Annotated in this window: 38 protein-coding genes and 1 pseudogene (1 of these 39 running past the window's edge); 27 read left to right on the forward strand and 12 right to left on the reverse strand. The window is 40.0% G+C overall.

From position 1 onward, the window contains the following. Positions 1 to 329 precede the first annotated feature (329 nt). From dapA to OLM34_RS09060, 9 genes are all read left to right on the forward strand, one after another. On the forward strand, positions 330 to 1,217 hold the full coding sequence (dapA, locus tag OLM34_RS09020) for a 4-hydroxy-tetrahydrodipicolinate synthase (protein WP_264406768.1): 888 nt from the start codon (positions 330 to 332) through the stop codon (positions 1,215 to 1,217). Positions 1,218 to 1,316: 99 nt separating this feature from the next. Next, the gene (locus OLM34_RS09025; RefSeq protein ID WP_264406769.1) at positions 1,317 to 3,356 is read left to right on the forward strand and encodes a M13 family metallopeptidase; all 2,040 of its coding nucleotides are present in this window, start codon (positions 1,317 to 1,319) and stop codon (positions 3,354 to 3,356) included. Between the two features lie 98 nt (positions 3,357 to 3,454). After that, positions 3,455 to 4,060: a riboflavin synthase gene (locus tag OLM34_RS09030; RefSeq protein WP_264406770.1), complete on the forward strand. Its 606-nt coding sequence runs from the start codon at positions 3,455 to 3,457 to the stop codon at positions 4,058 to 4,060. Beyond that, on the forward strand, positions 4,061 to 4,615 hold the full coding sequence (locus OLM34_RS09035; RefSeq protein WP_264406771.1) for a nitroreductase family protein: 555 nt from the start codon (positions 4,061 to 4,063) through the stop codon (positions 4,613 to 4,615). 265 nt (positions 4,616 to 4,880) lie between these two features. Further along, positions 4,881 to 6,203: a hypothetical protein gene (locus OLM34_RS09040; protein WP_264406772.1), complete on the forward strand. Its 1,323-nt coding sequence runs from the start codon at positions 4,881 to 4,883 to the stop codon at positions 6,201 to 6,203. Positions 6,204 to 6,305: 102 nt separating this feature from the next. After that, positions 6,306 to 7,670, forward strand: a complete 1,365-nt coding sequence (locus OLM34_RS09045) for a tetratricopeptide repeat protein (RefSeq protein ID WP_264406773.1) — start codon at positions 6,306 to 6,308, stop codon at positions 7,668 to 7,670. A gap of 17 nt (positions 7,671 to 7,687) precedes the next feature. Then, entirely contained in the window at positions 7,688 to 8,332 is a 645-nt protein-coding gene (lptC, locus tag OLM34_RS09050; protein ID WP_264406774.1) for an LPS export ABC transporter periplasmic protein LptC, read from the forward strand. Position 8,333: 1 nt separating this feature from the next. Then, the gene (locus OLM34_RS09055) at positions 8,334 to 9,611 is read left to right on the forward strand and encodes a hemolysin family protein (RefSeq protein WP_264406776.1); all 1,278 of its coding nucleotides are present in this window, start codon (positions 8,334 to 8,336) and stop codon (positions 9,609 to 9,611) included. Positions 9,612 to 9,747: 136 nt separating this feature from the next. Beyond that, positions 9,748 to 11,883, forward strand: coding sequence for a peptidylprolyl isomerase (locus tag OLM34_RS09060; RefSeq protein ID WP_264406778.1), 2,136 nt, complete (start codon positions 9,748 to 9,750; stop codon positions 11,881 to 11,883). A gap of 62 nt (positions 11,884 to 11,945) precedes the next feature. Here OLM34_RS09060 and OLM34_RS09065 read toward each other — a convergent pair whose 3' ends face one another. The 11 genes from OLM34_RS09065 to OLM34_RS09115 form a co-directional block, all read right to left on the reverse strand. Beyond that, positions 11,946 to 13,613 carry a diphosphate--fructose-6-phosphate 1-phosphotransferase gene (locus OLM34_RS09065; RefSeq protein WP_264406780.1) on the reverse strand — a complete coding sequence of 556 codons (1,668 nt, stop codon included), beginning with the start codon at positions 13,611 to 13,613 and terminating at the stop codon, positions 11,946 to 11,948. Positions 13,614 to 13,783: 170 nt separating this feature from the next. After that, positions 13,784 to 14,719 carry a homoserine O-acetyltransferase MetA gene (gene metA / locus OLM34_RS09070; protein ID WP_264406782.1) on the reverse strand — a complete coding sequence of 312 codons (936 nt, stop codon included), beginning with the start codon at positions 14,717 to 14,719 and terminating at the stop codon, positions 13,784 to 13,786. A 56-nt stretch (positions 14,720 to 14,775) separates the two neighbouring features. Beyond that, on the reverse strand, positions 14,776 to 15,354 hold the full coding sequence (locus OLM34_RS09075; protein ID WP_264406784.1) for a flavin reductase family protein: 579 nt from the start codon (positions 15,352 to 15,354) through the stop codon (positions 14,776 to 14,778). Further along, positions 15,351 to 15,803: an aspartate carbamoyltransferase regulatory subunit gene (gene pyrI, locus OLM34_RS09080; protein ID WP_264406785.1), complete on the reverse strand. Its 453-nt coding sequence runs from the start codon at positions 15,801 to 15,803 to the stop codon at positions 15,351 to 15,353. Before pyrI ends, OLM34_RS09075 begins: the two co-directional genes overlap by 4 nt. Positions 15,804 to 15,833: 30 nt before the next feature. Further along, a complete protein-coding gene (pyrB, locus tag OLM34_RS09085; RefSeq protein WP_264406824.1) occupies positions 15,834 to 16,751 on the reverse strand; it encodes an aspartate carbamoyltransferase in 918 nt (305 codons plus the stop codon). Between the two features lie 99 nt (positions 16,752 to 16,850). Further along, complete coding sequence (locus OLM34_RS09090) at positions 16,851 to 17,627, reverse strand: LytR/AlgR family response regulator transcription factor (protein ID WP_264406787.1); 777 nt, start codon at positions 17,625 to 17,627, stop codon at positions 16,851 to 16,853. Continuing rightward, positions 17,617 to 18,720: a sensor histidine kinase gene (locus tag OLM34_RS09095; RefSeq protein WP_264406788.1), complete on the reverse strand. Its 1,104-nt coding sequence runs from the start codon at positions 18,718 to 18,720 to the stop codon at positions 17,617 to 17,619. Before OLM34_RS09095 ends, OLM34_RS09090 begins: the two co-directional genes overlap by 11 nt. 37 nt (positions 18,721 to 18,757) lie before the next feature. Beyond that, entirely contained in the window at positions 18,758 to 19,981 is a 1,224-nt protein-coding gene (locus tag OLM34_RS09100; RefSeq protein ID WP_264406789.1) for an ABC transporter permease, read from the reverse strand. Then, positions 19,978 to 20,742 carry an ABC transporter ATP-binding protein gene (locus tag OLM34_RS09105; RefSeq protein WP_264406791.1) on the reverse strand — a complete coding sequence of 255 codons (765 nt, stop codon included), beginning with the start codon at positions 20,740 to 20,742 and terminating at the stop codon, positions 19,978 to 19,980. Before OLM34_RS09105 ends, OLM34_RS09100 begins: the two co-directional genes overlap by 4 nt. A gap of 10 nt (positions 20,743 to 20,752) precedes the next feature. Then, entirely contained in the window at positions 20,753 to 21,952 is a 1,200-nt protein-coding gene (locus OLM34_RS09110; protein ID WP_264406792.1) for an efflux RND transporter periplasmic adaptor subunit, read from the reverse strand. A gap of 29 nt (positions 21,953 to 21,981) precedes the next feature. Beyond that, positions 21,982 to 23,319 (reverse strand): TolC family protein, encoded by a 1,338-nt coding sequence (locus OLM34_RS09115; RefSeq protein ID WP_264406794.1) that lies wholly within the window; start codon positions 23,317 to 23,319, stop codon positions 21,982 to 21,984. 318 nt (positions 23,320 to 23,637) lie between these two features. On the opposite strand from OLM34_RS09115, the gene OLM34_RS09120 reads away from it, so the two are divergent. The 4 genes from OLM34_RS09120 (at position 23,638) to OLM34_RS09135 (ending at position 28,671) form a co-directional block, all read left to right on the forward strand. Then, the gene (locus OLM34_RS09120; protein ID WP_264406795.1) at positions 23,638 to 26,370 is read left to right on the forward strand and encodes a TonB-dependent receptor; all 2,733 of its coding nucleotides are present in this window, start codon (positions 23,638 to 23,640) and stop codon (positions 26,368 to 26,370) included. A 61-nt stretch (positions 26,371 to 26,431) separates the two neighbouring features. Further along, positions 26,432 to 27,601, forward strand: a complete 1,170-nt coding sequence (locus OLM34_RS09125; RefSeq protein WP_264406796.1) for a hypothetical protein — start codon at positions 26,432 to 26,434, stop codon at positions 27,599 to 27,601. A gap of 93 nt (positions 27,602 to 27,694) precedes the next feature. Continuing rightward, a complete protein-coding gene (locus OLM34_RS09130; RefSeq protein WP_264406797.1) occupies positions 27,695 to 28,189 on the forward strand; it encodes a toxin-antitoxin system YwqK family antitoxin in 495 nt (164 codons plus the stop codon). Between the two features lie 128 nt (positions 28,190 to 28,317). Then, positions 28,318 to 28,671, forward strand: a complete 354-nt coding sequence (locus OLM34_RS09135; RefSeq protein WP_264406798.1) for a carboxypeptidase-like regulatory domain-containing protein — start codon at positions 28,318 to 28,320, stop codon at positions 28,669 to 28,671. Positions 28,672 to 28,913: 242 nt separating this feature from the next. On the opposite strand, the gene OLM34_RS09140 is transcribed toward OLM34_RS09135, so the two are convergent. Beyond that, positions 28,914 to 30,116: a saccharopine dehydrogenase family protein gene (locus tag OLM34_RS09140; RefSeq protein ID WP_264406799.1), complete on the reverse strand. Its 1,203-nt coding sequence runs from the start codon at positions 30,114 to 30,116 to the stop codon at positions 28,914 to 28,916. A 316-nt stretch (positions 30,117 to 30,432) separates the two neighbouring features. On the opposite strand from OLM34_RS09140, the gene OLM34_RS09145 reads away from it, so the two are divergent. The 14 genes and pseudogenes from OLM34_RS09145 to OLM34_RS09210 all read left to right on the forward strand — a co-directional run. Then, positions 30,433 to 33,168 carry an alpha-d-galacturonidase gene (locus tag OLM34_RS09145; protein ID WP_413777215.1) on the forward strand — a complete coding sequence of 912 codons (2,736 nt, stop codon included), beginning with the start codon at positions 30,433 to 30,435 and terminating at the stop codon, positions 33,166 to 33,168. A gap of 29 nt (positions 33,169 to 33,197) precedes the next feature. Beyond that, on the forward strand, positions 33,198 to 33,887 hold the full coding sequence (locus tag OLM34_RS09150) for an L-rhamnose mutarotase (protein WP_264406801.1): 690 nt from the start codon (positions 33,198 to 33,200) through the stop codon (positions 33,885 to 33,887). Positions 33,888 to 33,902: 15 nt separating this feature from the next. Further along, positions 33,903 to 36,116: a glycoside hydrolase family 31 protein gene (locus OLM34_RS09155; RefSeq protein ID WP_264406802.1), complete on the forward strand. Its 2,214-nt coding sequence runs from the start codon at positions 33,903 to 33,905 to the stop codon at positions 36,114 to 36,116. 10 nt (positions 36,117 to 36,126) lie between these two features. Next, a pseudogene (locus tag OLM34_RS09160) lies at positions 36,127 to 37,185 on the forward strand (corrinoid protein); the annotation flags it as partial. Between the two features lie 26 nt (positions 37,186 to 37,211). After that, a complete protein-coding gene (locus tag OLM34_RS09165) occupies positions 37,212 to 38,771 on the forward strand; it encodes a sodium:solute symporter family transporter (protein ID WP_264406803.1) in 1,560 nt (519 codons plus the stop codon). 13 nt (positions 38,772 to 38,784) lie between these two features. Then, entirely contained in the window at positions 38,785 to 39,459 is a 675-nt protein-coding gene (locus OLM34_RS09170) for a cobalamin B12-binding domain-containing protein (RefSeq protein WP_264406805.1), read from the forward strand. Next, entirely contained in the window at positions 39,432 to 40,463 is a 1,032-nt protein-coding gene (locus OLM34_RS09175) for a uroporphyrinogen decarboxylase family protein (RefSeq protein ID WP_264406807.1), read from the forward strand. Before OLM34_RS09170 ends, OLM34_RS09175 begins: the two co-directional genes overlap by 28 nt. Then, complete coding sequence (locus OLM34_RS09180; protein ID WP_264406826.1) at positions 40,463 to 41,164, forward strand: vitamin B12 dependent-methionine synthase activation domain-containing protein; 702 nt, start codon at positions 40,463 to 40,465, stop codon at positions 41,162 to 41,164. The genes OLM34_RS09175 and OLM34_RS09180 overlap by 1 nt, the downstream gene beginning before the upstream one ends. Beyond that, positions 41,157 to 45,368: a beta-d-glucuronidase/beta-L-arabinofuranosidase gene (locus tag OLM34_RS09185; protein WP_462477276.1), complete on the forward strand. Its 4,212-nt coding sequence runs from the start codon at positions 41,157 to 41,159 to the stop codon at positions 45,366 to 45,368. The genes OLM34_RS09180 and OLM34_RS09185 overlap by 8 nt, the downstream gene beginning before the upstream one ends. A 25-nt stretch (positions 45,369 to 45,393) precedes the next feature. Further along, the gene (locus OLM34_RS09190) at positions 45,394 to 48,660 is read left to right on the forward strand and encodes a glycoside hydrolase family 2 TIM barrel-domain containing protein (RefSeq protein ID WP_264406809.1); all 3,267 of its coding nucleotides are present in this window, start codon (positions 45,394 to 45,396) and stop codon (positions 48,658 to 48,660) included. 78 nt (positions 48,661 to 48,738) lie between these two features. Continuing rightward, positions 48,739 to 51,627, forward strand: coding sequence for a glycoside hydrolase family 2 TIM barrel-domain containing protein (locus OLM34_RS09195; RefSeq protein WP_264406811.1), 2,889 nt, complete (start codon positions 48,739 to 48,741; stop codon positions 51,625 to 51,627). A 13-nt stretch (positions 51,628 to 51,640) separates the two neighbouring features. Next, on the forward strand, positions 51,641 to 55,000 hold the full coding sequence (locus OLM34_RS09200) for a glycosyl hydrolase (RefSeq protein WP_264406812.1): 3,360 nt from the start codon (positions 51,641 to 51,643) through the stop codon (positions 54,998 to 55,000). Positions 55,001 to 55,087: 87 nt separating this feature from the next. Beyond that, on the forward strand, positions 55,088 to 56,458 hold the full coding sequence (locus OLM34_RS09205) for a sialate O-acetylesterase (RefSeq protein WP_413777216.1): 1,371 nt from the start codon (positions 55,088 to 55,090) through the stop codon (positions 56,456 to 56,458). Next, positions 56,458 to 57,671, forward strand: partial view of a DUF5703 domain-containing protein gene (locus tag OLM34_RS09210; RefSeq protein ID WP_264406814.1) — the 5' portion only. Its footprint extends 1,084 nt past the window's final position; the window shows 1,214 of its 2,298 coding nt (coding positions 1–1,214); its start codon is at positions 56,458 to 56,460; its stop codon lies off the right edge, out of view. Before OLM34_RS09205 ends, OLM34_RS09210 begins: the two co-directional genes overlap by 1 nt.

Consider the following 57,671-nt stretch of genomic DNA (forward strand, 5'->3'; position numbering starts at 1 on the left):
GAAATATAGATTAATATGCAAGCAAATAGGATACTGATTTTAGTGCATTTTTGAAAAATTTAAACCGTCCCTTCCGGGTGTCACTGAATTGAAAATAAAAAGTCAGAGACTTTTCGGAGTGGACTCAGCTTATTAAAATTTTTTTGTTAGTTGAGACTCGACAAATATAAAGATAAATTGCCTCATGTCAATATTTATGTTTATATTTTTGCGGTAAAAGCTTAAAATTTCATACCTTTGCTGCATATAAATAGAAATAAAAACAAGATAACGATATTTAGTTTAAATTCCCGGTAACTGCTGAGAAAAATGTAAGAATACATCATTTTATGTTGCGAAATAAATTTTCGGGGATGGGTGTAGCTTTGGTTACCCCGTTCAAAAAAAATAAAGAAGTCGATTTTGAAGCTCTTCAACGGTTAATAGATTACCAGCTTTCAAACGGTACGGATTATATCGTGGCATTGGGAACAACCGCTGAAACACCAACATTGAAAGAAAAAGAACGTGAAGAAATCGTTCGTCGTGTTGTAAAACAAGTTGATGGTGAAATACCGATAATCATGGGAGTTGGAGGTAACAATACGGCTCAACTGGTTCATACGCTCAACACATTTGATTTTACCGGTGTAAGTGCCATACTTTCGGTTACTCCATATTATAATAAACCTACACAGGAGGGGCTTTTTCAACATTATCGGGCGTTGAGCGAGGCTTCTCCTTTACCGATTATTCTTTATAATGTACCGGGGCGTACGGGGGTAAATCTTTTGGCTGAAACTACATTGCGTATTGCACGTGAGTGTAAAAACGTGATAGCGATCAAGGAGGCATCCGGCAATATGGAGCAAATAAATCGGATTATAGCGGATAAACCCGAGGGATTTTCGGTTATTTCGGGTGATGATTCCATGACTCTACCTATTATTAAAGCCGGTGGTATAGGTGTAATATCGGTGTTGGGTAATGCATTTCCTAAACAATTTGTTAAGGTTGTTCATTCGGCCTTAAATGGCAACATGAAGGAAGCAGAGCAAGATGCTGCAGTTTTTTCCGAAATGATCCGATTACTGTTTGTGGATGGGAATCCGGCAGGCGTAAAATGCATGCTTTATGAAATGGGCTTTATCGAAAACGAGCTGCGTTTGCCATTGGTACCCGTAAGTGATGAAACTGCCGTTTGTATCAGAAAAGAAATAAGTACCGTTGAAGAATAATATTAATGGGGTACTTTCTGTGATACTTAGGTTATCATCATTATTGTAGAATAAATTTGTACATTTGCATATCTGATTTTGAAAACATTTTTTATTATAATGAACCGCATTCCTTTTTTGTTTATTATATTGTTTATGGTCTTTTTAACCGGTTGTTCGCAACAAAAGTCGTCAAATAATAAGGTGCATTCTACTCTTGATATAGCCAATTTGGATACTACCGTTGCTCCAGGGACCGATTTTTATCGGTACGCCACAGGTGGTTGGCAAGTTGCAAATCCGCTTCCTCCCGAATATTCGCGTTATGGCTCATTTGAAAAATTGGCTGAAGAAAACCGTAAACAAATTCAAAGTCTGATTGAAGAGCTTGGTAATCAACAGAATCCAAAAGGTTCGAATGCTCAGAAGGTTGGTGATCTTTATAAGATAGGTATGGATAGTTTAAAGCTGAATGCAGACGGAGCAACTCCCATAAAGCCTTTTCTTGAAGAGATTGTTGCAGCAAAAGATAAAAAAGAGATTATTCGCTTGATGACAAAAATTAGCAAGTATGCTTCCGGTCCCTTTTTCGGTTTTTATGTTGGGCCTGATGACAAAAATAGTTCGATGAACATTGTGCATCTTTCCCAAGGGGGGTTGGGCATGGGCGATCGCGATTTTTATCTCGACCGGGATGATCGTTCCAATAGGCTTCGTCAAGAATATGTAAAACTCATGGAAACCCAGTTTCAAAATGCCGGTTATATGGAAGAAAATGCCCGAAAAGCAGCAGAGACAGTGATGAGGATCGAGACGGAATTGGCAAAATCTCATGTAACAAAAGAGATGCGACGTATACCTGAGTTGAATTACCATAAATTTATGGTGAGTGAACTTGATTCGAAAGTCGCCCCATTTGATTGGGAATACTATTTTGATCAAATGGGTGCAAAGGAGATTGACAGTTTGAATGTATCTCAGATTGAACCTATTCGTACCTCGATTTCGATTATTGACAGTGAACCCATTGAAAATCTTCAGCAATATTTGTGTTGGAAAGTAATCAATTCGGCTGCCGGTTATTTGAGCGATGATTTTGTGAATGCCAATTTTGAATTTTACGGAAAAGTAATGAGCGGAAGCAAAAAGCTCAAACCCCGTTGGAAAAGAAGCATCGATGTTGTAAATAGTGCTTTGGGTGAAGCAGTTGGCCAGTTATATGTTGAGAAATACTTTCCTTCTGCAGCCAAAGAGCGCATGGTGGAATTGGTAGATAATTTGATGGAATCGCTTGGCGAACGCATCGATAAGTTGGAATGGATGAGTGAAACTACTAAAGCAAAGGCTCAGGAAAAATTATCCGCCTTTACCGTTAAAATCGGTTATCCCGATAAATGGAAAGATTACTCGACATTAGAAATTGAAAACGATTCGTACTGGGCGAATATAATGCGTTGTTCTGATTTCGAATATAACGATATGATTAAGGATCTTGGTAAACCGGTTGACAAAAGCAAATGGTACATGTCTCCCCAAACTGTGAATGCCTATTATAATCCTTCGTCCAATGAAATATGTTTTCCTGCCGGAATTTTGCAACCCCCTTTCTTTTATATGGATGGTGATGACGCAATTAACTATGGAGGTATTGGAGTTGTTATCGGCCATGAAATGACGCATGGTTTTGATGATCAAGGGAGGAAATACGATAAGGTTGGAAATTTAAATGAGTGGTGGACAGAAGATGATGCCAAGCGATTCGAAGAAAGAGCCCGTGTTTTGGTGGATTATTTTAACCAAATTATCGTGTTGGATACGGTACATGCCAATGGAACATTTACGTTAGGAGAAAACATTGCCGATCACGGTGGACTTCAAATTGCTTATCATGCCTTTTTGAAAACGCCACAAGCAAAGTCGAAAGGGAAAATTGACGGCTATACTCCGGCTCAGCGTTTTTTCCTTTCCTATGCAACGCTTTGGGCGGCTAACATCCGTGATGAGGAGATTCTGCGTTTAACCAAGCTTGATCCTCATTCGCTTGGCAAGTGGCGCGTGAATGGTGCTCTTCCACATATCGATGCATGGTATGAGGCTTTTGATATTCGACCTACAGATCCCATGTATCTTCCAAAAGAAAAGCGAGCTTCTATTTGGTAGAATGCAGAACTTGTTTCAGCGAATTCGTGCAAATCGTTTTTTGAAGGAGTATAGGTGTATATTTGAAAAGTTTTTGAATGAATAAAGATTAAATAATTATGTTTTCGGGAATTATTGAAGAAGCGGCTACTGTTGTCGCTTTAAACAAAGAAAAAGGGAATCTGCATATCACATTGAAATGTTCCTTTGTTGATGAATTAAAAATTGATCAAAGTATCTCGCATAACGGTGTTTGTTTAACGGTTGTCTCTATCGATAGAGACACGTACACGGTTACAGCCATTAAAGAAACGTTGGATCGTTCAAATCTCGGTTTACTGAAAGTGGGAGATAAGGTGAATTTGGAACGCAGCATGCTGATGAATGGCCGGTTGGATGGACATATCGTGCAAGGGCATGTGGATCAAACGGCTGTCTGTACCGAAGTAACAGAGGCTGATGGAAGTTGGTATTATTCTTTCGAATATAAATTTGACAAAGAAATGGCCAAAAAAGGTTATCTGACAGTCGATAAAGGATCGGTGACAGTTAACGGTGTGAGCCTGACGGTAGTTGAACCAACCGATAATACGTTTAAGGTAGCTATTATTCCGTATACGCATGATGTGACCAATTTTTGCCAGATTGAGAAAGGGTCAGTCGTAAATATCGAGTTTGATATTATCGGCAAATATATCAGCCGATTAATGGCATTATCTGAGTAGATGGATTTTGTTGAATTTGTGAAAACACGACAGAGCGATCGGGCGTTTGATCCCGCACGGCCTGTTGAAAAAGAAAAGATCGACCGAATTATCCGGACAGTGCAATTGGCTCCTTCGGCGTGCAATGCTCAACCATGGCATTTGATTGTGGTTGACGATCCGGAGTTAAAAAATAAAGTGGCAGATGCTACTTCTTCTCGAATCTTAGGAATAAATCATTTTACCAAGCAGGCTCCGGTTCATATTTTGCTCGTTGAGGAAAAGGTGAATCTGATGTCGGGAATTGGGGGATGGGTTAAAAATAAGGATTATGCCCAGATCGATTTGGGTATTGCGGCTGCTCATCTCGTATTGGCTGCTCATGCTGAAGGATTGGGTTCGTGTATATTGGGTTGGTTCGATGAGGACAAAATGAAAGAATTGTTAGCTATTCCTCAATCAAAACGAGTTTGGCTCGATATTGTTATTGGTTACAGTACTCAACCTCTTCGAGATAAAAAGCGAAAGCCTATAGATGAAATCGTGTCTTTTAATGGATATGTCAAGACAAAATGAAGTTTTCTCTTTATTTTACCGATTTTTTTTGTTTCCTTTGACACTTCAAAGGTTATTTATTTTGTATGCCTGTGGCGTATTTAAATAGAAATAAGAGTTGAATTTTGTAAAAGGATTGGACTTTAAAAAATCGAACTTTAGTCTTTTTAACATGAAGAAGATAAGCTATTTGTTGGTTACAATGCAAAAATATGTCATCTTTGCAATTTCAAATCAATCTCGTGAAAGTTAATGAACTAAAGTTTGTTGATTAGATAGAAACAGAATGGAAAAAAGGAGAAAGCGTTTCTTTTCATCGGTAGTTTTATTTACCGTTACCCTTGTCGCTCTTGCCCAGCAAGTAGGTTCTAATTCGCCTTACGGCCGATATGGTTACGGATTATTATCCAATCCATCTATTGGAGCCTCTGAAACTATGGGCGGCATCAGTTACGGTTTAAGAAGGAGTCAACAGGTTAATCCGGGTAATCCTGCTTCATATTCTAAGCTTGATACACTTACCTTTATTTTCGATATGGGTGTTTCGGGTCATTATGCAACGTATGATGATGGAATAGGCAAACAAAATTTTTATAATGGCAACTTGGATTATGTAGCAATGCAGTTTCCTCTTATGCGGAAAATAGGTGCCAGCATCGGATTGCTTCCTTATTCTAAAGTCGGTTATACCTTCGGTCGGGCACGATCCTCATCCGATATTGCTTATAGTGAAATATATAGTGGATCAGGTGGCTTAAGCGAGATATATGGCGGAATAGCTTATGAGCCCTTTAAATATTTATCTTTGGGAGTAAATGTGGCTTATTTTTTTGGGAATATCGAACACGACAAGCAACTGCCTTCCATCGACAATACTGCTTTAGCGAGAATATCGACCACTAAATTTTCAATTCGGGATATTAAATATGATGTAGGAATTCAGCTGACGTATCCTATTGACCGAATGCAGTCGGTGACGCTGGGATTGGTATATACTCCAAAAATAAATGCAGAGGCAACCATTTATCCTTACGATCGGTTATTGGATAGTAATGGAAATATTGCACAAATTCTTAAAAGTGATACGCTGGTATCACAGGCTTTTTGTTTTCCCAATTCTTTCGGGATAGGAGTGACTTATTCTAACCAGAATTTGTTAGTAGGAATGGATGGTACCTTTCAGAAATGGAAAGGAATAGAATATCCTGCGGCCTTGGACGAGATGGATTCGGATATGCGATTTAATAACCGGTATCGGATTGGAGCCGGAGCAGAATATGTGATCGATCCGCTAAGTCGCGATTTTTTCAGCCGAGTTCGTTTTCGTGGTGGCTTTTCTTTTGCCAATTCATATCATAATGTCAATGTATATGATCCTACTACCAATTCCTATTTAGGAACCGGAGGCTATAAGGAATATGGAATTAATGTTGGTTTCGGTTTGCCGTTTAGGGATTCGTATAGTGGTCGTGTTTCTTTTTTAAATATCGGGTTTGGCTATTCGCTGCTTCATCCTGACAAAGATTATATGATTAAGGAAGAGATGTTTAAAATTACATTAAATATGAATATCAATGAATTTTGGTTTTTTAAACGTCAATTTGAGTGAATAGCGTGTTTTTGTAAGCAACGATAAAAAAGAAAATTAAACTTTTATTTTAATAAATCGTCCAATCAATATATCAAACATTATAATTTAAACATCGATAAAATGAAAAAAATAGTATTATCCGGTTTTCTTGCTTTGGCAACAATTATGGGGGTTGAAGCGCAAAAAGCAGGTTATGATCCTGTTAAAGCGCCATTTGGACATGGTGAGGATAGTGTGAATTGTCGGGTGAACTTAAGTCTTATGTCAACAGCAGCAAAGGCTGAGTCATACAAAGATGCCGTAAAGCCGTGGGAATATGTTTATGAAAACTGCCCGGCTTCCAGTAAGAACATTTATATTTACGGTCCCCGTATCTTTAAATTTTTGCATGCTCAGGAGACAGATCCTGCCAAGAAAAAAGCCTATGTGGAGAAGGTTTTGGAAATTTATGACAATCGATTGAAATATTTTGGTAATGGTGATTCCAAAGGTACAATTTTGGCATATAAAACATATGATTACATGGAAATGATGGGTGATGAGGCCGATACCAAATTAATCTATGAATGGTTGAAAGAAGCCATTACTGAAATGAAAGATAAAATGGATCCACCCGATGCATATGGTCATTTCATGGTAGCTTCTTTAACGGAATACCTAAAAGATAATTCCAAAAAAGAGCAATATCTACGTGATTATTTTACAGTTACAGGATATATCGATCAGGCAATAGCCAATGCTAAGGCACGAAATGATGAAGAAAGTGTTAATTATCTTGCTGCAGTTAAAGAGGGTATTGTTCAAGGTTTTATAAGCAGTGGTGCAGGCGATTGCGATACACTGGTTGAATATTATGCTGATAAGATTGAGCCAAATAAAACAGACAAAGATTTCTTAAATAATGTAGTTAGTGCTTTAAAGACCGTAGGTTGTACAGAGTCTGATGTTTATTTTACTGCTTCTGAATATCTATATAAACTTGAACCATCGGCCAATGCAGCTATCGGATTAGCTAACCGTAGTTTGAAGAATAAAGATTATGATACGGCGATCAAGTATTATGAAGAAGCTGCTAAATTAGAAGAAGACAAGAAAAAAGCTTCCGAATATTTGTATGCTTTAGCTACTATTTTGTCTTCTCAGGGAAATTACACCAAGGCAAGACAAGTGGCTTACAAGTCCTTGGAATATGACCCGAATAACGGTAAAAACTATATTCTTATTGCACAAATGTATGCTGCTACTGCTGCAAACATTTTTCAGGAACCCGAAAAACGTGGTTTGGTATATTGTGCAGCAGTAGATAAATTGCTAAAAGCCAAATCTGTTGATCCAAGCGTAGCTGCAGAGGCTAACGAGTTGATCAACAAATATTCTGCCTACTTTATGGATACCGAATCAGCCTTTATGATGGGTATTAAAGAAGGAGATTCTGTTTATATCCCGGGTTGGATTGGTGAAAATACAATAGTCAGACTTAAATAATTTTTTTACTCAATTAAGTGACAGAATTGTTTGATAAGCAAAATAATAACAAAAAAATTCGGCACATAGCAACTGCTTTTATAGCAGTTGTTATGTTGCTTTTTGTCGGATCGTGCCAAAACAAAACAGAAGATTTGGTCGATATCATATTCAATCCTGACATAGTTCCTACGATGACAACCGACAGTGTTGTTACTCTGATTTCCGATTCAGGGGTTACTCGTTATAAGTTGATAGCAAAAAAGTGGCAGGTTTTCGATCGAGCAAAAGAGCCTTATTGGTTTTTCCCTGAAGGTATTTATCTTGAGCGTTTTGATTCTCTATTTCATATTGAAGCCGTTATTTATGCCGATACTGCATGGAATTATGTCAATAAACGGTTGTGGAGACTAAAAGGTAATGTAAATGCACAAAACATGAAAGGGGAAAAGTTTTTGAGCGATGAGCTTTTCTGGGATCAACGTAAACAACGCATTTATTCCGATAAATTTATCGAAATACAAAAAGGAGAAACCGAATTAAAAGGATATGGATTTGAATCGAATCAGGAAATGACGGAATACCGTATATTTAATCCGCATGAGGGGCGCATTCCGTTCAATGAAAATCCTGTAAATCCCGATACGCTTCAGAACAATAATTCCAATATTGTCACAGAATAATATGGTTTCATCAACAGCAATAGTTTGGTGGCTCGTTTTCCTTGTTTTGTCTGCATTTTTTTCGGGCATGGAAGTGGCATTTGTTTCATCCGATAAACTTCGTTATGCGCTCGATAAAAAAATTAAAGGTCCTTTTAATTATATTCGTAATACTATTTATGGGCATTCGCGTCAATTCTTGCTTGTTTTATCGGTAGGAAATCTTTTAGCCCTGGTTCTGTTCGTTTTTTTTACTCTTTTAAATTTTTATCCGTTGGTTGAAAAGTACATAACGGGATTTCCTGTTCTTAATTATCTGATTTTAATTCTGACATCTACTCTTATTATTTTATTTACGGGAGAGTTTTTCCCACGGGCTTTTTTGGGGAGAAATCCTGACCTTTGGGTAAAAATTTTAGCTATTCCGGCTTTCTTCTTTTATGTATTGCTTTACCCAATAATGAAATTATTAGTTGCTATTTCTCGCTTTTTTTTGGGCATATTCGGATGCAAAACCATTATGTCTGAGGAAAAAATGCTAGATAGGAACGATTTGGATTTGTATGTAAAACAGAGTATTGATGAGATGCCGGATGAAGCAGAGGTGGATTCAGAGGTGAAAATATTTAGGAATGCACTTGATTTCTCTACTCTTAAAGTAAAGGATTGCATGGTCCCTCGCGCGGAAATTGTTGCGGTTAGTAGGGATACTGATATAGATGCGTTGAAAGAAAAATTTATTGAAACAGGATTATCACGTATTTTGGTATATGAAGATAATATCGATAACATCATTGGTTATATTCATATTTGGGAAATGTTTGATAATCCGACTGATTGGACAAAGAAGATAGCTCCGGTTTCCTTTGTCCCCGATAGTATGCCTGCATCTAAGCTCATGAATGAGCTTATGCAGGAACATAAAAATATAGCTGTGGTAGTTGATGAATTTGGAGGAACCTCCGGTATAGTAACGTTGGAAGATCTCGTAGAAGAGATATTTGGAGATATCGAAGACGAATACGATGTAGAGTCACGATTTGCCAAACAAGAAAATGAAAATGAATATGTGATTTCCGGAAGAATGGAGATCGATCAGCTCAACGAAATGTTTGGATTGGATTTACCTGAATCGGAAGATTATTCCACAGTTGCCGGACTGATATTGCATTATACTCAGCGTTTCCCTAAAACATATGAAACGGTTGATATTGGAAAATTTACTTTTAAAATATTAAAAGTTTCTGCACGAAAAATTGAGGTGGTGAAGCTTATTGAAAACAATACATCGGATAATTGAAAATTGTTGTCCTATTAAAAAACGTATTCTTTTCTTTTAAAAAGAAGGAATATCTCTTTTATTTTTGCTAACTTCGTGCCCTTGTTGGAAAGAAAATTTTTTAATAATCAAATCTATTAAATATTGATTAGCATAAATGGCTACTTTACAAAAAATTAGGAATAAAGCTGGATTTCTTATCGCGGTCATTGGTATCGCTTTGTTGGCGTTTATATTGGGAGATTTATTGACATCGGGGAGTACTCTTTTCCGTAAATCTCAGGATAAGGTTTTTGAAGTCAACGGGAAAGTCATTTCGACTGAAGAATATTTTACCCGTGTAACGGAATGGGAAAATTTTCAAAAAATGATGAGCGGCGAGAGTTCATTGGATGAAAATGCTTCTCTTCAAATTAAGGAGCTGGTTTATCAGCAGATGGTTAGAGAATGCATACTGGATGATCAGGCCAAAAAGCTTGGGCTAACGGTTTCGAAAGAAGAAATAAATGACCTTGTGCACGGTGAAAACATATCTCCTCTTCTTCAGCAATTGCCTCTTTTTGTTGATCCGAAAACAGGAATTTATGACAGGGAAGCCTTGACAAATTTCTTTACGGCCATTAATACTCCTACAGCGTCGCTTCAACCTGAAGAGAAAGCTCTTGTTCAACAATATAAGTCAATGTGGCTGTTTATCGAGAATTTGATCAAATATCAACGTCTGGAAGAAAAATATCGAACACTTTTGGCAAGTGCAGTCATGGTAAATGATATGGAGGCTAAAACTTCATTTGATTTATCGCAGCAAAATGCCGATTTAACGTATGTTGTGCAGAACTATTATACCATTCCCGATACATTAGTAACAGTTGAGGATAGCGAAATACGGGCATTTTACGAGAAACACAAGAAGAATTTCAAGCTGAATACTCCTATTGCAAAGATCACTTATTTTATTCGTGAAATAGCACCGAGTGATGAGGATTTTGCCGAAGTCGAGGCTCAGGCAATGGAAGCAGCAAAAAAGCTCGCTGAGTCAACCAATCCATCAGCCGTTGTTGCCGATTATTCCGAAACACCTTACCATGATGTATATTTGGCCGCCAATGTGTTGACTGAAAGTCAACGTTCTTTTGTTTCTTCTGCTAATATTGGCGATATGTACGGTCCGGTTCGAGAAGGTAATTCCTTTCAGATTTATAAACTGATCGATAAAATTGTAGCTCCCGATTCGGTTCGTTTGCGGATGATTGTTGTGCCTACTGCAGGTGCAGGTGAACAAGATTCGTTGGTAAGACATTTTGTCGATAGTGTCTTCACTGTGATTAAAGGTGGAAAACCTTTCGCTCAAGTAGCAAACGAATTAAATCCCCAATCCAATGGAGGAGATGCCGGATGGGTAAGGGAAATCGATATTGCTTCGGTGGGGAATGATTTTGTTCAAACGGTTTTTTCTATGCAGGTTGGAGAAGTGAGGAAGATATCGGTCCCGGGTCAGTCTATTATTGTGCAAGTGGAAGAAAAAACGAAACCCGTAACAAAATATAAATTGGCTGTGATTAATATGCCTGTAGTGGTAAGTGAACGAACATCTAACAATGTGGATAATGAATTGAATCAATTTTTATCCCTTCCGGATGTCGGCAAAAAATTTACTGAATTGGCGAAACAGAAAGGATATGCTGTTGTTCCCAATTACACAATTTCTTCAACCGATTTTTCTATTGCTCAAATACCCGGTTCTCGTCAGGTAATTCAGTGGGCATTTAACGAAAAGGAGAAAGGTGCCGTTAAAAAGTTTGATTTGACTAATTTGCGAATTGTAGCACGATTGGATAATGTTATTCCGGCGGGAACAGCTCCTTTATCAGAGGTGGCAACGGTGATTCGGAGTCAACTTGTACGTGAGAAAAAAGCTGAAAAAATCATTACCGAATTGAAATCAAAAAATTTGTCTTCTTTAGCTGATTATGCCGAGGAAATGAATACCCAGCCCGATACGGTAAGGTTCGTTAACTTTAATACCCGTAATATTGCAGGATTGGGTTTCGAACCTGTGTTAAATGCTTATTCGGCTTTCGCTCCACTTCATAAACTAATGGGGCCGGCGAAAGGAAATATGGGCGTATTTGTTGTCAATGTGGATAATCGTACGCAGGGCACAGAAACATACGATCCCAAAATACAGAAGAACAGCATGCAGAGTGAAATTACTTATCGCTTGCAGATGCAGTCGATGGAAGTGTTGAAAGATAAACTGGAAGTTAAAGATAATCGTTATCGTTTTTATTAGTATTATTCGCGGTAATGTTAGATATAAAAAAAAGCGGGAAATTCAATCCCGCTTTTTTATTGCTATAGAAATGTCATTTGAATTCCTTTTTGTTCTAGTTGGAGGGTCTTTGTAGGTTGATCACAAACTTCAACAGGTCCGAAATATTGAATGGGACCGGGATAAACATAATCTGTTTCAATTGCCCATTTTCCCCGTTGGCTTTTAAAATATCGGAATGGAGCACCTTCCAACTCAACCAATGCTTTCCTGATAACCGGTTTCATTTTTCCGCTGCGGCGTTCCATGTTCATCATCATAGTGATAGGGATTCCGCCGGCTATCCATTTGTCGGCAGGAGCTGTAGTATTGCGCACGGATGCCATATAGCCTGTTTTTCCACCTGCAATAAGCATGGAAGCTGTGTACCCCAATGAATAGCAATAATCGGCATCGTAGTTTGAGGGAGCAGCTGAACGACCTTCGTATCCAAAGAAATGATGGATCGCCGAAAATTTTCCTTTGTATTTTCCCTCGTTTGTCCATTCATCTAGTTTTTTTCCTACCATTTGCGACAGCAATTCCTCCGTCTGAATCATGGAAACTTGCACATTGCCGTGAGGATCACGATCAAGTGCCAATTGTTTTGCTACTTTTTCGGGGAGGCTTGCGTATATTTTTGCATTTTCAGGAGAAAGTTTACTGATGATATAGTCACGCTGTTGTGAACGACGAACCAAATTAAACTCATCTGATGAATGTGCAAAGAAATCGTTCAGTTCTTCGATAAGTTTTTTTATTGCCGGAATAAATTCGATTAATCCTTCAGGTATGATGATTGTTCCAAAGTTAAGTCCTTGTTCTGCCCGGTTTGCTATAATTCCTGCGATGTATTCAACTATGTCGTCGAGTGACCATTTCTTTGCTTCAATTTCTTCGGAAATAATGCAGATGTTGGGATGGGTTTGTAAAGCACATTCCAGAGCGATATGCGATGCTGAGCGTCCCATCACCTTTATGAAGTGCCAGTATTTGCGCGACGAATTGCAATCGCGTTCAATATTACCGATAAGTTCGGAATAAACCTTGCATGCTGTATCGAATCCGAAAGATGTTTCGATTTGTTTGTTCTTTAAATCCCCATCAATCGTCTTAGGGCATCCGATTACCTGAACGCCTGCATTAATTGATTGATAGTATTCTGCCAAAACACATGCATTGGTATTTGAATCGTCGCCACCGATAATAACCAGAGCCCTGATATCAAGTTTTTTCAGGATTTCCAAACCTTTGTCAAATTGTTCTTTGGTTTCCAATTTAGTGCGGCCGGAACCAATAATATCGAAACCGCCGGTATTGCGGTATTCATCAATGATATCGCCCGTCAGTTCTTTGTATTCATGATTGATTAATCCCGAGGGTCCCAAAATAAAACCGTAGAGACGACTTTCGGAATGTAGGCGTTTAATCCCATCATAAATTCCGGCTATTACATTATGTCCGCCGGGTGCTTGTCCGCCCGAAAGTATCACTCCAACATTTATCGGGTCTTTCATCCCCGGCTGACCTTCATCTGCTACAAAATCGAGGATAGGCAACCCGTAAATGTTAGGAAAAAGTTTTTTTATTTCTTCCTGATCGCCAGCTGATTCGGTTGCTGTCCCTTCTTTAATACGAATGTTGCCTTTTAATACTTCAGGCATTTTGGGCTTATAACTTGCCCTTGCAATTTGTAAAGCACTTTTAGTCATTTACTTTCGATTTTTATGTTATTTATTACAATTCTTTACAGAAAGTTTTTAGGAACTTCAAATTTCGCAAATTTTTTTGAGATACAGAAATGAAAATATTTTTTCACTGTTTTTTCTTTTCAGAAGAAAGAAACGGTTCCTTTGTTTATGCAGATAGGGTAGGAGCAATATTACAACTCGCCCAATTCTTGAATTTTCTTTATATCGAAAGGCGTAGCCTGATAAACAAAATAGTTGAGCCAGTTGATAAACAGCAAATTGGCGTGGCTTCTCCATAATACAATGGGGGGTTGGGCAGGATCGTTGTTTCGGTAATAATTTATGGGAAGTTCCACCGACTTCAGTCCTTTTTTCACATCGCGCATGTATTCATTATGGAGAGTTAATGGCGAGTATTCTGAATGCCCGGTTACGTAAAATTCTCGTCCGCCACGTGAAGAAACAATATAGACACCGGCTTCATCGGATTGCGATAAAACGGTTAATTCAGGATGTTCGTTTATTTCCTCAATAGAAACTGTGGTATGTCTGCTGTGAGGAGCATAGAATTCATCGTCGAACCCCCTGAAAAGAGGGAAAGAAGGGTCGTTTATTTTATGTTTGAATACACCGAACAATTTCTTTTCCAATGGATATTTATTTATTCCGTAAAAATGGTACATAGCTGCTTGGGCAGCCCAGCATATGTAGAAAGTAGATGTTACATGGGTTCTAGCCCAATTGAAAATATCGGTCAGTTCTTGCCAGTAGTTTACTTTTTCGAATGGCAATAATTCAACAGGTGCTCCGGTAACGATAAACCCGTCATAAAAATTATTTCGGATTGAGGAAAAAGGCTTATAGAATTCCAAGAGATGTTCGATAGGTGTATTTTTCGGAAAATGGGTTTCCAGCTGAACAAAGTCGATCTCTATCTGTAAGGGAGAATTGGAAAGAAGCCTTATCAAATCGGTTTCTGTTGTTATTTTTAGCGGCATCAAGTTGAGAACCGCGATTTTAAGCGGGCGAATATCCTGGGTAGAAGCACGCAAATCATTCATCACAAAGATATGTTCTTTGCTTAAAATTTCTATTGCAGGTAAGTTATGAGGTAAATTGAGAGGCATAGTTTCAGACAGATTGATGTAACGAAATTTATTTTAATCGGATAACTTGTTCGTGTTTACTTTTTTGTTTTCTTCTTTTTTTGGACACTCCATCCGAATTTGCCGATAAGTCGTCCTAAGCCGTAATAATTGCCATGTACGTAAATAAGTGGTTTAGTACGTTCCAGATCAAATTTTTCGGTTTTAGGGTCAAAATATTTCTCATCGGCTTTAATGTTGACCACCTCAGATATAAACATGTCGTGCGACCCCAATGGGATAATTTCTTTCACCCGACATTCAATCGATAGCGGGGCTTCTTCAATAATTGGAGCATTCACTATAGTGGCTTTACCCGGTGTGAGTTGCATTTCTTTGAATTTATTGTAATTCTTCCCCGAACGAACACCGCACCAGTCAGTAGCTTTTGCCAACTCCTCCGTTGTTAGATTAATCACGTATTCTTTGTTTCGTTTGATGATATCGTGTGAGAACCTTTCGGGGCGTATAGATATATAGCACATGGGTGGATTGCTGCAAATGGTTCCCACCCAGCTTACGGTGATTATGTTGTATTCTTCGGGAGTACTTCCGCAACTGATCATCACTGCCGGAAGCGGATAAATCATTGTACCCGGTTTCCAATCCTGTTTCATTTCAGAATGATGTCCTCTTTTTTGATTTTTATTTCACAATAGTGGCATTGCAGTTCAACTTTCTCTTTATCGACAATATGAAAACGGGTTTTCATCGGTTCGTTGTTACTAATGCACTTCGGATTATTGCATTTTACGATTCCGATGATTTCGTCCGGTAAGGTCACTTTTTTCTTTTCGATTACTTCAAAATCTTTTATGATATTAAGTGTTACGTTGGGAGCAATTAAGGCGATTCGGTTGATTTCGTCTTCTTTAAAAAATTTGTCGGCAACCTTAATAATGCCTTTTTTCCCTATTTTACTGCTCCTAAGATTATTTCCGATAGTAATCCGATTATTGAGTTGTTGCAACTGTAATAACGATACCACTTTAAATAAAGCTTGTGGCGGAATGTGATCAATGGCCGTACCATTTTCCAGAGCAGCTACTTGCAATTCTTTTCTCATATGTTTTTTATTTAAACTTTTTTCTGTGTATTATACCACCTCGATCCCCATCAAATCACAAATTACGGCTTGGCGTGTAAACATGCCGTTTCTTGCTTGTTGGAAATAATATGCTTTAGGGTTATCGTCCACATCCTGATCAATCTCTTTGACTCGTGGAAGCGGATGCAACACTTTTAAGTTGTCTTTTGAATCTTTCAGCATATCGTTATAGAGCACATACACATTTTTTACCTTTTCGTATTCCATAAGATCGGTAAAACGTTCACGCTGTACGCGTGTCATGTACAGAATATCGGCACTGTTGATGGCTTCGGAGGAGAAATCCGAAAATTCATTGTATCGAATGCCTTTTTTATCGCAAAATGTTTTATACTTTTCAGGGATTTTAAGCTCTTCCGGAGCTACAAAATTGAAGGTTGGATGGAAGAAAGACAACCCCTCAATTAACGAATGAACTGCACGACCATATTTGAGATCACCTACAATAGTGATGGTAAGATTTTCCAGCGTTTCCTGTGTTTCGTAAATGGAAAACAAATCAAGCAACGTTTGAGTAGGATGCTGATTGGAACCGTCACCTGCATTGATAATGGGAACGGGCGAGATTTCTGAAGCATATCGTGCCGATCCTTCCAAATAATGTCGCATGATGATCAGATCGGCATAATTGCTGACTATCATTATGGTATCTTTCAATGTTTCGCCCTTGGTCAGACTGCTGGTGGCTGTGTCGGAGAAACCGATAACTCTTCCATGGAGGCGATTGATTGCTGTTTCGAAACTCAGACGTGTACGTGTGGAAGGTTCGAAGAAGAGCGTTGCACATACTTTTCCTTTTAAAAAATCCCGATTGGGATTGGCTTTGAATTTAGCAGTATTATTAAGGATGCGCAAAATATCTTCTTTGTCGTAATCGTTAATGTCAACCAGACTTTTGGGTTTTATAGGATGTATTTCCATTGAAGTGGATTTTATCGATCACAAAAATAGGAAAAAAGAGGGTGTATAAAAAGTCGCAATTTATTGAATAAATAATATTTAACATTACCGGTCTCTCGATGTGTGATTTTGAGGTTTGTTTTTTTGCGATACAAATCGGTTATTTGCATTTTCAATTTCTTTCATAAAATTCTGCCTGTATGTTTTTCCTATGGGAATTTCTTTTCCGTTAACTGTCAAACGATTTTTGTTGATGCTTCCTATTTTGTTTTTCTTTACGATAAAAGAACGATGAATCCGGATGAAGTAGTCTGCAGGAAGAGCCTTCTCCATATTTACCATTGTCATGAGTGTGATGATGGGCTTAGGACGTTTTTCCGTAAAAATTTTAATATAATTTTTCAGTCCTTCCACATAGATTATGTCTTCAAACAGCACATGGATAATTTTGTAGTCGGCTTTTACGAAGATACCTTCCACCGCGTCTTCTTTTTTCGACATGGAGTTGTCTTTCGGTTGCACGGTTTCATGCCAAGTAAGTGCTTTTTTGGCGGCAGTTAAAAAATTGGCATATGAAAATGGTTTCAATAAATAATCGATAGCATTTACTTTATATCCGTCAATGGCATAGTCTTTAAAGGCTGTGGTAAAGATGATTTTTGTGCTTTCGTTAATAATTTGGGCAAATTCCAATCCGTTTATATAAGGCATTTGGATATCCAGAAATATGACATCCGGTGTTTGATTTTCCATTTCTTTCATAGCCGCTTTTGCTGATGAAAATTTCCCGGTCAACTTTAGAAAAGGTGTGTTGTTTACGTAAGATTCCAACAGGCTCAAAGCCAATGGTTCATCGTCCACTATCCAACAGTTAAGCGTCATCGTTTTCAGTGTTTAAAGTGTTAATGATCAGTATTGTAGTATAGAAATTGTCTTCTATTTCGGTATGCCACAAATAACGTCCGTGATAAAGCAGATCGAGTCGTTTTTTAACCTGTTGTAATCCGATTCCGCTTCCACTTTTGTCGGAGTTGGTTTTAGGGAAACACGTATTTCTGCAAAGAAAATAAATTTCGCCGTTTTCTTTTTCCGACAGGTTGAATTCGATTATAGAAGGTTCATCATTGCTTACTCCGTGTTTAAAGGCATTTTCTATAAGCGAAATATAAATTAAAGGGGCAACCATTGTATTGCTTTTTTCTGAAATATCGAAAGTTGTGTAAACTTTCACATTATCCGTCAGCCTTAAATGCATCAATCCGATGTAGTTCCGGATAAAATCGACTTCTTCGCGCAGTGGAACATATGTTTTATCATTGTCATACAATACATATCGGAGCAATTCGCTCAGCTCCAGAATAGCAGACGATGATTTTGGCGGATCAAACTGTGAGAGCGCATAAATATTATTCAGCGTGTTAAGCAGAAAATGAGGATTGATTTGATTCTTCAGATTTTTAAGTTCGGCTTCCGTCATAGCTTTTTCCATCTCTTTTTGCTTTGTTTGCATTTGCGACAAACGCAAGGTGATTTTGATGGCGATGCTTAATATTGCCACAATGGTAAGTGAGGATATATCACGGATAATGAATGCAATTTTAGGTAATTTGTTTTCACCGGGGGGAGGAAATTTTTTTGTGATCATTAACGATTGCTCCATTTCATGCCAGAGATGCAACATTAAAGCGATTCCTATAATTAATCCGATGTTTATGAGGATGAACTCGGTAATTTTACGTTTAAACAACAGCTGTTCGGTAAGATAAAAATAGTTGGCATAAAAGGTAATCATGAAGGAAATCGGTATCGGGAGGAAGGAAAAGAAATCTTGCCAATTGAAAAATCCGCCCCGATGTGCAAAATAGGCAGGTAAACCGAAAACAAAGCACCAACCCAGGATATGAACAAACACATTATCCTTGCGTTCTGTAGAAATTGTGTTTTGTCTTTTCATTGTTGCTGTAAACGAATTCATTTTCCCGTTTTTTTTTTTATTTATTCGCTGGTTGATTTTATTCGTACCGAAGTGCCTCAATGGGATCTAGTCCTGCTGCTTTTCTGGCAGGATACCAGCCAAAAAAGATTCCGATTGCAGAGCATACAACAAACGAAAGGGCCACACTCCACGGCTCGATAAAGACCGGCCATCCGGCAAAGAATTTTACGCCATAGGAGGAGAAGAACCCGAATATTACCCCTATCAATCCGCCCGTTATGCTGATAAGAATGGATTCGATGAGAAATTGCATCAAGATGTCTTTTTCTCGGGCACCCACGCTCATGCGCAATCCAATTTCCTTGATTCGTTCAGTTACCGAAACATACATGATATTCATTATTCCAATGCCGCCCACAAGCAAACTTATGCCTGCCACACATGCCAACAGGATGGTCATCATATCGGATGTGGATGTCAGCATCTCACTTAATTCTTCCTGAGAACGGATTTCGAAATCGTAATCGTCCGGATTGTCAATATTATGGTTGTTAGCTAATATTTGAGTGATGCTTTCTACTGCTTTTGGTGCCAGATCTTCACTTTCGGCAGAGCAAAAAATACCATGCAAATAATCAATGGCCAGAATGCGTTTCTGTACAGCAGTATAGGGAGCCAGCACAATTTCATCCTGATCCATTCCCATCGAATTGTAACCTTTGCTTTCCAATACGCCAATGACCTGAAAAGGTATGGAATTGAAACGAATGATTTTTCCCACCGGATCTTCGCCTTTAGTAAACAGATTGTCTGCAATGGTTTTACCGATAACACATACTTTATTATACCTTTTCACATCAGAATCGGTAAACATGTGGCCCGATTTTATTTTTAATTGACGAATTTCAAGATACGACGGAGCCACACCGGAAATGCTTGCAGGATAATTGTTGTTTTGATAGATAAATTGGCCACTGCTGCTTACATAAGGCGAAACGTCTTTTACATATTGAGCCTTATTACGGATATCTTCACAATCCTTGATTTTAAGTGTTTGTACGTTTGAAGCACTCATGCGTATGCCGCCCACGGCTTTATTATCGTACGGCATAATCATGATCATATTAGCGCCCATTTCCGAAATTTGTTTTTCGATGCTTCGTTTCGACCCTTCTCCAATGGCTAGCATAGCGATCACAGAGGCTACCCCGATGATAATTCCTAACATCGTAAGAAAAGCCCTCATTTTATTTTTTTTCAATGCACGCCACGCAATTCTAAACAAATTGGACAAATTCATATTACTTCCTCCTCTTCATTTTCCTCTTTTGGTAATCGTTCCAACGCTTCGGCTGCTGAAAGGATAGTTTGGTTATAGGTGTCACTTATAATTTTTCCATCGCGTAACACAATATTTCGTTCGCTAAACGAGGCAATTTCATTGTTGTGCGTTACAAAAACGATGGTCTTGCCTTCCCTATGAAGCTCTTGAAACAGTTTGAGAATACTGTACGATGTCCTGGTATCCAAGTTTCCCGTGGCTTCATCGGCAAGAATAACGGCAGGATTATTTACCAGCGCCCTGGCAATTGCTACACGTTGCATTTGCCCACCACTCATTTGGTTACTTTTGTGATATAGTCGGTCTCCCAACTCAACGACCTTCAATGCTTCGATGGCTCTTTTTTGCCGTTCCGAAGTTGATACCTCAGGGTTATACATTAAAGGTAGCTCTACATTTTCGATTGCCGTAGTATTTGGCAGCAAGTTGTAATTCTGGAAAACAAATCCGATTTTGCGGTTCCTCACCCTTGCCCGTTGATCTTTGTTCATGGATTGTACCAACGAACCGTCCAGCAGATAAGTTCCTGAAGTGGGTGTATCCAGGCAACCCAAGATATTGAGTAACGTACTTTTTCCGCTACCCGATTTTCCCATGATGGTTACAAACTGTCCCTCTTCAATCGAAAACGAAATGCCTTTTAATGCATGAACGATTTCGGTTCCGACTTCAAAATTACGTTTAATGTTTGTAAGTTCGATGATTTTTCTTTTCTCCATTGTTTGTTTTTTATCTTGATCCACCACCGTTTCCACGTCTTGCAGGCGGTTTGGGCATGAATGGACTGTCATTTTGAGCGTTCTCTGTTGTATCCATATGTTGAGGAGTAATTCCGGAAGTTGATCCGATGACCACTTTTTCACCTTCCGAAAGACCGGAAACGACTTCTGTGAGTGTGCCGGATTGATTTCCGATTTCAATTTCTTTTGGAATAATCGTATCTTCCTTTACTACCCAAACTGTACGCTTATTTTCGTTTTGAATATTTATTTGTGAAGCGTTTTCAGGAGCAAACGTAAGAGCCTCAGAAGGAATGGTTAATACTTCATTTTTCTCCAGAGTATAAATAGAAACCGTGGCCGTCAATCCGGGTTTCAACTTCAAATCGGGGTTAGGGGCATTAATTACCACTTCATATGTTACCACGTTGTTGGTGATAGTGGCAGATTGTCTCACCTCGGTAATTTCTCCTTGAAATTCTTGATCGGGATAAGCATCAACCGTGAAAGTAACACGCTGCCCTTTCATCACATTTCCTATATCGGCTTCATCTACATCGGCAATGACACGCATTTTGGTCAGATCGTTTGCAATGATGAAAAGGGTAGGAGTGGAGAAACTTGCTGCTACTGTTTGTCCTTCTTCAACTTCACGACTTAGTACTACGCCATCTATTGGAGAATAGATTTTTGCATAACTTAGGTTAGTATGTGCTATTCGATAATTATTGAGGCTTTCGTTATAGTCGTTCGTTGCTTTTTCGTAATTGTATTGCACCGATTCGAAATCAGCTGTACTGACCAATTGCTTCTCATACAGTGTTTTATAACGTTCGTAGTTTTTCTTTTGAAGTTCCATTTGGCTTTTTGCCGATGCCAGTGAACTTTCTGCCGATGAAAGATTGGCAGAAAGTACGGTTTGATCGATTTCGGCCAGTAAATCTCCTTTTTTAACTTCGCTATTATAATCCACATAAATGGTTTCAATCCTTCCGCTGACTTGGGTACCCACCTCAACTTCGGTAATCGGTTCGAGTGTGCCTGTGCAAGTGACAATGTTAGAGATGCTCTCTTTAGTTACTGTAGCAGTAATCCATTTTTCTTCCGTTTTTTTGTTCTTTTTGCAGGATGATATTCCCAACATCACGAGGAGGGCTGCACCTGCTCCCAGCAAAATGATTTTACTCTGTTTATTTAAATTGATTTTCATAGAGTTGTATTTGTTTCGTGTTTCATATTTCATATCAAACCTTGATAGTAATCCAATACTTTTCGGCTCAACAAAGCCATGTATTTTGCTTGAAGCAACTCATGTTGAGCGTTGATCAACGTATTTTTTTCTGTTAATAATTCGATGGTATTTCGAAGTCCCAATCTAAATTGTTCGTCCAACACATTATAGCTTTCCCTGCTGCTTTTCACTTTTTCTTTGGCGGCCATATATTGCGATTGGGCATTGATGGCGTTCAGATAAGCCGTTTCGATGTTGGCATACAGCTCTTTTTGGATGCTCAACCCATTCAGTTTAGATGTTTCCACATTTATTTGCGCTTTTTCTACTGCACTTTTCACTTCACGATTCGAAAAAATGGGGATGTTTACGGAAATTCCGATCGTGTTGTTCCAATTATTCTTCAACTGTGTACCGAAATCGTATGTTGAATGATTATATATGTTACCTGTCACGGCTCCTGCTTGAAGGCTTATTTTGGGCAGATAACCTGCTTTGGCTTTAGCAATTCCCAATTCGGAATACTCTGTTTCCAGTTTACTGCTTTTGATTTGCGGCATCACATTCATGGCTGTTTGGTAAATGAAATTTTTATTGGGAAGCAGCGTTAAAACTTCTTCTTCTTCGGGTTCGATAATGACAATATCCATGGTCTCCAGCGTATCCAACTCTAAAAGTTGTTTGAGTTGAAGCTTGTAGTTTTCCAATGTGACTTTGGCATTAGTTAATTGGTATAAGTCCGATGCATGTTGAGATTCCCATTGTGCCACATCGCTTTTAGTTACGGTACCGGTTTGCAATTTCTCCTTATTGCTCTCCAACTGCTCAGCACTCAACTCCACTGCATTTTCGCAAGTTTTCACCACTTCATCGGCATAGAGAATTTGCAGATAGTTTTGGATAATGGATAGTTTGATGTTGTTTTTGCTTTCCTCGATGTTCAATTGGGCGATCTCATTGTTTATATCTGCTTGCTTGATGTTGTTTGTACGAGCTCCTCCATCGAATATTTGCCATGATGCATTTATGCCATAATTCCCTGTTGCTGAAGAAGATGAGGAGTTGTCCGTTGGAAAAGGATAATTGCTCAGATTCTGATTGATCGATGCCGATAAAAAAGGTAGTAAAGCTGCTCGTGCCAGTTTGGTATCTACCTTGCTGCTTTCTTTTCCTGCAACTGCCTGTTTCACCTGAATGTTGTTTGCCAGTGCATAGTCGATACACGTTTGCAAATCCCATTGTTGCGGAAGCAAATTTTGTTGAGAAAATAGCATTCCTGCATTGAGGGTTAGGGATAAGAACAAAATATATTTTCGTATCCTGTTTTTACTTTTGTCTCTTTCCATCTTTTTTAGTATTTATTTTTCAGCAAAAATAATTTGAGAAAAAGTCGCGAACAAATGAAAAGGACAAAGGGGAAAGATGTATCGACGAACAGGGCTGTTTTTTATACAAAGTGCAGTGTTATTTTTAACAATGAATAAAATAGGCATCATCTATTGAATTACAATCCTCGATGTTTTAGCATAACGTTGTATTTAGGATTGATATGTTGGCGTGTGAGAAACATTTTAATTGGTGTATAAAACTTAACGATAATGTAATTTTTTCTTAATGGGTTTGTAACAATAAAAATAGAGCTTTGCAGCATAAAAAAAGATTGAATGGTTAAGAGAAAGTCAGCATTATCGAAATTATCTGTCCTTGTATTATGTTTTATTAGTGTGACAGACATTTTTGCTCAAACCGGAATCATTAAAGGGAAAATTATCGATTCCAAAACGAATGAACCGCTGATAGGCGCTTCGATTCTTGTCGAAGGTACTACAAATGGTACAGCATCCGATCTGGATGGCAACTTTGTTATTCGTAATGTGCGTGTAGGAAAGGTGAGGCTAAAGGCATCGTATGTAGCATACCGGCCCCAAATTAAATCCGATGTAATTATCGAACAAAATCGGGAAACGATTGTAGATTTTGCATTGCTTCCGGACGAATATGCGCTGAGTGAAGTGGAAGTGGTGGCAAAAGTCAACCGGGAAAGCGAGAATATCTTATTGCTGGAACAAAGAAAGGCGTTGGTTGCTACTCAGGCTGTGGGTGCAAGAGAGCTATCGCGCAAAGGTTTGGGAAACGCAGAAGCAGCAGTTACTGCCATATCCGGAATATCGAAACAAGAGGGGGTAAAGAATGTTTTTATACGTGGTTTGGGTGACCGATATAATTTTACTACACTCAACGGTTTCCCTGTTCCATCTGAAGATCCTGAATACAAAAACATATCTCTCGATTTTTTCGGGAAGGATATTATTCAAAACATCGAAGTGAATAAGGTTTTCACAGGAGGTAATTATGCCGATGTCGGCGGTGCGATTATCGACATATCCACCAAAGAGTTGATAAACGATGGAGCGTTTTCTTTTGATATTTCGGGAGGCATTAATACCAAAACCATCGGCTCTGGTTTTCTAAAACAAGACGGTGTGAATTATTTCGGAATAGCTAATAAAAAACAGCCTTCGACAAATTTACAGGTTTATGATTTTTCCAATAGCCTTGATCCTTCTTCGCTCACGTCACCACTGAATCATAGTTATGGCTTCGCAGGAGGCAAAAGATTTATGTTGGGGGACAATCACAATCCATTTTCGTTTTTTGTGACAGCGGTTCATAGCTCGGATTACTCCTATACCGATGAAACGATAAGGAATACCACGTCAACGGGAGTTGTTTATCAGGATATGGGAGGTAACAAATCATCGCAAAACATCAATCAGCTTATGCTTGCCAATATGAATCTTGAACTCGCCAAAAAACATCAATTGACCTATAACTTCATGCTGGTGCACGACAATGATCAATATGTTGGGAATTATTTGGGTATTTATACCGATAAATATCAGTCAGGAGGTATTTACGATTCGCAGGGATATCTCAGAAGACAGCAGTCGAACGACAATTTGCTCATTACAAATCAGTTAATGGCAAACAGTAAACTTACCGATGTCCTCACCATAGATGCCGGGATTTCGTATAACAATGTTAAGGGAATAGAGCCGGACAGACGATTAAACAATTTGTATCGAAAGACAGAAACTACTTATGAATTATTGGCCGGTACAGGGAATCAACAGCGATATTTTTCGACATTGAAAGAGAACGATATAAATACAAAAGTAGGATTAATATATAAATTCTCTTCTAAGTTTGCCAATGATGCGTCAATGTTGAAAGTGGGTTACAACGGGCGGTTTGTCGGGGATGATTTTGAAGCTGTCGAATACGACATGACCGCTATTAGAGATGAAGCCGTTTCGTTGGATGCTATTCATCTTGATGAGCTGTATAATCAGCAGAATCTTACCAACGGCTTATTTAGTTTGGACAGAAATATCGATCGGTATGAAGTTACGAAAAATATGCATGCAGCTTATGCCGAAGTAACCTATCAGTTTTCACCGTTCTTCACGGGAAATCTTGGGCTGAGATTTGACGATGTTTATCTCTTGGTGGCTTACAATGTCGATCGTGGCGGAACTCGCGGTCAAGCAAAAATTGATAAGTCATATTTCCTTCCGATGTTGAATTTGAAATACGATTTTAGCGATAAGCAAATTCTTCGTTTAGGGATAAGTAAAACGTATACTTTACCACAATCTAAAGAAATATCGCCTTACAAATACATCGGTATAAACTTCAAGAGTCAGGGTAATCCCGATTTAAAACCATCGGACAATTACCATGTCGATCTCAAGTGGGACTACTATTTCAGTCCTTCCGAACTGATCTCCTTTGCAGGTTTTTACAAGTATATCCACAATCCGATTCTGCGTATTGAAGCCAATAATGCCGGAGGTTATCTTACCTACAAAAATATAAGCGACTATGCAATGGTTGGAGGTATCGAAATGGAAATGAGAAAAAATATATTTAACAGAGTAAGTACCGCTGTCGAAAAGACAAATCGATTATCAATCGGACTCAATGCTTCCTATATTTATTCCCATCTGAAAGTAACGAATGTTGAAAATACGCCCGAAAAGAATTCCAAACTCGAAGGAGCGGCTCCTTTTCTTTTGAATGGGGATATTTCCCATACGTATGTTTATCGCAACAAGGTGTTTACCAATTCGTTGGTATGTGGGTTTTTTAGTGACAGAATATATACCATTGGTACTACCGGATTTCAGGATATTGTGGAACAGGGAATCCTTACCTTGGATTTTGTGTCTTCAACCCGATTTAATCGGAATTTTGAGTTCAAATTGAAAGCCGGTAATATATTGAATCCGGCCTACAGATTAACACGCCACGGCAATAATGGCGGAGGAAACGTGATTTTAAGCGAATATAAGAAAGGCGTTGATCTGAGTTTAGGGCTGACATACGATTTTTGAAACAATATAATTTAAACTATTGATTATGAATTTGTTTTTTTATCAATTAAATTTTATCAAGATGAAAAAAATTTTTTTACGTATCGCATTTTTCGTTGCTTTTGTAGCCTTCTTTGGCTTAGTTTCTTGTAGCAGCGATAGTGATGAACCGTCTTCTGTGGTAGATAATGAGTTATCAGGATCTATTTCAGGAACGCGCACATTAGATCCTTCTGTGGAATACAAATTAACCGGAACGTTGATTGTTGAAGAAGGCGGCGTGTTGAATATTCCCGCCGGAACAGTGATTAAGTCACAAAAAGGCTTTAGTAACTATATTTTGGTATTGCAGGGTGGCAAGATCTTTGCAAAAGGAACAGCTGAAAAACCCATTGTGATGACTGCTGATGTTTCCAATGCCGGTTCAGGTTACTGGGGAGGATTAGTCATTAACGGGAAAGCCAAAATTTCCGGCGTTGCCGGTAAGACTGCCACAGGGACAACCGAAATTAACTCTGCCTATCTTTACGGAGGCAACAATGATGAGGATAGCTCAGGCGAACTTACTTATGTCAGGTTGGAATATTGTGGTGCACGTTCGAGTGCTGAGATCGAACATAATGGGCTTACATTGAACGGCGTGGGCAGTGGGACAATAGTCGAAAATATTTATATTTTGGAAAGTGCCGACGACGGGATCGAATTTTTTGGTGGTGCAGTTCACGTAAAGAATTTATTGGTTGTAAATCCGGATGACGACATGTTTGACATGACACAGGGCTATTCCGGTGGAATTGAAAATTGTTACGGTATCTGGGAAACAGGCTATACAAGTACTGAGAGTGATCCACGAGGCGTAGAAGCTGATGGAAACCTCGACGGGAAAACGCCGGATGATGTGAATCAATCCAATTTCCAAATTACCAATATGACCATCGATCTTAAATTACTCGCAAGCACCAATTCAAACGCCATTATGCAGGATGTAATCAAGATACGCCGAGGTGCTACTGCAACCATTACCAATGCATTGGTAAAAGGGACGGGTACTGTTCAGGATTTGGTCGACTGTACCGATGGAGCAGGTGATGCCAATGGCGCAACCAGCATTAGCTTAACAAGTCAATTGAGCACCCCTATTACGGGAACTGATGCCAAGCCGGGAGCAAATAATGCGACAATCAGTATCGGAGGCAACAATTCGGGTTGTCCCACTTCAATTTTTTCTTGGACAGACTATTCCAAGTTTTAATGAAATTGTGGAAATTTTTGTCATGCATGATATAACCTAAGGGAATGGCATGGTGTTTATGAATAAAATGAATAGAATATTGAATTTAAAGGGATGAAGGATATCGGATTTGTGCTCTTGTTTATTATTGCGAGTATCTTTGAGATTCAGGCACAAAACGGTGTCCGGATCCAAGAACAGCAGAAAATTTATTACAGCAACGGCTTTTATTACACAGATAAACAACAGACGGAACTCTATAATGGAGATTACAGGGAATATTACGATAATGGAACGGTACGTTTGGAAATGCAAATCAGAAACGGGGTCCCTGAAGGAACTTATGTGGTTTATTTTGAAAATCGAAGGCCAAAAGAAATTCGTTCTTACGATGAAGGGAAATTGCACGGTTTGTGGCGTACATACGATGTTTCCGGACAACTGATTTCTGAAGCGGAATATAAAAACGGCCAAAAAAACGGAACGTGGCGAATTTGGGACGAACTGGGCACATTGCGTTATGAAATGCATTATCACGAAGGGAAAAAAACCGGCGTTTGGCGCATGTGGGACGAGAATGGGAAGTTGGTTGATGAAAAAAGATTCTGAATCACGCGTCTCGCAGGCATTTCAGAACTGAAAAATTCATAAAATCTTAACCAAAACGTAGTCGTTCCGTAACAAGAATCCCCCATCTTTGTGATCGAAAAAAGGTTTAACAATTAATAATAAGTTGAATGATGAAAACTATGCTGCTATTTTTTATGGCGTTCGTTCTTTCGGTTTCAGCCTATGCCGAGAACGAAAATAACGGGAAGAATGCCAAAACCGCTGAAAAAACAGAAGAACAAGCTGTGGTGAAAATCAGCGGAAATGTGATTGATGAAGAGAGAAACGAAACGTTGGCGGGTGCTGCCGTTTATATCGACAATCAAAAAGTGTATTCCGATTTGGATGGGAACTACATTCTTACGAATGTTGTACCGGGTAAACATCGGTTGAAAGTGGAACTCATTTCGTATAAAACGTTGGAAAATGAAATTGAAGTTTTCCAGGATAGTAAAATTCCTATTCGTCTAAGTCAGGAATAGCTAACTTAGGCTTTCTAATAATGTATCCCGGTTATTGCAGTATAGAGGTATCACGTCCGCTTCATGCTTGCATCAAGGCAGGGACAAAAAAGTCGGATTCTGTAGATTTATTGTAAAAACCACCTCTGTATTTGCAGTAAAAAAAGCAAAATCTTGGAGCAGCGTTGGAGCGAGGATGGTGCAGCCTTGGTACGGACTTGGTGCAGTCATGCTCGCTCCTGTTTATTTTCCTGTATTTTGTCTTACACTTCCAAATCGATATCGAAGAGTTCGTGCCAGGGAAGTCCCTGTTTGTTGAGTTGATCCATAAACGGATCGGGATTAAATTCTTCCACATTGAAAACACCCGGTTTTTTCCAGATGCCTTGCAGGAACAGCATGGCACCAATAGTTGCCGGTACACCGGTAGTATAACTTACCCCTTGCGCTCCCGTTTCGCGGTATGCCGCCTCATGGCTGCAATTGTTGTAGATATAATAGGTGCGTTCTTTGCCATCTTTTATTCCGCGGATACGGCATCCGATGGATGTTTGACCGGTATAGTTTTCGCCCAGTTCTCCCGGGTTGGGAAGAACCGCTTTTAAAAACTGAATGGGAACGATTTTCTGACCGTTAAATTCCACTTCGTCTATACGTGCCATTCCGATATTTTGAATTACCCGCAGGTGAGTGAGGTATTCCTCGCTGAACGTCATCCAGAAACGTGCACGTTGCAGGGAAGGAAAGTTTTTTACCAGCGATTCGAGTTCTTCGTGGTAAATCACATACGATTCTTTGGGCCCGATTTCGGGATAGGTCAGTGGTTTATGAATTTCGTGAGGCTCGGTTTCGATCCATTGGCCATTTTCGTAATATTTGCCTTTTTGGGTCACTTCCCGAATGTTGATTTCGGGATTGAAGTTTGTGGCAAAAGGTTTATGATGATCGCCCGCATTGCAATCCACGATGTCGAGATAGTGAATTTCGTCGAAATGGTGTTTTGCTGCATATGCCGTAAACACGTTGGTTACGCCGGGATCGAAACCACACCCCAGAATAGCGGTTAAGCCTGCTTCGCGAAATTTATCCTTATAAGCCCATTGCCAGCTGTATTCGAAATGGGCTTCGTCTTTCGGTTCATAATTGGCCGTGTCCAGGTAATTTACGCCACATTCGAGACACGCATCCATGATGGTCAAATCCTGATAAGGCAATGCAACGTTGATCACTATTTCCGGTTTGAATTCATCAAACAGTTTTACCAGTTCCGGAACACTGTCGGCATCCACCTGTGCCGTTTGGATGCTGACCCCGGTACGACGTTTAACATCTTCGGCAATATCGTCACATTTGCTCTTGGTGCGGCTTGCCAGTATGATTTCCGTAAATACGTCGTTGTTTTGGGCAACTTTGTTGGCAACTACTCTTCCCACGCCTCCGGCACCGATAATCAATACTTTCCCCATTTCTTTTTCTTTATAAAGATTTATAATTCAACTTTTTCCACAAAAATACAACAATTCTTCCAAATTTTGCCGATTTTCCCGTTCATTTTGTAAATCGCAGATTCGACTACAATGGTGCTGTTGTTGAGAAAGGGGTAAATAAATTGGCAGTATTTGTTTATTACCTATGCTGCAATATTCGCTTTGAGTACATATTGCTATTTTTATCGTCTTTTATGTAATTGCGTTGATTGTTATTGGCACCAAGTATTGAAACATCATGCGTGTTTTTTCATTATCAAGGTATCAAAAGTCAAAAATAGTAAGGTAAAAGTTTATGAACAAAATACGAAATGCTTTTTTTCTCTTGTCACTCTTAATTTTTGTTTCCTGTGAAAAGGAATTGCTCACCGTTGTGACTTTACCCGGTTCGTCTCAACAATTGCAGTTTGGTGTTGAATATTTAAAAAAATCGCTGCTTGAAAAAGATTACCGTTTTTCGGAAAAAGCATTCGATTTCGGCCATTTGCCCGATAAAGGGAAAATGGTAATTGTCCTTGAAGAAAGGGATTCCCTTTTGATGAAAGATTTTTGTAAGAAATACGACATAACTATTCCCGAAGAGATTGGGAAAGAAGGATTTTATATTACCACTAAAAAAAATGTGACGCTTTTGTGTGGAGGAGACCCATCAGGAGCATTGTACGGCTGCTATGAATTGGCCGATTGGTTAAAAGAGAAGAATACTTTTCCGGAAGAAATAAGGGATGTACCCGAAATGGTTTTGAGAGGAGCATGCGTCGGGCTTCAAAAACCCTATTTGTTGCCGGGAAGAGGAGTATATGAATATCCTTATACCCCCGAAAATTTTCCATGGTTTTATGATAAAAATCTCTGGATCAGGTATCTGGATATGTTGGTGGAGAATCGCATGAATACGCTGTATTTGTGGAACGGACATCCGTTTGCCTCGCTGGTGAAGTTGGAAGATTATCCTTTTGCGGTGGAAGTCGACGAAGAGACCTTTAAGAAAAACGAAGAGATGTTTGCTTTTCTTACAGAAGAAGCCGGCAAAAGGGGGATATGGGTGATTCAGATGTTTTACAATATCATAGTCTCTAAACCCTTTGCGGAACATTACGGCATAAAAACGCAGGATAGAAACCGACCGATTACGCCCCTGATATCCGATTATACCCGAAAATCGATAAGTGCCTTTATCCGGAAATATCCGAATGTTGGATTACTTGTTTGTCTGGGAGAAGCAATGGCTACTTATGAAGACGATGTCAGATGGTTTACGGAAACGATTATCCCTGGGGTAAAAGACGGATTGCAAGCTTTAGGGCGTACGGATGAGCCGCCCATTATTCTTCGTGCTCACGATACGGATTGTAAAATGGTGATGGAGAAAGCGCTTCCCCTTTACAAGAACTTGTACACCATGCATAAATACAACGGCGAATCGTTGACGACCTATGAACCACGAGGCCCATGGTCTGAGATTCATCGTGACCTGAGTGCATTGGGATCGGTACATATCGATAATGTGCATATACTGGCTAATCTGGAACCTTTTCGTTATGGTTCTCCCGATTTTATCCGGAAAAGTGTACAGGCCATGCATCGTGTTCATGGTGCCAACGGGTTGCATTTATATCCCCAGGCATCGTATTGGGACTGGCCGTATACCGCCGACAAGTTGCCTAACGGAGAACGGTTGTTGCAGATAGACAGGGATTGGATATGGTATAAAAGCTGGGGTCGTTACGCATGGAAAGCCGATCGTCCGGCGGATGAGGAAGAAGCATATTGGATAAAGCAATTGGGTGATTTTTACGGCTGTGGGAAGGATGCTGTACATATTCTGGAGGCATATGAACAGACCGGAGAGATTTCTCCGAAATTAACCCGTCGTTTTGCTATTACCGAAGGTAATCGCCAGACGTTTCTTTTGGGAATGTTCATGAGTCAATTGGTTAATCCGTATAAATACAAAATCTATCCCGGATTTTACGAATCGTGTGGTCCGGAAGGAGAAAAACTGATCGAATATGTGGAAAAAAAATGGAAAAAAGAGCCGCATGTAGGCGAGTTACCATTGGATATTGTGGCTCAAGCAAAGGAACATGGCGATAAAGCTGTTACTGCAATTGAGAAAACAGAAAAAAAAGTCACGAAAAACAAGGATGAATTTTCGCGATTAAAGAATGATGTCCATTGTTATCGTGAATTTGCGTATTTTTTTGGTGCAAAAGTACGGGCAGCGGAACGTGTGCTCGATTATCAATACAGCAACAACATTGACGATCTGGAAGCAGCTATTCCCTTTATGGAAGAGAGTTTGAAACATTATAGGAAATTGGTTTCGTTGACCAGAGATACCTATCTGTATGCCAACAGCATGCAAACGGCTCAACGGCGAATTCCTATTGGCGGAGATGACGGAAAATATAAAACCTGGAAGGAGCTTTTTCCGCTTTACGAACATGAATTCAAAAATTTTAAAAAGAATCTCCGGATACTGAAAACAGGCGGAAACGAAAAGGGCATCGAAACAATTTCCCCACTTGTTCCTGCTGAAGTAATCTTGATGACACCCAATGCAGAATGGAAGCCTTTGGTGAAAGGTCGACACGTGATTCCGGGAATAGACTCGCAATTAAAGGAAATTGCTCCGGAGCTGAAAAACATGAAGGTGTTGAAGCTTGAAGCCGAATTTCAAAAAAAGAAAGGAACGGTGATCGAATTTGAAACGCACGATTCGGTAAAACTGTTGGTAGGCTATTTCCGTACGGATCAAAAGGGGTATGCAATGGCGCCTGTATTGGAAACGAATGCTTCGGCCAATCAATATGGTCAAGCCGAACCTGTATTGATGAACGCGTTGGCGATTGAAAACCAACCGGCAGTTAATATACATGCCTATTCTTTTCCTGCCGGAAGGCATATGGTCTCACTCGGCAAAGGAATATGTTTGATATTAGGTTTCACGCAATCCGACATCGAATTTCGTAATGTAGGTTTAATGGATGATGATTTTACGGCATCCGTCGATTGGTTGTTTTATTAATAAGAAGGTTATTTATTGTATTATAAACTATGAAGAAGGTGTTGAACTCCGGTAAATTTGTTCTATTGGGATGTTTTCTTCTTTTCCTATCCTGTAAGTCGACGACTGAACGTACGCCTTCAATTTTGGAGGTTGTAGACACACGATCTTTTATACCAAAGGAAGAAATCATTACATTTTGCAGTGAATATCAAATAGATTCCCATTCGATATACTGTTGGAAAAATCATTGGCTTATCTATGCCAACCCCCACGCGATTAATAAGTTGAAAGAAGCAATCGAAGAGCAGTATCCCGATAGCGAAATCAACCTTTACGAAAAGCCCTTTTATTGTTTCAGCAGAGAAGAGCATTGCAACGATAAACCGGTGCGAAGCTGGGATCATGTGATTATGACAGCAAATTTGGTAGAAGATGAAGCAATGCAGCAAGCATATATGGAATACCACCGGACACAATTCGAAAAATGGCCTGAAGTTGCAAAAGGTTTTTGCAACGCCGATTTTCAGCAGGTTCTTGTTTTTCGCAACGGAAGACAACTTATGCTCGTCATCAGTATTCCCAAAGGAAAAAGTTTGGAAGAATTGAATCCGAAAACGGTTGAGCATAATCCACGTGTGGAGGAATGGAATGCGATTATGAACAACTATCAGGAAGGGTTAGCAGATGCTCCTAACGGTAGCACATGGATTACCTTTGAAAAAATAACAGAGGAATAATATAAGACAGGAGGTATGAAACAAACCAATTATCAGCTTTTCGATTTTTTGGATTTTGATGTTAACTTGGATGGAGGAGAACGTCTCTGGAGAGCATGTTTGCCTATGGATATTAGGGAGGAAGATGGAGATATTTTTCTTACCATTCCTTTTCAAAAGCAGTGCAATTCAAACGAAATAAGGCCTGATTTTTCCGAGCCTAGAAAAAATTATATGTTACGAATACGAGCATTGGGATCAACGATTTTACGTATTTCTTTGGCGATAGATCATCCTTTCATGGAGGATTCCGAAATGCTTTGTTTGAGTTCCGATCTGGGGAAAACACCTTTGACTTATCGGAAAGACGAAGAGGAATGGATGATTCGGGATGAAAAAGGAAATACAAGAGTGAAGGTGCTTTTTCCTAAACCTCAGATCGATTGGTGGAGCGATTTGCAGCCCAAACCGGAGGAAACCCTGTTTTTACGTTTTTCCCCCGATGGGAAAAAAGAGATTCCTCTTTCGGCTTATGATATGTTTTCGCCTGCGCGTCACGATGCTTTTGCGTTGGCTTTTGTTGAAAAGAACGGTCAGGCCAATCGGGTCACCTTTTCGTTGGAAGCTAAACCCGATGAGTGTTTTTTTGGTACCGGCGAACGCTTTGCCAAAATGGACCTTTCCGGAAAAACTTTCCGGATGCGTAATCAGGATGCGCAGGGAGTAAACAACCGGAGAGCCTACAAAAACGTACCATTTTATCTTTCTTCCGAGATTTACGGCCTGTTTCTCCATACGTGTTCGTTTGCAAAATTTTCGCTAGCCGATCATTCCACACGTTCGGTTCAGATAATGGCAGAAGAGCCCTTTATCGATTTTTTTTTAATCGGTGGCGACACGTTGGAAGAGGTTTTGTTCGGTTATCGTCAGTTGACGGGATTTCCGCCCATGCCCCCACTTTGGAGTTTCGGGATATGGATGAGCCGCATGACTTATTTTTCGGCAGAAGAGGTGAATGAAATTTGCGAGAGGTTGCGCAAGGAAGATTATCCGTGTGATGTTATTCATTTGGATACAGGTTGGTTTGAAACCGATTGGCTTTGCGAATGGAAATTCAACGAAAAACGCTTTCCTGATCCTGAAAAATTTATTCGGAATCTCAACGAAAAAGGGTTTCGCATCAGTCTGTGGCAACTGCCTTACATTTCTTATCATGCCATGCAGTATAAAGAGGCCGACGAGAATCGGTATATCGGCAAGGGGATTCGACAGCTTTCCGGAGCATCGAATTTCAGTGTGCAGGATTTTGCCGGAACGATAGATTTTACATACGATAAAGCTGTGGAGTGGTATAAAGACTTGTTGCGGAATCTGCTGAAAATGGGAGCGAGTTGCATTAAAGCCGATTTTGGTGAAGATATTCATTTGGATGCGGAATATCAGGGCATGCCGGCCGAAAAATTGCAGAACATCTATCCCCTTTTGTATCAGAAAACCGTATATGAAGTAACGAAAGAAGTTACCGGTGAGGGGATTATCTGGGCTCGAGCCGGATGGGCGGGTTGCCAGCGATATCCGGTTCACTGGGGAGGCGATGCTGCTTGTTCGTGGCACGGTATGGCCGGTTCACTGAAAGGAGGATTACATTTGGGTTTGTCGGGTTTCGGATTTTGGAGTCACGATATTCCCGGATTTCATGGTGTGCCCAATTTTATGAATTCCGTCATACCGGACGATCTTTATGTTCGATGGACACAGTTTGGCGTTTTTACATCGCACATGCGCTATCACGGTACTCATAAGCGCGAACCGTGGGAATATCCCCATGTTTCGGAGATTGTCCGTAAATGGTGGAAATTGCGATACCGGTTAATCCCCTATATCGTCCAACAGAGCGAAAAAACGACCCAAACGGGTTTTCCCATGATAAGGGCATTGATTTTACATCATCCCGATGACAGGACCTGTCGTCACATCGATGATCAATATTATTTCGGCGACTATATGATGGTGGCACCGGTGATGAATTCCTCAGGCAGGCGCGATATCTATTTGCCCGAAGGGAAATGGGTTCACTTTTTCACCCGTGAAATTTTTGAAGGGCCGCTTTGGTTGAAGGATGTAGTGGTCCCTTTGGAAGAGATGCCTGTTTATGTGAAATACGGAGGATCTATCCCTATGTATCCTGAAGATGTGAGTTGTACGGATGAAATGGATATGAAAAAAGTTGTCGAAGTTGTATTTGATTAAAAAAGAAAGCATGCATACCTGGAAATCGAATTTTGAAGAAACAAAACAACATTATCTGGATTGGTGGAATCATAAAGGTATCGTTTTGTCCATGTGGGAACACATTCCGAAAGAGGGTGATCCCTATGAAAATGTTTTACCGCCACCCCCCTGCAAAGATTGGAATCAGTTTTGGTTTGATCCCGAATGGAGGTCGGCTTATCTGCATCACACCATGTCGAGAAATTCGTATCTTGCGGACATTCTTCCCATTGCCAACACGCAATTGGGCCCCGGTTCTCTTGCTGCCATTTTGGGATCTGAGCTGGAAGCCAGAGAGGATACCATTTGGATAAGAGAAAAGCCGGATTTTGACGGTCGGATTGTTTTTGATGAAAACAACAAATGGTGGAAACTGCACAAAGACCTGTTAAAAGCATGTAAAGCGAAATCGCAAGACAGATATCTTGTCGGTTGTCCCGATTTGGTGGAAGGATTGGATGTGTTGGGCAGTCTTAAAGGATCGGATAATGTGCTTATGGATCTGGTGATGAATCCGGAGGAGACCCTTCGCCAATTGCATGAGATCAATACGGTTTATTTCAGGGTTTTCGATGAAATTTACGATATCATCAACATCGATGGGGAAATGGGCTTTTGTTATTTTTCTCTGTGGGCACCGGGGAAAGTGACAAAACTACAAGCAGACTTGTCCATCATGATTTCGGAAGAAGACTACCGTACTTTTTGTCAACCGTTTTTACGTGAACAATGCAACAACATAGACTACACGCTCTATCATTTGGATGGGGTTGATGCTATTCGTCATTTGGATGCCGTTTTGGAAATTGAAAATCTCAAGGCAGTTCAGTGGACTCCGGGTTATGGCCAACCTCAGGGAGGAAATCCTCAATGGTATCCTTTGTATAAGCGGATTCTTTCAAGCGGAAAATCCGTGATGATAAACTGGGTAACATTGGATGAAATAGCGCCCTTGATCGATAATATCGGAAATCAGGGATTACATATCAATGTCGATTTCAAATCGGAAAAAGACATAGAAAAAGCATTAAAAATCGTGGAACGATACCGATGATTTTATACCCGAAAAAAGAGATGGAAAACTTAATTCATTTATCTACTGCTGATGTTGTCGTTATTCTTGTTTATGTCGTTGTCCTGATAGGCATTGCCTGCTGGGCAGGTTTTGCGAAGAAAAACAGGAGCGATGATCTTTTCCTTGCCAATAAATCGTTGGGATGGTTTGCCATCGGACTTACGATGTGGGGGACCAATGTCGGTCCTTCCATGTTGATAGCCAACGCCAGCAGCGGCTATGAAAGCGGCATTGTGGCAGGAAATTTTTCCTGGTATGCCTTTCCGTTTATATTGATGCTGGCTTTTGTTTTTGCACCCCGTTATTTGGGTGCAAAAGTAACCACCCTGCCCGAATATATGGGAAAGCGTTTTGGCGAAACCACGCAACGATATATTGCTTGGTATTCCATTCTGACGATTTTGATATCGTGGTTGGGATTAACCTTGTTTTCCGGAGGGATTTTTATGGCACAGCTTCTGGATTTTCCTTTGTGGGGTTGCATCGTTATTCTGGTTACGATTTCGGCATTGTTTGTCGTGATTGGAGGTTTAAAGTCGATTGCCTATACTAATGTCTTTCAAATGCTTCTATTGATCGGCGTATCGGTTTTACTGGTGGTGATGTCTGTCCACAGGGTAGGGGGAATAGGGGAAGTGATCGAAGCAACACCTTCTTCCTATTGGAAATTGTTTCAACCTTTGAGCGACAAGGATTTTCCATGGTTGGCTATTCTTTTGGGATACCCGGTTATGGGCATTTGGTTTTGGTGCACCGATCAGTCGATGGTGCAATCGGTTTTGGGTGCAAAGAGTTTGGAAGAAGGACAGAAAGGGGCAAATTTTACGGCATGGTTGAAACTGATCGATATTCCTCTTTTTATTCTTCCCGGCATATTGGCCTATCTGCTTCTTCCCGGTCTGACAAATTCGACCGATGCTTACTTGAGATTGGTAAAAGCGGTTTTTCCTTCCGGATTATTGGGTTTGGTTGTTATTGTGATGATGGCGGCTCTGATCAGTACCATCAGCTCGGCTCTTAATTCGTTGAGTACGGTTTTTACGATGGATATATACATTAAACGTTACAAGCCTGATGCCCAAAGCAAAGAAATAAAAAAAACGGGACGGTTGGTGGTGTTGGCAGGCACTTTTCTTTCTATTTTTTTGGCCATTGGAATATCTTTTATTCAGGGATTAAGTTTTTTCAATATTTTTCAATCGGTTTTAGGATTTATAGCACCGCCTATGTCAGTAGCTTTCTTGTTTGCCGTATTGTGGAAAAAGACGTCGCGCAAAGCCATAAATCTTGTGCTTTCGTTGGGGACAGTTTTCAGCTTGGGTATCGGTATTCTGTACTACACTAATCTTATTTTTAATGGTGTCCATTTTTTATATGTCTCTTTCCTTATCTTTGTTTTGTTGTTGGTTTTTGTGTGGCTGTTTTCTTTAATTAGCAAGGAATCAGACGAGTCTGTTCCGATATTGAATTACAAACCGGTAAAAGTACATAGGCCGGTAATAATTTCCTGGAGTGTTTTAATTGTTGTAATGATCGGGATGTATATTCTATTTAATTAAGTTGAATGATAAAATGAAATCGGAATTATTGAATAAATTGTTTGAATGTGTAGAATTTGGCAAAATCAATCTTGAATCGCCTTACCCACCTCAAATGAAAGGGATGCCGGGTGCTGATGAAATTACCCGCGAGGCTCTTGAATCGGGGATAACACCTGATGAGATATTAAATAAAGCTCTTATTGCGGCGATGGATAAAGTGGGGCAAAAATTTTCTGAAAAAAAGATTTTTGTTCCTCAAATGTTATTGTCTGCAAAAGCAATGAATGTATCCATGGAACATTTAAAACCTTATTTTGCAGATGGTTCCGTGAAACGTAAGGGTGTTTTTATTTTAGGGACGGTCTTTGGCGATTTGCATGACATCGGTAAAAATTTGGTGGGAATGATGATTGAAGGAGCAGGTTGGGAGGTAGTCGATTTAGGGGTAGACGTAAAAATCGATACATTTGTAAACAAAGTTAAAGAATATCCTGATGCCCCTGTGGGTATTTCTGCATTACTCAGCACAACCATGATCAATATTAAGCCTGTTATTGAGGCTATTAAAACGGTTTCCCCAAAAACAAGAGTCATTGTTGGAGGTGCGCCCCTTTCTGCAGAGTTTGCTGCATCGATCGGAGCAGATGCATATGGAAAAAATCCGCAGGAAGGAATAAAATGGTTGGAATCGATATATCGTTCATAACATTAGGAAAAGAAAAACAGAAAATGAAAAAATGCATGGCTTTGCCCTTTATCACTCACCCTGGAATCGAATTGATCGGAAAAACGGTAAAGGATGCTGTCTCTGACGGAAAAATTCAATATGAAGCAATGAAAGCAGTATCGGATGAATTTGACACCTCAGGCTGTACGGCTATTATGGATTTAACGGTAGAAGCAGAAGCTTTTGGTGCTGAAATCAGTATGCCGCAAGATGAGATACCTACCGTTAAGGGCAGATTATTGAAAAGTGCTGCTGATGTAGAAAAGTTGTCTGTTCCCGATTTAGGACAAGGTCGTTTAAAAGAATTTTTAAAAGCCAATAAATTGGCTGTAGAAAATATTACGGCTAAACCGGTGTTTTCGGGATGTATAGGCCCTTTTTCCCTTGCGGGTAGATTATACAATATGTCTGAAATCATGATTTCGATATACACTGAACCCGAAACGATTTTGTTGTTGCTTTCAAAATGTACGGAATTTTTGATCCGGTATTGTACAGAGCTGAAAAAAACAGGTACGGCCGGTGTCGTTATGGCTGAACCTGCAGCAGGATTGTTATCTGATGAGGATTGTAATATGTATTCGTCAGATTTCGTGAAAAAGATTGTAAATGCTGTGCAGGATGATGATTTTACAGTTATTCTACACAATTGTGGGAATATGGGTCAGTGTACACATGCCATGATCGCAAGTGGTGCGAATGCTTTGCATTTTGGCAATGCAGTGAATATGGTGGAAGTTTTACAGGAATGTCCTTCCAATAAAATTGTAATGGGGAATATAGATCCGGTTCGTGTTTTCAAACAATCCGATCCGAATACGGTTCAAGAAGTTACTGCACATTTACTGGAACGAACAAAAAATTATGCCAATTTTGTAATTTCAAGTGGTTGCGATATTCCCCCTCATACGCCTCTTGAAAATATTCGCGCTTTTTTTGAAGCCGTAGCGAGATATAATGACAAAATTATGGGGAGTTGTTGATGACCGGTTCATTTCAGCATTTTCGGTTTTCTTTTCGTGAAGTGGCCCCAACGATAAATGAGGTTCTCGAGTATGTTCGATCCTCAGGATTGGACAAAGAACATCCGGCAGTAGTATTTACTGACCAGGTTCTTAGACAATTGGATAACTTTCAAGGCATCTGTGGGGGATACCACATAAAGAAAAATGAACCGGTATTACCAACAGCAGGGGTAGTAAAAATTGATGATTTTGCCTTGCATGTCGGAAAGCAAATTTCAAGGTACCTGAAAGAGGCTTCGTATATGGCGCTTTTTCTTTGCACTGCCGGTCCCGATTTTTCCGAAATAGCCGGAAAATTGAATCACGAAGGTAATTGGATGGAGGCATACCTTGTGGATGCGATTGGTTCGTTGACTGTAGAAAAGGCGATGAATATCATCTGGAGCAATCTCGAAGAATCGATGGATAAAGAAGAATTGAAAATCAGCAACCGTTATAGTCCGGGTTACTGCAATTGGGATGTATCGGATCAGAAGATATTATTTTCACTGATCGGAGATAATCCAACAGGAATTGCTCTCAGTGAAACGTGTCTTATGTCACCGGTAAAATCGGTAAGTGGTATTATCGGAATCGGTAAAAATCTGAAAAGGTATAAATATGGATGCAAAATATGCAATAATCAGACATGCATTTATAGAAAGTTAATTCATGAATAAAGGAAGAATACATTTAAGAGTAGTATTTGCTAGTTGGTTTTTTACGATTTGCGGTTTTTTGGCTGCACAATCTACAGTTTCTCAATCTAAAATGGAAGAGATCTATGAAGAAATCAAAACACCTTACAAGTACGGTTTAGTCATTGCTCCATCCGCCAATAATTACAAAGTAGATTGCCCATCGGTGTTTCGTCATGGCGATAAATGGTATATGACATATCTGGTTTACAATGGCAAAACGGGTAAAGATGGAAGAGGATATGAAACGTGGTTGGCAGAGAGCGATAATTTGTTGCGATGGGAAACCTTGGGTAAAGTTCTTTCTTTTCGGGAAAAAGGATGGGATAAAAACCAACGAGGCGGTTTCATTGCATTGGAAGAAAATACGTGGGGAGGCAGTTATACGCTTAATACTTTTAAGAATAAATATTGGATGACATACATCGGTGGAGACAAACCCGGATACGAGACTGTGCCTTTGAAAATTGGGCTGGCTTTTACGGAAAAGAACCCTTCCCGACCTCATGAATGGAAGAGTTTGGATAAACCCATCCTTTCACCAGACGATAAAGATGCACAGTGGTTTGAGAAGATTACCCAATACAAGAGCAGCATGTTTTGGGATAAGTCCAACACATTAGGCAAGCCTTTTGTTATGTTTTACAATGCAGCCGGTATTCATCCGGAAACAAAAGTTAAGGCAGAGCGGATAGGTATTGCGTTGTCGGATGACATGATACATTGGGAACGCTATAAAAATAATCCTGTTTTTTCTCACGAGGAGGGGATCTCGGGGGATGCCCATATTCAAAAAATAAACGATGTATATGTGATGTTTTATTTCGGAGCTTTTCACTCATCGAGAAGATATAAGGCATTCAACACCTTTGCCTGTTCATATGATTTGGTCAACTGGACAGACTGGAATGGAGACGATCTCATTATCCCTTCAAAAGATTATGATAATCTGTTTGCTCACAAGTCGTCTGTTATAAAACATGATGGGGTAGTTTATCATTTTTATTGTGCGGTGAACGAATATGATCAACGGGGTATTGCCTTGGCTGTTTCCAAACCTATGGGAAAATCAAAAGTTCATTTCCCGGAACCTGATCAAAAAGGTAAACGGGAAATTGTTTCGCTAAACAACGATTGGTACTCTGTTGCTTCCTATGAAAACAGCAATGAATACGATACCTTTGTTGTTGATGGCAATTGGGAAAAAGTGAATATTCCCCATAATTGGGATGATTATGGAGGGTATCGACAATTGGTACATGGTAACAGGCATGGAAATGCATGGTACAAAAAAACTTTTTTTCTACCCGATTACAATGCCGACAAGCGTTTTTTTATTCGTTTTGAGGGAGTGGGAACTTATGCGACTGTTTATATGAACGGCGAAAATCTAGGTCGACATCTAGGTGGAAGAACTACTTTTACAGTGAACGTGACAGACGCTATAAAAACAGGAGCAGAAAACGTGATCGCTGTTAAGGTAGAACACCCTTCTTTCATTACCGATATGCCTTGGGTTTGTGGTGGATGCTCATCTGAATGGGGATTTTCTGAAGGGTCGCAGCCGTTTGGAATATTTAGGCCTGTAACACTGGAAATCACAGACAAAATTCGCATAGAACCTTTCGGCGTCCATATTTGGAACACCGATACCTCATACTTGCATATCGAAACCGAGATTAAAAATTATGGTAACACACCCGAAACTTTTGAATTGGTTAGCAAACTAAACGATGATAACGGTATTGCCGTTTTTCGACTTTCAGATACCATTACGCTTCAACCGGGAGAAAGCAGGATAGTAAAGCAAATCAGTCCGGAGATTAAAAATCCACATTTGTGGTCGAACGACGATCCTTACCTCTATCAATTGGCATCTATGATAAAAAGAAGTGGAAAAACTACCGATGAACTCACCACTCCTTATGGGATTCGAACGATCAGTTGGCCGCTCCACGGAAAAGATAAAGATCCAACGTTTAAACTTAATGGGGGAAAGGTGTTTTTAAACGGCATTTGCGAATATGAGCATCTATTTGGTCAATCGCATGCTTTTTCAAAAGATCAGATTCTTTCGCGGGTGAAACAAATCAAAAGTGCGGGCTTCAATGCATTTAGAGATGCGCATCAGCCTCATAATTTGTTATATCAGCACTATTGGGATAAAACCGGTATTTTGTGGTGGCCACAATTTTCAGCCCATATTTGGTATGACACTCCTGATTTTAGAAATAATTTTAAAGCACTGCTTCGTCAATGGATTAAGGAGAGGCGCAATTCTCCTTCCATCATCATGTGGGGATTACAGAACGAAAGTGTTTTACCCAAAGAATTTGCGGAAGAATGTGTTGAGATTATTCGAGAGATGGATCCCACTGCTTGTAATCAACGGATCATAACCACGTGCAATGGCGGAGAGGGAACAGACTGGAATGTGCCTCAAAATTGGTCAGGAACCTATGGTGGTGATCCCGACAAGTATGACGATGAACTAAAGAAGCAGTTGTTGAATGGTGAATACGGTGCTTGGCGTTCCATCGATTTGCATTCAGAAGGGGATTTTGATCCTCAGAACATATGGAGCGAAGATAACATGTGTTTGTTGTTGGAGAAAAAAATCCGTTTGGCTGAATCGGTAAAAGACAGTTGTTGTGGTCACTTTTTATGGCTTTTCAATTCACACGATAATCCCGGCAGGAAACAACCTGATGAAGGGTATCGCCTTATCGATAAGATAGGTCCTGTTAATTATAAAGGTCTATTAACTTCCTGGGGAGAACCCGTCGATGCTTATTACCTTTACAAGGCGAACTATATTTCGGCTAATAAGGATCCAATGGTGTATATTGTATCTCACACATGGACGGATCGGTGGAAAACGCCGGGAGTCAAAAGTGTGATCAGGGTTTTTTCGAATTGCGATGAAGTGGAGTTATTTAATGATGTACGATCGGAATCGCTGGGAAGATTGAAAAAAGGTCCGATAGGTACGCATTTTGAGTGGAATAATGTAACTATTAAATACAATGTACTTTATGCAGTGGGTTACGTGAATGGAAAACCTATGGCCGAAGATTATATCGTGTTGGATCATTTACCAAAATCTCCCCGTTTCGACCAATTTTATCAAGATTTGAAGCCTTTATTGGCACCTCAAGAAGGATATAATTATATTTATCGAATAAATTGTGGAGGAGATCCGTATGTAGATCAATATGGCCAACGATGGGAGGCCGACAGAGCAAAAGCAGATACCAATGTGTGGAGGTCAACTTCATGGGCTGACGATTACGAAGGGGTCAATCCTTATCAAGCAAGTCAGCGTTATACAAAAGATCCGATAAAAGGAACGAAGGATTGGGACTTATTTGGCAGTTTTCGCTATGGACGACATAAGTTAGCTTATTATTTTCCGCTTCCCGATGGGGAGTATCGTGTTGAACTTTATTTTGTGGAACCTTGGTATGGAGCAAGCGGAAACACTGATTGTGAAGGATATCGGATTTTTGATGTTGCAATAAATGATTCAGTTTATATTGATGATTTGGATATTTGGGCTGAAGCTGGACATGATGCTGCATTCAAACACGTGGTACAGGTCCGGATTGATGGAGGAGTGATGAAAATATCTTTTCCTGAGGTAAAAGCGGGCCAGGCTGTAATTTCGGCTATAGCAATCGGTTCCAAAAATCGCGATATTCAACTTCAGATTCCATCTTCTACAAGCGATTGGTCATGGAAGAACATAAAAAGAGTGGTCAAGACCCCTCTTGATGCATTGCCTGAAGGAAAAGAGACACGGCCTGCCACAATCTATCGGGCAGAACAAGCCAAAGTAAACGGTCGTAACAAAGAAAAAATAGTTAAGGATCAGACATTTTTTTTCTTTTTGGATAACAAACAGGGAAGCATTGAATGGGATATTTCGGTAGGTGTTGCCAACAAATATGCACTGAGATTTGATTTTATGAATGTAAATGATTGTCCCATTGACGTAAAAATCAGAGTTATCGATTCGGACGGCATTGTACATAAAGAGGATACCATTACCTTCCCGGTAGCCAGTGAAAAAAGAAGAATGTTGAGCACAGATACCGGTGGATACATTAATGCAGGACATTATAAGATTCAACTTTCGGCAGAGAATATGAGCGGTTTATGGTTGAGTAATTTAACCGTGCAATGAATAACAGAAATCAAATTTGATAAAGATGAAAAGATGGCATTTTGTTGTGTTTTTTTCTGCTGTTTTGTTTAATGCAGCGGGACAGCACATCGAATGGGAAAATCAACATGTTTTACAGTCTCGTCGTGAACCTGCTCGAGCTTCTTTTATTCCTTTTTGTGATGTTGAGAATGATCGGATACTTTCGTTGGATGGGATGTGGAAATTTAATTGGGTTCCGATTCCCGAAAAACGCCCAATCGATTTTTATAAAACCGATTTCAATGACTCAGATTGGATTGATTTTCCTATTCCGGCTAATTGGGAGGTCAATGGTTTTGGTACCCCTATTTATATAAGTGCTGGATACCCGTTTAAAATACACCCACCTTTGGTAACAGCAGAACCTAAGCGTACTTATACAACGTTCAACGAGAGAAATCCTGTTGGATCTTATCGCCGTTCTTTTGTAATTCCGAAAGGGTGGGATCACAACGAAGTTTTTATTCATTTCGAAGGGGTTCAAAGTGCTTTTTACGTTTGGATAAACGGCCAGGAAGCAGGATTTAGTAAAGGGAGCATGGAACCTTCGGAGTTTAGGATAACGCCTTATCTCAAGAAAGGAGAAAATCGAATCGCCATAGAAGTGTATAAATATTCGGATGGAAGTTATCTCGAAGATCAGGATATGTGGCGTTTTGGAGGTATTCCTCGATCCGTTTATCTGTATGCCACAGAAGATATTCGCATTCGGGATTATGCGGTGCGGACGATTTTGGACGAGGAGTATGAAGATGCTGTTTTGCAAATCGATCCAACGATTGTTGTTTACGGAGCGCAGGAAGGGAAAGGATATACCATAGAGGCTCAACTGTACGATGAAAGCAACAATCCCCTGTTTCAAATGAATCTCAAGCAGGATGTTGAACCCATACTGAATCTAAATTATCGTGCTTCCATTATGAATGATCGTTATCCGCAAAGAGGAAAACGCAAATTTGGATGGTTGGAGGCTAAAGTGAGGAATCCTGAGAAATGGACGGCCGAAACGCCTTATTTATATACATTACGGTTAACTTTAAATGATTCAACAGACAGGATCGTTGAACAAGTCACTTCTAAAATTGGCTTCAGAAAAATAGAAATAAAAAACGGATTATTTTTGGTTAACGGAAAACCGGTACGATTCAGGGGAGTAAATCGGCATGAGCATGATCCTTATATGGCTAAGGTTATGACTGAGGAACGCATGATTCAAGATATTGTTTTAATGAAGCAGGCAAATATCAATGCTGTCCGCACTTCGCATTATCCGAATGTTTCTCGATGGTATGAACTTTGTGATGAGTATGGACTCTATGTGATGGATGAGGCAAATATCGAAACTCATGGAGTAAGAGGAATGCTGGCAAGTAACCCTGAATGGACATCAGCTTTCATGGATCGGGCAATGCGCATGGCTATCCGTGATAAGAATCATCCTTCGGTAGTTTGTTGGTCAATGGGGAATGAATCGGGTTATGGATTTAACTTTTCGGCTATCTCGGCATGGCTTAAGGATTATGATCCAACTCGCCCTATTCATTATGAAGGGGCGCAAGACAGCATCAAAGATCCCGAAACGGTAGATATAATCAGCCGGTTTTATCCCAGAGTGCAAAAAGAATACCTTAATCCCAATATTTTTGGTGGAGAGAATAAAGAGCGACCCGAAAATGCCCGATGGGAAAGATTGTTGGAGATTGCATCGAGAACAAATGATGACCGCCCGGTTCTAACCAGTGAATATGCACATTCCATGGGAAATGCACTTGGGAATTTAAAAGAATACTGGGATGAAATTTATAGTCATCATCGCATGTTAGGTGGCTTTATTTGGGATTGGGTTGATCAAGGGATTTATCTTGAAATGCCAAACGAAAAAATAAAAGTGGCTTATGGAGGTGATTTTGGCGATGTGCCAAATTCTAAAAATTTTTGTCTAAATGGAATCTTGTTTTCCGATAGAGAAATATCACCTAAATATTGGGAAGTAAAAAAAGTCTATCAACCCATTCTTATTGAATTGGATGAGTCTGATTCGTTAAGATTGAAGATTACCAATCGTCATCATCACATCGATCTTTCAAGCTACAAATTACATTGGAGTATATCTGTGAATGGCAAAAAACTGGAAAGTGCCGAAATGGCTGTACCTCCGGTTCTGCCCGGCGAATCGGTGTATAGGGATATTCGTTTGAATAAAGCTCTTCCCAAAATAGGTGATATACAACTTATGGTGAGTTTTGTATTGATAAAGGATAAAAAATGGGCTAAGGCAGGATTTGAAGTAGCAAACGAACAGTTTTGCTTGAGAAACGGTCTTTATGATCGACAGAAAATATGGGAAATCCCGACAAAAAATAGTATCGACACCTCTGTAGAGGGGAGGATCTTATTGTTGAAAGGAGAGAGTTTTACATTAAAATGGGATTTAACTTTGGGTGATGCAATATCGCTAATCTACGGAGGTAAAGAAATGTTTGCTCGATCTTCGGATTTATCTCCTCAATTTTTATTACAAGCCTTTCGTGCACCCACCGATAACGATAGAGGATTTGGAAATTGGCTAGCCGATGATTGGAAAAGGCACGGGATGGATCATCCGGGAAGAGTAACAAAATCGGTAGAATGGGGGAAAAATTCGGACGGTTCGGTTTGGGTTCATGTCGTTTCGGAAAATGTGTATGCAAAAGGGAGCATTATTTCCGTTGCTCGCTATACGGTTTTTGGCGATGGTACTATTGATGCCCGGTTCGAATTCCTTCCTACAGGCGAATTGCCTGAATTGCCACGCTTGGGCATTGCAATGGTGTTGGATAAAAGTTTGGAATATTTTTCCTGGTATGGACGCGGTCCTCACGAGAATTATCCCGATAGAAAAACTTCCGCTTTTTTCGGCTTGTGGAATTCTACTGTTTCTGATCAATTGGTAAATTATCCTTTCCCACAGGAAAGTGGGAACAAAGAAGAGGTTCAAGTCTTCACTATTGCCGATTGTAATGGAAAAGGAATTTGTGTATTGGCTCTTGATAAACCTTTTTCCGTTTCAGCATTACATTATTCGGCAAACGATTTGGCAAAAGTTTCTCATAACTATGATCTTACCCCTCGATCGGAGACAATAATATCGATAGATGTCCAACAATTGGGATTAGGAAATAGTAGCTGCGGTCCGGGCGTTTTAAAATGTTATTCTATCGAAAAGAAAAGGCATACGATGCATTTCAGAATCTCGCCTGTCACACGTCCTTTGTTGCCCGGTATGTTATAGCCTGGTTTATGATATCGTGGTTTTTTTGGGTACAAAATTGCGTATAGGGCGTCTTTTTTATAATAAAAAGGTGAAAAGATGAAACGAAAAAACCTTAGGTGTAAAAACATATTTGTTATTTTGTTCGGTGTTATTTTTGGTGTAAAAGCTCAACAAGAGTTGATACCTGCTACCGTTGTCCATTATCTTTCAGGAAAAGGTGCCGATGATTCGGTTTATTGGGATTTTTATTGTACAGAGGGATTAAATTCCGGTAAATGGACGAAAATTAAAGTTCCTTCTTGTTGGGAAACGCAAGGTTTTGGCCAATTTCAGTATGGTATCGAATTTTACGGGAAACCCTTTCCCGAAGGTATTGCCAAAGAAGAAGGTCTGTATAAATATGAATTTGATGTACCCGATTCCTGGAGAAATCATGCGATATGTTTAGTATTTGATGGATCCATGACAGATACTGAAGTCAGAATGAATGGATTGAAAGCAGGTGAAAAACACCAAGGTGGGTTTTATCGGTTTTCTTACGACATAACAGATCTTTTGAAGTTCGGAAAGAAGAATCTATTAGAGGTTACCGTAAAAAAAGAATCGGAGAATGCAAGTGTCAATTTAGCAGAACGGCGAGCCGATTATTGGAATTTTGGTGGCATCTTCCGACCGGTATTTTTGGAAATAAAACCGGTGATCCATATTGACAGGGTTACTATTGATGCTAAGGCTGACGGTTCATTTTACGCCTCTTGTTATTTAGGAAGGGCTGCTTCGGAAAATTTAAGTGTAAAGACGGAAATTCTTGATCGAAGAGATAATAAAGTAGCAGAGGGTACCTTTCCCATAAAAAAAGGAAGCAACTGGACGATGATTTCCCTGAATGCGGGTTACCCCGATTTATGGACCGCTGAAACGCCAAATCTGTATAACGCGAAATTTACGTTGAGTAAAGAAAACAGCAAAGCGGTTCACCAGATCACCGAAAAATTCGGATTCAGAACAATTGAGGTTAGGGAAAGCGATGGTCTTTACATCAACAGTGTTAGGGTAAATATCAGAGGGGTAAATCGGCATAGTTTCCGTCCGGAAACAGGGCGTACCTTAGATCGGTCAAAAAATTACGAGGATGTTCATTTGATTAAGGAGATGAACATGAACGCCGTTCGCTTGTCGCATTATCCTCCCGATCCCGATTTTTTGGAAGCCTGTGACGAGTTGGGCCTCTATGTGATGAATGAACTGGGCGGATGGCACGGAAAATACGATACACCTACAGGGAAAAAGCTGGTGAAGGAAATGGTTACGCGCGATGTGAATCATCCTTCGATTATTTGGTGGAGCAACGGGAATGAGAAAGGATGGAATACCGCTCTAGATGAGGAATTTCATCGCTGGGATCTGCAAAAACGACCTGTCCTTCATCCCCAAGGGAATTTTGGAGGATTCGAAACTATGCATTACCGTTCGTATGGAGAAACGCAGGCATATATGCGTTTGCCGCAAATTTTTATGCCTACTGAATTTCTACATGGATTATATGATGGGGGGTTGGGTGCCGGTTTGTATGATTATTGGGAAATCATGCGCACGCACCCTCGTTGCGCCGGTGGTTTTTTATGGGTTTTTGCTGACGAAGGCGTAAAAAGGGTTGACTTGGATGGGTGTATCGATACGCGCGGCAATTACGGGGCCGATGGCATAGTGGGGCCTCATCACGAAAGAGAGGGGAGTTTTTACGCCATAAAAGAAATATGGTCGCCCGTGCAGATCATGAACGATAAAATCGATCGGGATTTTGATGGTAATTTTATCGTTGAAAACCGCTATGATTTTCTTTCGCTCAATACTTGTTTTTTTACGTGGGAACAGGTTTCGTTTCCTTCGTCATTAAGTTTGGATGGGAAGAAAAAGATACTGAAAAAAGGAGAAGTGAAAGGAAGCGACATCGCTCCGCATAAAAAAGGCATCTTGCATATCGATATGCCTGCTTTTTCGGATGATGTGAACGGTTTATTTCTGACGGCAAAAGATGTTTATGGACATGAGTTGTGGCGCTGGAGTTGGAAAATCGATGAAAAAAATGTTTATAAGAAAAACAACGATGAAAAGAAAGCTGCAGTGAAAAAAAATGCACCCACTTATGAAGAAGATGCCGATCACATAAAAGTGAAGGTAGGTAATAAAAGTTATGTTTATGACAAAAAAGACGGCTTCCTGAAGCATGTGACGGTAAATGACCGGAAAATATCTTTTGGAAATGGGCCTCGATTTGTTGCAGCCCGGAGAGCGGATAGGTCGTTGGATCAGTTTTTTAACCATGATGATCCCGATGCCAAGAAGCTGGATAGAACCTATAAGGATTTTGTCGATTTGGCCGTTGTGGACAGCATATTTATTCGAGAAGACGAAAATCGGTTGACGGTGAACGTTGTTTACAAATTGGGCAACATGCAGAGATCGACATGGACGGTACATCCGGATGGCTTACTGGAATTGACATATGTTTATCGTTTTGATGCGGTGGTTGATTTGATGGGTATTCGATTCGATTACCCTGAAGACAAGGTGATCGGAAAGCGTTGGCTGGGTGACGGTCCCTATAGAGTTTGGCAGAACAGGATTCATGGTGTAACCTATGATGTTTGGGAAAATGAATATGATGATCCAATGCCAGGTGAGACGTTCATCTATCCCGAATTTAAGGGTTATTTTTCGAATTGTTCCTGGATGAACATCGAAACACAGGAGGGTTTGATATCGATTGTTAATGAAACTCCAAATACCTATATTGGAATTTATCAACCTCGCGATGGAAGAGATGCCCTATTGTACACTTTACCCGAAAGTGGTATTTCCGTTATGGATGTGATACCGCCAGTTAGAAATAAAGTCAATGCAACCGACTTGATAGGACCTTCTTCTCAGCCTCCCTGGGTGAAAGGTGAAAAAAGAGGAAAACTTATTTTTCGTTTCCAATAAATGACGATATGATATGAAGCGATATAGGATTGGCGTAGCAGTGATATTGTTTTCTGTTTTCGTAGGCAGTGGCTTGGCACAGAAAACTTCATTAGAGGAGCAATTTCGCAATCCTGTTTCTGAAGAAGCTTCTCCTTGGTCTTTTTGGTATTGGATGTATGGTGCTGTTTCGAAAAAAGCTATCACGGCCGATTTGGAAGCCATGAAGGAAATTGGTTTGGGTGGAACTTATTTGATGCCTATTCGAAGCCCGTCCGACAACACTTCTTTCGTTTATTCGCCTGCCTATGAACAATTGACACCTGAATGGTGGGAGTTGGTTCGATTTTCCATGGAAGAAGCCGATCGATTGAAACTCAAATTGGGAATGCACATTTGCGATGGTTTTGCCTTAGCAGGTGGGCCATGGATTACACCCGAAAAATCGATGCAGAAAGTGGTGTGGAGTGATACTGTTATTTCGGGAGGGGAGATAAAATGCCTACGCCTCCCCCGTCCGAAAACTTTCGAGAATTTTTATCGTGAAATCGCACTGTATGCTTTGCCTGTTGCCGATTTTTTTACGACAGATTGTTGCATGCCTCACGTTACCTCAAGTACCGAAGATCGGTTTCCTGTATATTTGGTGGATAGGTCGGCTTCCGGCACTTTCAGGAGTTCGTCGTATTGTTGGATACAATATGCTTTTGAAGAACCTTTCACTTGTAGATCAATAAAAATTGTTCCGGGCGGGAATAATTATCAAGCACAACGATTGTGTGTTTATGCAAGTGATAATGGAGTTGATTTCAAAAAAATAAAGCAACTTGTTCCTCCTCGACATGGATGGCAGAATACCGACGAAAATTTCACCTACAGCATTCCTGCAACTACTGCCCGCTACTTCAGATTTTATTGGGATCCCGCTGGTTCTGAACCGGGTTCAGAAGATCTGGATGCAGCAAAATGGAAACCCATTTTAAAAATCAATAAGATTTTTTTATCGAGTGAGGCGCTTATTGATCAATTGGAAGGGAAAAACGGATCAGTTTGGAGGGTAAGCAAAAGAACTCTCGTTGAGGAGTTGCCTGATGAAGATTGTGTGAAATTATCCCAAATCATCCGTTTAGATCCTTGCTCGTTAAACGGTGATGAGTTGAATACTGTTTTGCCCTCGGGTAAATGGAAGATTGTAAGGTTAGGGCATACATCAACAGGACATAGAAATGAGACCGGCGGAACAGGAAAAGGGTTGGAATGCAATAAATTTAGCAAAGAGGCAGTTAAACTTCAGTTTGAGAACTGGTTTGGGGCGGCTTTCAGAAAAACTGATCCTGTTTTGGCCAGGCGCGTTTTAAAATTTTTGCATGTAGACAGTTGGGAATGTGGTTGCCAGAACTGGTCGGATAATTTTCTTGATGAATTTGAAAAAAGAAGAGGCTATGATCTTTCTCCTTATTTACTCGTGTATTCCGGTATTCCTATAGAAAGTGCCGAACAAACGGAATCTATTTTGCATGATATTCGACAAACCATTGCCGAGTTGGTCGTAGATGTTTTTTATCAAACACTTGCCGAATTCTCCGGAACGTACGGTTGTAAATTTTCTGCGGAGTGTGTTGCCCCAACGATGGTAAGTGATGGGATGCTACATTATCAAATGGTTGACAGACCGATGGGGGAGTTTTGGTTGCAAAGCCCCACACATGATAAATTCAACGATATGCTCGATGCCATTTCCGGTGCTCATGTTTATGGGAAAAATATTATTCAGGCCGAGGGTTTCACCCAGTTGCGTATCATGTGGAATGAGAATCCTCGCATGATGAAACCGTTGCTCGACCGGAATTTCGCTTTGGGAATGAATAAATTGTTTCATCATGTTTATGTACATAATCCTTATCTTAACAAAGCTCCGGGTGTGACACTTGATGGGATTGGACTATATTTTCAAAGGGATCAACTGTGGTGGAGATATGCTAAAGCATGGGTGGAGTACATCGGTCGTTGTCAGACCTTATTGCAGTTTGGACATCCTGTTGTGGATATCGCAGTGTTTACCGGAGAGGAGACCCCTCGGCGGGCGATTCTTCCCGATCGATTGGTCAATTCCCTTCCGGGAATTTTTGGAGAAGAAAGAGTACAGACAGAAAAGAAAAGATTGGCCAACGAGGGCCAACCGCTCAGGATGATGCCGGTTGGTGTAACCCATTCCGCCAATCTTACTGATGCAAGTGACTGGATTGATGCGCTAAATGGTTATATATACGATTCGTTTAACCGCGATGCGTTGCTTCGATTGGCTGAGGTGAAAGATGGAAGATTGGTTTTGCCTGGTGGGATGTCTTACAAAGTGCTGGTTCTTCCAAAGCCTCACCCCATGTCTCCCGAGAGCAAGTATATGAGCAAAGAAGTTGCTGAAAAAATTAGAAAATTTCAACAGAAAGGACTAGTGGTTTTGTTGGGTGATAAGCCGGAGCTAGTTCAGGGTTTTTACAAGAAAAATCAATTTTCAGAAGCACTCAAAGAAATTGCCGAAGAAATATGGTCTGTATCTTCCGAATACTTGTTACCTTACCAACACGAAGATTTCAGCCAATTTGGATTGGAAAGGGATATTGATTTTAATGGAGAGAAGGATATTGCGTGGACACACCGTGCGGAAGAAGATACGGATATTTATTTTATTGCCAATCAACAGGAAGAAGAACGTCATGTGTGCATCTCATTTCGTTGTTTGGATCGAATTCCCGAACTTTGGGATCCCGTCACCGGGGAAATAACCGAAGCACAAGAATGGAGTATCCATAACAGGAGAACCCATGTTAAATTGAATTTGCATAAAAGTCAATCGGTTTTTGTGGTTTTTAGAAAACCAACCACAATAAAATCTTCAAAAAAATCATTTTCTTTGCCAAAAAGGAGAGTGTTGTCCGATTGTGAGTGGCGTATTTCTTTTGGAGAGGATTCTTCGGAAAATTTAATCTCATCGCAATTGTTCGATTGGAGCGAAAATGAGAGTAATACTATCCGCTATTATGCCGGCGAAGCGATCTATGAAACTCATTTCACATGGGATAACGATTTTTCCGATGATGCAGTTTATTTGCATCTTGGAGAAATAAATGTAATGGCCGAAGTTTTTTTGAACGATACGAATTGTGGCATTGTATGGACTTCACCAACCCATGTAAATATAGCCAAAGCAATGAAAAAGGGGAATAATAAACTGCAAATACGAGTTGTCAATACATGGGCAAATAAAATAAAAGGAGTTTATGAGAAGCATATCGTAGACGATAATGTATGGACTAATGCTCCTTATCGCTTGGAAAGTCAGCCTCTTCAGTCTTCGGGATTGTTGGGACCTGTAACTATTGAATATTTCGAATAGCGAGTAAAATATAATGTTTAGGAGGGTATGAAAAAGATAATAAAATTGTTTTTCTTGGTATGTGTTTTTTTTGTTTTTCCGTATGCTATGCATGCAAAAATTTCTTTGCCCGCATTTATTTCAGAGGGGATGGTACTTCAGCAGCAAACGAGTGCTTCACTATGGGGAAAAGCTTTGTCGGGTAAGACAATAACGGTACGAGCATCGTGGGACAATATGAATTATTCGACAAAAGCTGATAAAGAAGGTCGATGGCGAATTCAATTAAAAACGCCTCAAGCAGGTGGACCATATTTCATCGTTTTTTCTGAAGGAAACGATTCACTTACTTTGCACGATGTGTGGGTAGGTGAAGTGTGGCTTTGTTCCGGCCAGTCGAATATGGAAATGCCGATGAAGGGATTCAAGAATCAGCCGGTTGAAGGCTCTAACATGGATATATTGAAATCCACAAATTCCCAATTGCGACTTTTTACGGTTAAACGCCATTCTACCTTGGCAGCGCAGGAAGATGTAGAAGGGGAATGGCAAACTGCAAATCCGGTATCGGTGAGTGAATTTAGCGCAACTGCTTATTATTTTGGGCGTTTGCTTCAGGAAATTTTAAAGGTTCCAGTCGGGCTTATCTGTTCATCGTGGGGTGGTTCTCCCATCGAATCATGGATGGACCGGGATATGTTGCAGTCGTTTCCCGGAATTAAATTACCTCAAACCGAAGAAGATATCAAAGAAAAGAATAGAACACCTACTACGCTTTTCAATGGCATGATTGCTCCTTTGGTGGGTTTTGCCATAAAAGGAGTGATTTGGTATCAAGGAGAATCCAATTATGATCGCTATACCTCTTATGCAGATTTGCTTGTTGCGATGGTCAATGGATGGCGGATGAAATGGAATCAAGGCGTTTTTCCATTTTATTATTGCCAGATTGCCCCTTACGATTATAGGTTAATTACCCCGCATGGAGAAGAGGTTATCAATTCAGCTTATCTTCGAGAGGCTCAGTTGAAAGCAGAAAACAGAATTGAAAATTCCGGAATGGCCGTTTTGTTAGATGCCGGTCTTGAAAAAGGTATTCATCCTCCTAAAAAACAGATAGCCGGTGAACGGTTGGCATTATTGGCTTTTGCAAAAACCTATCGGATTGGTGGTATTGTTGCTGATTCGCCCGTTTATAAAGACATGACCATTAAAGGGGATACTGCGATATTGAGTTTTGACAGAGCCGAAATGTGGCTCACTGCACCGAAGGGGGATCTGGAAAACTTTAAAATGGCAGGGTTGGACAAAAAATTCTATCCGGCGGATGCTTGGATCAACAGAAGCAAGGTATATGTTAGATCTGAAGCTGTTAAGCATCCGGTTGCTGTAAGATATGCTTTTGAAAATTATGTTGAAGGGGATCTTTATGGAACGGAAGGATTACCCGTTTCTTCTTTTAGAACAGATGATTGGTAATGACAAATAAAATACTGCTTTTCGCATTTTCATTTTTATCTTTGATTCTTTGTCATTCGGTTTTTGCGAATAATAGCCGAGTTGATCGTTACAACCTCTTGTGGACATCTCAAAGTAAAGGTTCACATGAGTCTATGCCTTGCGGAGGAGGAGATATTGGTTTGAATGTTTGGGTTGAACAAAACGATGTGCTGTTTTATTTTTGTCGGAGCGGATCGTTTGACGAAAACAACAGTTTTCTGAAATTCGGACGGATTCGGATAAAATTATCACCGAATCCTTTCGGTAGTCGAGATTTTGCACAAGAGCTGAAACTCGAAAAAGGCTGTGTCGAAATCAAAGGTGGAGGAACAGAAATGCAGATATGGGTAGATGTTTTTCGTCCGTTGATTCATGTGGAAATAGCCGGTGTTACTCCCTTTGATATCGAGGTTTTTTATGAAAACTGGAGGTATGAGGATCGGCCTATAAGAAAAGGAGAGGGGAATGCGACTTCATATAAATGGGTTATTCCCGAAGGACTGGTTACCCGAAAAGATAGTGTCGTTATTGAAAACGACGCTGTTTGTTTTTTTCATAAAAACGATTCCCCGAATATTTTCGACAAAACTGTTGCTCAACAAGGGTTGGAAGCCGTCAAAAGTACCTTGTATAATCCCCTGGAAAAACTTATATTTGGAGGAAAATTGTGGGGTGATTATTTAGAATACAATCGATCGGGAACAGGCAGATATGCAGATACAGATTTCAAGTATTGGTCGTTGAAGAGCGTTAAATCTTCGACTTATCATCATGTGTATATTGCCTTACATACTGCTCAGGAGAATTTTTTAAGTGAATGGAAAGAAGATTTGGATTCAATACTTGTCGAGGCATACAATCCTTCGGCAAAAAGAGAAACTCAACAATGGTGGAGTGATTTCTGGGAGAGGAGTTTCGTTTTGATTGACAAGGATAATCAAGATTTTTCCCCATGGAAGATAGGGAGAAATTATCAGCTTTTTCGTTATATGTTGGGTTGCAATGCTTATGGCTCGTATCCCACAAAATTTAACGGTGGATTATTCACCTTCGATCCTTGTTTTGTCGATACCGCTCAATTTTTTACGCCTGATTATAGAAAGTGGGGAGGTGGTACTTTTACCGCTCAAAACCAACGTTTGGTGCATTTTCCGATGTTGAAAAGTGGCGATTTCGACATGATGAAGCCTCA

This window comes from Anaerorudis cellulosivorans, from assembly GCF_025943985.1.
Lineage (GTDB): Bacteria > Bacteroidota > Bacteroidia > Bacteroidales > Dysgonomonadaceae > Anaerorudis > Anaerorudis cellulosivorans.

Excerpts from the sequence above, each read along its gene's own strand:
- OLM34_RS09195 (WP_264406811.1), top strand. The coding sequence starts at position 48,739 with ATGAAACGAAAAAACCTTAGGTGTAAAAACATATTTGTTATTTTGTTC.
- OLM34_RS09140 (WP_264406799.1), bottom strand. The coding sequence starts at position 30,116 with ATGGGGAAAGTATTGATTATCGGTGCCGGAGGCGTGGGAAGAGTAGTT.
- OLM34_RS09105 (WP_264406791.1), bottom strand. The coding sequence starts at position 20,742 with ATGGAGAAAAGAAAAATCATCGAACTTACAAACATTAAACGTAATTTT.
- OLM34_RS09100 (WP_264406789.1), bottom strand. The coding sequence starts at position 19,981 with ATGAATTTGTCCAATTTGTTTAGAATTGCGTGGCGTGCATTGAAAAAA.
- OLM34_RS09035 (WP_264406771.1), top strand. The coding sequence starts at position 4,061 with ATGGATTTTGTTGAATTTGTGAAAACACGACAGAGCGATCGGGCGTTT.
- OLM34_RS09030 (WP_264406770.1), top strand. The coding sequence starts at position 3,455 with ATGTTTTCGGGAATTATTGAAGAAGCGGCTACTGTTGTCGCTTTAAAC.
- dapA (WP_264406768.1), top strand. The coding sequence starts at position 330 with ATGTTGCGAAATAAATTTTCGGGGATGGGTGTAGCTTTGGTTACCCCG.
- OLM34_RS09135 (WP_264406798.1), top strand. The coding sequence starts at position 28,318 with ATGATGAAAACTATGCTGCTATTTTTTATGGCGTTCGTTCTTTCGGTT.
- metA (WP_264406782.1), bottom strand. The coding sequence starts at position 14,719 with ATGCCTCTCAATTTACCTCATAACTTACCTGCAATAGAAATTTTAAGC.
- OLM34_RS09045 (WP_264406773.1), top strand. The coding sequence starts at position 6,306 with ATGAAAAAAATAGTATTATCCGGTTTTCTTGCTTTGGCAACAATTATG.
- OLM34_RS09205 (WP_413777216.1), top strand. The coding sequence starts at position 55,088 with ATGCATGCAAAAATTTCTTTGCCCGCATTTATTTCAGAGGGGATGGTA.
- OLM34_RS09180 (WP_264406826.1), top strand. The coding sequence starts at position 40,463 with ATGACCGGTTCATTTCAGCATTTTCGGTTTTCTTTTCGTGAAGTGGCC.
- OLM34_RS09125 (WP_264406796.1), top strand. The coding sequence starts at position 26,432 with ATGAAAAAAATTTTTTTACGTATCGCATTTTTCGTTGCTTTTGTAGCC.
- OLM34_RS09145 (WP_413777215.1), top strand. The coding sequence starts at position 30,433 with ATGAACAAAATACGAAATGCTTTTTTTCTCTTGTCACTCTTAATTTTT.
- OLM34_RS09110 (WP_264406792.1), bottom strand. The coding sequence starts at position 21,952 with ATGAAAATCAATTTAAATAAACAGAGTAAAATCATTTTGCTGGGAGCA.
- OLM34_RS09155 (WP_264406802.1), top strand. The coding sequence starts at position 33,903 with ATGAAACAAACCAATTATCAGCTTTTCGATTTTTTGGATTTTGATGTT.
- OLM34_RS09130 (WP_264406797.1), top strand. The coding sequence starts at position 27,695 with ATGAAGGATATCGGATTTGTGCTCTTGTTTATTATTGCGAGTATCTTT.
- OLM34_RS09170 (WP_264406805.1), top strand. The coding sequence starts at position 38,785 with ATGAAATCGGAATTATTGAATAAATTGTTTGAATGTGTAGAATTTGGC.
- OLM34_RS09090 (WP_264406787.1), bottom strand. The coding sequence starts at position 17,627 with ATGACGCTTAACTGTTGGATAGTGGACGATGAACCATTGGCTTTGAGC.
- OLM34_RS09200 (WP_264406812.1), top strand. The coding sequence starts at position 51,641 with ATGAAGCGATATAGGATTGGCGTAGCAGTGATATTGTTTTCTGTTTTC.
- OLM34_RS09060 (WP_264406778.1), top strand. The coding sequence starts at position 9,748 with ATGGCTACTTTACAAAAAATTAGGAATAAAGCTGGATTTCTTATCGCG.
- OLM34_RS09175 (WP_264406807.1), top strand. The coding sequence starts at position 39,432 with ATGGTTGGAATCGATATATCGTTCATAACATTAGGAAAAGAAAAACAG.
- OLM34_RS09115 (WP_264406794.1), bottom strand. The coding sequence starts at position 23,319 with ATGGAAAGAGACAAAAGTAAAAACAGGATACGAAAATATATTTTGTTC.
- OLM34_RS09095 (WP_264406788.1), bottom strand. The coding sequence starts at position 18,720 with ATGAATTCGTTTACAGCAACAATGAAAAGACAAAACACAATTTCTACA.
- OLM34_RS09065 (WP_264406780.1), bottom strand. The coding sequence starts at position 13,613 with ATGACTAAAAGTGCTTTACAAATTGCAAGGGCAAGTTATAAGCCCAAA.
- OLM34_RS09055 (WP_264406776.1), top strand. The coding sequence starts at position 8,334 with ATGGTTTCATCAACAGCAATAGTTTGGTGGCTCGTTTTCCTTGTTTTG.
- OLM34_RS09165 (WP_264406803.1), top strand. The coding sequence starts at position 37,212 with ATGGAAAACTTAATTCATTTATCTACTGCTGATGTTGTCGTTATTCTT.
- OLM34_RS09150 (WP_264406801.1), top strand. The coding sequence starts at position 33,198 with ATGAAGAAGGTGTTGAACTCCGGTAAATTTGTTCTATTGGGATGTTTT.
- pyrI (WP_264406785.1), bottom strand. The coding sequence starts at position 15,803 with ATGAGAAAAGAATTGCAAGTAGCTGCTCTGGAAAATGGTACGGCCATT.
- OLM34_RS09075 (WP_264406784.1), bottom strand. The coding sequence starts at position 15,354 with ATGAAACAGGATTGGAAACCGGGTACAATGATTTATCCGCTTCCGGCA.
- OLM34_RS09120 (WP_264406795.1), top strand. The coding sequence starts at position 23,638 with ATGGTTAAGAGAAAGTCAGCATTATCGAAATTATCTGTCCTTGTATTA.
- OLM34_RS09040 (WP_264406772.1), top strand. The coding sequence starts at position 4,881 with ATGGAAAAAAGGAGAAAGCGTTTCTTTTCATCGGTAGTTTTATTTACC.
- OLM34_RS09025 (WP_264406769.1), top strand. The coding sequence starts at position 1,317 with ATGAACCGCATTCCTTTTTTGTTTATTATATTGTTTATGGTCTTTTTA.
- OLM34_RS09185 (WP_462477276.1), top strand. The coding sequence starts at position 41,157 with ATGAATAAAGGAAGAATACATTTAAGAGTAGTATTTGCTAGTTGGTTT.
- OLM34_RS09190 (WP_264406809.1), top strand. The coding sequence starts at position 45,394 with ATGAAAAGATGGCATTTTGTTGTGTTTTTTTCTGCTGTTTTGTTTAAT.